Origin of the sequence: Vibrio sp. 10N.261.51.C6, from assembly GCF_041471785.1 — a bacterium.
Taxonomy (GTDB): Bacteria; Pseudomonadota; Gammaproteobacteria; order Enterobacterales; family Vibrionaceae; genus Vibrio; species Vibrio crassostreae_C.
Map to the genome: position 1 here is coordinate 1 of NZ_JBFRPB010000089.1, position 43,647 is coordinate 43,647.

Genomic DNA, 43,647 nt, shown 5'->3' on the forward strand with positions numbered 1-43,647 from the left:
CGCCATGCTCGGCGCACCATTAAAAAGGCCACTCGATTGAGTGGCCTTTTGTTTATTGGTTCAGAGTGCTTATAAGCGGTTGAGCGTTATAAGCCTTGAACGCCCTTTGCGTTAGAAGCTATAAGCCTTACAGCCCATAGACATTGAACCCTATAAACCTTGTACGCTATAGACCTTGCACGTACTGAGCATTAGTTCGAACTTCAACCATCTGCTCTAGGTTCTGTTGTGAACCTTCAACGCCGTTCAGTAGCGCTTCGAAATGCTTGATAAGCTCAACTTTGTCTTTCACTTCTTTAGAACCTGCACCGATGTTGGTTAGGTCAATGAAGAACTCGTCGAACAGACCAGAGAAGTCAGTTACTGCGTCGTGGTTCAAGAACTGCTCGTGGTTGTAAATGCTTGGGTAGCCACCCTTCTGTTTATCAACCGCAAAAGAGATGCCTTTCACGTTGGTAATCGTGGTCGCTTTCTCACACTTCAACATACAACCTGCTTCGATGCTTGGCTTGTTACAACCTACCGTTCTTTGGAAGAAACACTGACGGCTGGTCATCATCAAGATTGGGTGGTAAATGCTGTAGAACAGTTTGAAGTTCTCTGGGCGACGAATATGACGAATCTGACCTTTGTTGATCTCGTTCGAAATGAATGCGCCAGCACAGTTAAGCTCTTCTTTCAAAGTAACCAGTGCGTGAGAGTTGGTTGTGTTCATGAACGGGCCTGCAACCCACTCAATACCCATCTCGTAAGCTTTGTAAGCAATACCCGTGTTGTTGGTTACGATGCGAGCTGGCTTGATCTCTTCAAGAATACGAACCGCTTCGTCGTAATCTTTACCGATCAATACCGCTGGGAACCAAGGAATCAAACGTGGGTTTGCTGCCAAGATGTCGATGTACTTGTTACAACGCTTCTTGAAGCTTTCTGGAAGTTTGAAGTAAACATCCGCGTCAGTCACGTCACACAGGTGTAAGTCTTCTACATCGGCGATAAGCATCGACATAGTCGGCTTCTCGTTCACTTTAGGGTGCTGAGGCAGTGCTGGCACTTCAACGTGCTTAATCACTTCCACAGAGCCGTTCAGAATGAAGTCGATCTCGTCTTTTAGGTCTGAAACTTCTTTTAGAGGAATCAACAAGCCTGCATCCACTTCACTGAAGTCGTGGCTTTCTAGCGTGTGAACTGCACTCTTCACGTTTTTGAAGCGCTTCTCAAGTAGCTCTTGAGTAATCGCCTTCTCTTCAACCGCTTTCAATAGCGATTTAGATTGAAGAGTAAAGTTCTCTTTTGGCGTGTTCACAGTCACCGTAAATGGTTGACCCACTTTTGCGCTGAACGACAGTGCTACTGGTGTCTTGCGAATATCAAGGAACTCGATCTTGTCACGCATTTCGTTACCAAGAACGTCTTTCGCTTGGTGAAGTTCGTTGGTCACTTCTTGAATCTGTACAACTGAGATTTCGTTGTTCTGCTCCGTCGCTTTTTCAACAGCGTAGTTCATGCTGTTGTCGCGCGGGTTATCGATAAACATGTCTTTCGTTAGGTTGCCCTTTAGGAAAGAGTTGGTGAAATCACGGTTGAATACTTTGTGTAGGTTCGAATCGTCTTCGATCAACAAACCACTTTCTACAAAGCTATCAATCTGTTTACGCCATGTGTCTACCACAGTGTAAACGTAGTGTGCGCCTTTAATACGGCCTTCTACTTTCAATGAGTCGACTTTCGCATCAACCAATTCAGGTAGGTCGTAGTAAGCTGAGTTATCTTTCAGGTTAAGTGGGAACTTGTTGCCCGCGTTGGTGATTTCGTACTCATCACGACACGCTTGGCTACAACGACCACGGTTACCTGAGTTACCCACACTTACTGAGCTTGAGTAACATTGACCAGAGAATGCGATACACAGAGCGCCGTGTACGAACACTTCGGTTAATACGTCGTGATCGTGTGCCACTTCCGTCAGCATCTTGATTTCAGGCAGGTTCAACTCACGAGACAAGTTAACGCGCGTCGCGCCAATCTTAGACAAGAACTTAATCTGACCTTCGTTGTGCGTAGTTAACTGAGTCGACGCGTGAACGTCTAACGATGGGAAATGCTTCTTAACCAGGTTGAATAAACCCAAGTCTTGAACAATGATGCCGTCCACTTTGGTGTTCACAAGCTGGTTCAGCAGTTTGGTGATGCTCTTAGTCTCGTGCTCCAGTAGCACAACGTTAAGAGTCAGGAACACTTCACAGCCGTATTCATGAGCAAGGCGAATCACACCATTCAATTCGTCTAACGACAGGTTAGAGGCTCTGTTACGAGCGTTGAATGTGTCTAAACCACAATAAACTGCATTAGCACCCGCTACGATGGCGGCTTTTATCGCTTCTACATCGCCACCTGGGGCTAATAACTCAATTTTTCTGCTCATTTTTGAAGTCGCTCACTTACTTATAATTTTTAAGCCGCGTATTCTACCCACATCACGATCTCTTTACCACCGTACAACACTTTTCAAACTAAATGACCTCAATAATGCCGAACGAATCCGATCTACCTATCCTTTATTCTTTACGCCGTTGCCCTTATGCAATGCGCGGACGAATGGGCATCGCACTATCACAGCAAAAAGTGTTACTTCGAGAAATCGTTACCAAAGACAAGCCTAGCGAACTATTGGCCAGTTCGCCAAAAGGAACAGTGCCTGTATTGGTGTTACCCAATGGACAAGTCATTGAACAGAGCTTGGATGTGATGAACTGGTCACTTCAACAAAACGATCCTCAAGATCTTCTGCGTTCAAGCAATCCAACGCTTAGCGAACAAGTTCAGCAGCTCATTAAAACCAACGATGAAGAATTTATTGGTCACTTAGAAAGGTATCGTGCATCGGTTCGTTACCGAAACATCGATGTTGAACAACGCCGACAAGCCTGCGAAACCTTCATTAAGCAGTTAGAAGTGCGACTTACCGATCAGCCCTACTTTTTTGGAGAAAGCCCAAGCTTGGCCGATTTTGCGGTGATGCCTTTCGTCAGTCAGTTTGTGCGAGTCGAAAAGAAGTGGTTTGTGAAATCGGAATATCAAAACGTAGGACGTTGGTTAAGAGCGCACCTTGAAAGTAAGCTCTACACCCAAGTCATGAAGCAATACCCTTTGTGGAATGAAACCAAGCAAGATTGTCTTTTTGGTGGATAATGGTAATTCAAAGATAGAGAAAGCGTAGTAATCAAGGTAAGTACGTGACACTGTATCTTCTTTGTAATGAGCAGATATTCAAAGGCTTAACTGGGTTTCCGTTGTCTCTTTACCGGTAACTACTGTCTCTTAACTAGCGACCACAGTCTAAGCTAAGCCTTTTGTTCATTTTAAACCAATCACTTAATCGCAATCGAAATCTCGACTTCAGTTTCACCTTTGTAGAATTCGAAATCTGTTGTGTAAGCTCGAACATGTGGGCAGTCTGCTGCGTTGAAATACGCCCACACTTCACCCCATAGGTCGATCACAGCTTGCGGTAATTCACCCTCAGCAGAAAACGTTAAGTACTTGCCTGCTTCGATATTGGTTTCAACTAGATTATCTAAACTATTATCGGTAAGCGCATTGGTACACGCGATAACATCAAACTCGCCCGTAAAATCTGACTCGTAGTTGGTGTAAACGCCGTATACCTTTGAGTCTGGGGTCAGCTTAGGAAAAGCTTGTTCGAAAAAGCCTTGCCACAATTGCCCAATTTGCGCCTTAGCCGGATCAACCTCATCGGTATTGTTGGTTCTTACCGAGAAACCATATGCTTTTACCGCTTCTAATATTTGTTCTTTCACTCTTCTATTTCCTAAGCCATTTTCTTAAACCAGAAGGTTCAGTACGCGTTGAATCGAATTCTAATCTTGAATCTCTTTGTGTCCACATTTTTCACAGACAAGGTGACGAGAAAACTCATCCATTGACGCGACAAACGGGCCAAGGAACCAACCTTTTATCATGCCTGCCCAAAACTCACTTCGCTTTTGGTTAGGTTTGTCTGCAAACGCACTCGTCTTTCTGACCAACACAACAACATGTTGTGTCTCTTCTCTGCACGCGGTGCAATAGCATTGTTCTATGGTTCTATTCATTTGAAAGCCTATGACGTTTTGAATGAAACATGCTGAAAGTGAGGGTTGTCGACACAGACATCCAATGTCGCTATTTGAGTTAATACGACAAGTTGTTGCTCGCCTTGAGTACTGACTTTAATGCACTCTTCACGGCTGTCATTGCGCTGGGTATCTAACCCGACACATTCAATCTGCTCGCCAGACTTCAGCGTTAACTTGATTGGGTATCGGTGCATACACACAATTTCAATATAATCGTAATCGTTGCAACTAATCATAATACCCCTCCAATTCATCCACCACGCTAATGCGACACGCCATACTATGCAATATGCATATAATCAATAAGTTACTCGTATCACAATCGCATTGCCATAATCAGATTATTGAGTAATTTGTTAAATTTAATCTCGTTCTCACCATTCACATTTCATCTGTGAACGACAATTTAAGGCTTCAAGAATCCTTTCCAATAATGGTACAAACCACCAATGTCTGAAGAACACATTAGCGACATTGCGCCTTTGATTTGTTCTTCGCTCCATTCCCACCATTTCATTTCTAGCAACTGAGCGATTTCAGTCTCATTGAAACGATAACGGATATGGCGTGCTGGGTTTGAACCGACAATCGAGTATGGCGCGACATCTTTAGTCACAACCGCTCGACTTGCGATGATGGCTCCGTCACCAACCTTAACACCACTCATGATCATGGCTTCTGTACCAATCCACACATCGTTACCAATCACGGTATCACCAAAGCGTTCAAAGCCGTCTATCGCACCTTCAAACTTCTCATCGTCTTGATAGAAAAACGGGAAGGTACTCACCCACTGATTTTGGTGGCCTTGGTTGCCCGCCATCATAAACACAGCGCCAGAACCAATCGAACAATAGCTGCCGATGATCAGCTTATCGATGTCGGTTCTATCCGGTAATAGCTGTGCTCGCCCACGATGATGTTTGGGTTGGTCACTTATTCTTTGAGTGACTTTCCAACAAACGGGCTCTCAAAATAGTTTTTCATTTTTGTACTCTTAGTTTCGTTCTTTTAGTTAGGTACTTTTGTTGCGTGTCTATGGTTTTAACTTGTTTATCTTAGTGTAAAGGCAAACGTGCCCTATCGACCGCCTGCAATATCAATAAATGAGCCGGTGACATACGAAGCTTCATCCGATAATAACCATGCGATAGAGTTCGCGACTTCTTCTGGTGTGCCACCTCGTTGTAACGGTAACTGTGAAGCTAGTCTGTCTACGCGATCTGGCTCTCCGCCGTCTGCGTGCATCTCAGTATAAATACAACCTGGCCTTACGCCATTCACTCGGATGTTACGTGAAGCCAATTCAAGCGATAAGCCCTTGGTGAGTGAATCCATCGCACCTTTCGATGCAGCGTAATCCACATACTCAAACGGTGCGCCAGTACGAGAAGCGGCAGACGATACATTCACAATCGAACCCGCGCCATCGGCTTGTTTGATAAAGGCTTTACTGCACAGAAAGCAGCTTGATACGTTGGACTTCATCACCTTTTCAAAGCGATCCAATTCAATATCAACCAATGGTGACTGGGTAAACAAGATCCCGGCATTATTAACCAAGTGAGTCACTGGACCTAGCTTGTTACGAGCAATCTCGAATAAGGATTTCACGTCCGATTCAACAGACACATCCGCACGCACACTAATCGCGGTTCCGCCTTGTTCGCGAATCTCATTCACTAGATCTTCAGCTCGCGACTCATTGTGTATGAAGTTAACGCATACAGCATAGCCTTGACTGGCCAACAATTTAGACGTCGCTGCGCCAATGCCTCGGCTTCCGCCGGTTACAACCACTACCTTGCTCAATGAAACCTCCTAATGTTTACTTATTCTGTGCAACCTGATTATTCGATACGACCTAGTTGTTCGTGACAAACTGATCGTATCGATACAAACTAATTTTTCGATACGATCTGAACCCACTGCGATCGCCACGCCGGCGCTTCGAATGGGTCTGGCCAAAACTCAGTTTGCTTTTGAATTAAACCGTCAACCACCGTGTGAAAGGTGATCACTCGGCCTTTCAACACACTGTCAGTGACCGAAATGTCCGTGACTACCGTATCACCTTCACAGACAATCGAATTGAGCGTGAATTCCCAAACACCATTGGCTGGGTATTCAGTATTGATTGCAGTGAAGTTGTCGCGCCCTAACGTCAATTCAGACGACTGCGGCCAATAGCCTTCAAAATCTGCGGTTAGCCATTCACCTGCCTTTGCAAAATCATTACTGCGCATTGCATCCCAAAATCCCAATACCACTTGTTTTGGTGTCATTATTCTTCCTTAAAGTTATTTACGTGTGGTGATTTTTAAATGTCTGCTTCGTTATGCGTACTTGCTAATGATCGTTAAAAGATCATCGACACTGTTAGCAATGTAATCGGGCTTGGTTTGCCAATTTTCAGGTTTCGATCGGCTATAACCTGCTGCAACGGCAATCACTTTTGCGTTTTTACCCAGCGCGGCTTCAATATTGCGAGCAAACTGTGTGTCCGCTTCATGGTCACCGATGTACATCAAACAAAGCTCGTTAGTCGGATCGGCGCCAAATATGTTCTCGACACATTTCACCCCACCAAATGGATGGGGTTTTTGGTTACCGTTCGAGACATCGTCATAGCCCACGACCGATTTAAACAAATCGCCGATGCCATAACTGTCGAGCACACCACGAATATTCAATTGAGAGTTTTGAGAGCAGATCCCATGAGGAAGATGAGCAAACTGATTAACCACGGTTTCCATTCCTTCAAACAAGGCAACGGCTGTTTGGTTTTTCTCTTGATGCTCTGCCCACATTCCACCAGCGATCAACATTTCGTCATGGGATAAGCCGTAATAATCGACATATAAGGCTTGCCAGTTTTTAGCCCCGTGGTTGGCTTCATGATAAAGCGCTTCGCTAAGCAAATATTTAGGTAAGTTGTCGCCTGACAAGTGTGGCGCGACTAAAGAGATAATGTCTTTTGTGATTGCGATATTCTTTGGAACGGAATTGACTATGGTTCCATCGTAATCCCACAGGATGGCATCTAACTTCATACACTATCTCTTTGTTTCGATTAGTAATTTGAATTTATCATTCATAAGCCTATTTAGGGCAATTTTATTGTCTTGAATTTCGAAATTTGTCGAATAGAAGCAAAGCTAGAGAACAAACCGTTACTAGCAAACAAAAACCAAACAGTGTTTGCTCACATCACTGCTTTATCAATTGCAATATATGCGTATAATCCCTGCTCCATTGCGCTATCGCCGTTAAAAATAGCGCCATTCAACATTTTTAATGAGTACCCAATGTCGAAACTATTTTTCAAAGGCCGTATCGAAACAAGACAGAACCACGTTCTTGCTGGCTACAACGTAAACCGCGATGTGAAAGCGGGTACTGAAGAATCTCCAATCGCAGTAATGGTTCAAACTGAAGCGCGCAAAGCAGAAGTTGAAGCACTAGCCGCTGAAAATACTATCTTCGTTACTGTTACAGTCGACGCAGACAAAGAAGAGAACACCATCGAGCTTGATACTCTACTGAACAAGCCAAAAACGATGACGTTTGAAAAGACCCCTAACCGTAACGATCCGTGTTCTTGCGGCAGCGGTAAAAAATACAAGAAGTGTTGTGCATAAGGCTTCTCACTCAAACTGCCAATAGCACGATGAGTTAAGTAATATCTAACGGGAAGATCATTGAGGTCTTCCCGTTTTTATTTGCCTAAGCCAAACTCACAAACTCAGTCGAGGTTGTCTGGTGTATTCAGATATGTTCCACATTGGGTACATTTGTAATCACCTGTCGCGCCCGAACCTGTAACACCAAAAGATAGAAACTCCGATAAAATTCGTTGGAGTAAGCTCGGTTCTTTATCTTCAGCTTGTGGTGCCTTTTGCACTTGGCTACTGAACATCGTGTACCTATGCAGTGTAAGTTCCTTACAGTTACAGCAGAACGCTCTCGTCTTCTCACTTCCATACATAATATCTATCGCCTTAACTCAAAGCACAAACTAAACATATGGCAAATATGCCACACGTAGAGTTAAATCTATATATTTTCATGAAGTTATGAGCAAATTAAAGCGTTTCAAAGAAAGGTAAGCTCTCGACTGTTAAGTGACGTGTTGATGAACAAAGTTATTCAATTCAGTCACACTTCTGATGATGTAAACCTCTTTCTCTTTAGCGCGCAATTCTAACTGCGCTTTAAAGTCGTCATTCCAAAATTTAGGACACAGTTTTAGTGTCTTATAACTTTGTATCGTGCCTTTTATAACTGAACTTCCATCAGGCCAGCCTTCAGGTTTAACGAATAGACCTTTGAGCATTCTCTTGGTTACAAACCAGTAGCTAATTGAATAAGGAAGGTCGATATAAACCAAGGTATCAGCTGCATCTAAACGTGTGTTGAACGAGCCTAGAGGGCCAAAACCATCGATGATCCAGCTTTCTGACTTAAGTATGCTCTCATGAGCCTCCTCAAATACTTCACGTTCAACAAACTCTCCGTTGGCCTTGTAAACAATAGAGTCCAACTGGTGAAGCTCTATCCCTGTAGCTAGTGCTAACGCCTTGCTGACTGTGGATTTTCCACTCCCAGGCTTGCCAAAAACCGCGATCTTTTTCATATGACTTCCTCTATTCAGATAAAACCCATAAGACAGCGACAAAAAACCCACCTTACGGGTGGGTTCGATAAACAAAGCGCATCAACAATCCCACCATTCCTATGGAATGATGATAATTCGTTGGTTAGATTGCGCTAAATTCAGTTTCATAAAACTACTTTTATATACTGTTGCTTAGTTGTCAACACAATAACTAATGGGCGATATCATCGTCATATCGCACACATTAATAGTCTTAATGAGTGCTTATTGATCTTGGTTATTTTGCTTTCTTTTTCGCCACTGTCGCTTCTGATAGCTTGCTTAGTACACCCGATACTTTCTTAACGACCTCGTCACAGCCATTGATCGCGTGACGCTCTACCAAGTAATTAGGATCGTTGTAAGACAACCATACTTTCTTATTAGAATCCTCAGTGACTAACACCTTCTGCGGTAAATCTATCGCGACTTCTTGAGCACATTGCATTAATGGTGTCCCTACTTTCGGGTTACCAAAGATGATGACTTCCGTTGGTCTCAATTCAAGATCGACCTTACTCGCGTTTTTCTGATGGTCGATTCTCGCAAACAAGGTCAAACCTTTGCTCTTGGCAATTTCTTCAAAGCGGTCAGCGGTCTCTTTCACTGAATAATTACTTTGGTATTTAATCAAACCATCAGAAGCCGCAGCTGAAAATGATGCCGAGAGTAAAATGGCGCATAGTGGTAGTAATTTTTGCATCGTCACCTCTGAGATTTAACCTAATCAAACTTACATTCATAGCGCCACTTCCAAATTCAGCGACGTAACCCATGTCAGTATAGACGCGATTCCATTCTCAGTTTGCAGAGAGGATCACTTTTCTAATGCGTCTTATTATCATCAGTTTAGGTGGGGATTTTTTCAAAAGTTAAACACACGATCAGTGCCACGACTTAGTCCCACATTTCTCACACTGGTATTCGTAATCACTGTCGACGTAAAAGCCGGGAACATTATGGTCACCTTTAAACAATAACGTCATCAGGTACTCCATCAACACGCCTAACTTCCATTGTTTCTTTTCAAATTCAGCGTCCGCTTTAGATTCAGCATCGGAAGCGCTAACAGCAAGGTGCGGGGTAAGTGCGTCGCACTGCTCACAGTGATAAGGGTGTTTAATATACTTATTATCAAGCATTTATATAAGCCAACTGATATTTATAAATTTGATACATACTAACAACTTATCACTCGGTTCTCGAACTTATTGTTGTCCACTAGATCTTTATTTGAAAGAAATGAGACACAAGGTAAGTGCCATGCATCTTGAATCAGTTACCATCGAGATCTCCCTCATTGAAAAGCTAAAGCTATTCTTACGCTAAGGTATGAAATTAACTTTTACTTTAATAGCCCTTTTTCCGCAGCACCTTCAAGTTGCACTTCTAGCTCTTTCCATAAGGCACGACTGCCTTTAGAAATACGCTCGCCATTGAAGGTCAGTACTTTGTCTTTGGATATGTTGTGCTTCTTCCAGCTGTGACCACCACCATGGATGTTATGAAGCAAAGGCGGCACTCTATCGATCGCCTTACAAAATCTAGCTTCTGGTGACTCACCGGCTTCGAACTCAAGCCATAAATCCAAATACTCGCTTGTTGAATGGCTCGGCAATGATTTCAGCAACCGCTCGACGCAGTTTCTCTCTTTGAGCTTGTTTTCTTCGGTTTCACTGGCATAAATGATGGTGTCTCCGGCATCGATTTCCCCAAGATCATGAATCAGCAGCATCTTCATTACTCGCGTAATATCGATTTCTTCATTGGCATAGTCTTTCAACATGAGTGCGCTCAAACAGACGTGCCAACTGTGCTCAGCGGAGTTTTCATATCGATCCAATCCAACCGGTTTTGTCTGTCGATGAACATCCTTTAATTGTTCAATCTCGACCATGAATTGCAGAATGCCTTTGATTTCTTCCACGATGAGCTTCCTTAACTTAAGTTGATGATTTAGCGGTGCGGAGGGTTAACCTAACGAAAGAGAAGCGTTACTCCCAATGAACCGACATTTTGTAATACGCAACACCCGATGGTTGTGGGCTAAGCTTATCTACCTGTTAGCCATAGGGTGTTCAGGATTTAACTGAAGCAGATCCCACAAGTTACCGTAAAGATCTTCAAACACAGCAACGGTGCCGTAGCCTTGCTCTTTAGGCTCTCGGACAAAGTTAATGCCCAAAGACGTCATACGTTCGTAATCACGCCAGAAGTCATCGGTGTTTAAGAATAGGAATACGCGTCCACCAGCTTGGTTGCCGATGAAATCGAGTTGCTCTGGCTTGGAAGCTCTAGCAAGTAACAGGCTCACACCGGTTGAATTTGGTGGAGCAACAACAACCCAACGCTTATCTTCTTCTGGCAGATACGTGTCTTCGATGAGATCAAACTTAAGCTTGTTTACATAGAAATCAAGCGCTTCATCGTAGTCTTTTACCACGAGTGCAATGTGGACAATATTCTGTTTCATAACATACCTTGTTGGGGTTTTAGCTGCGTGGAATGATGCCATGAAGCAGGTAAAGACACTAGGTGTCGCATCATAAATCGTAGTATCTCGTCCGTCACAATCTAAAAGGTATACATCATTTATAACTGCCAGAATCCGAGCTCGACGCCACCTTGAATGACAATGGCACACATCCCGTGACGTGGTAACTCCATTGGCGGCACCGCAACTTCGGCGCCTAGTTTCTCGGCTGCAGTTACTGCAGACTGAATATCCTCAACCAACGTGTAATGACGAACAGTTGGTTCTTCAGTTTCACGAAGCGGTGCTCGAATGCCAATTACCCCGCCATTAGATAGCTTTGCAGTGCGCGCCCCACCAAGGTTCACATCTGCACCACTGAATTTCACGTTGTAGAGCTGAGCGTATGTTGCACAAACGACATCGACCTCTGGGGTAACCACTTCAAGATATTGAACCTTCATCAAATTTCCTTCTCGTGTTCTTTAAGACTCTCAACCTGCATACAGCTGTGCAGGTGTTTCTCATCAATAATTTATTACTAAGCAATTCGACCGCGCATGATAAATTGCGGGCCTGCTGCGCCACCTAAATACTGTTGATTGATATCTTCGAAGCCGCCTTTCTTATAACAGTTGAATGCTGCCGGATTTTTGCAATTCACAGTTAAGTAAATCGACTCATACGCTGAGTAATTCGCTTTTAAATACGGAAACAAAGCCTTCACCGTGCCTGTTCCTAAACCTTTACCTTGCTGGTTTTTATCAAGCACAAAAGCTCTCAAGCCAATGCTTCCTTCAGGGCAGAATTCGTAGTGCTCTGCGTAAGCGATATCCAGCTTAAAGAAACCAACAACTTCGTTATTAGACTTAATCACGTGCAAGTGCGTGGTTTCACTGCCGTCTAATAAAAACTCTGCAGCTGTGCCAGCGAACTTGACCTGTTCATCGGCTAGTTGGATGGCCTGAACTAACGCCACATGTGATTCTTCAAGCCTTTCGATAGTTATCATTGTTGTTCCTTTTTATACAAACCACATAGTCCCTTATTGAGAGGCGGGAGAAGTTCTAACCTCGTAAGCCAATTAGGTTACCAAATGGGTCCTCTACTTGGCACATGATTAGCCCACCTTCTATGGCCATTGGACCACGATATAACGTTGCTCCAATTGACTGAAAATAAACAAGAGATTCTTCAACGCTGTCGACTGACCAATACAGTACTGTTCCTTTTTTACCTGCATTAACTTTACTGTCGACTTGCACAACTTCAATAGAGAACCCGTTAAGATCCAAAACTGTAAAATCAGAATCTGGATGATAAATGGCAACGGCATGTGGAAATGCTTTCTGGTACCAGTTCAGCCCTTCTTCAATATTTGGGACATGGACAAGGATAGCGATTGGACTCAAATTTACCTCTTCTTCGTTGTTACCGATTATTCAGGATAAAACAAGTTAGTCTGAACCGACTAGAGCTCATCGCTAGTGTCTCGAGAACCGTAGTTTGGGAAGTTGATATTAAGAACGTTATCGTCCTCAAGCGTGAATAGAACACTTCCATTCTCTACACCGGTTTCGTTCCTATCTGAACAACCTAGAAACAACTCCCAATCAAACGAATATTGAACTCGATATTGATTCGCATTGATGTGTAGAACGTCTTTGATTTTAATGCCGTTCACCACATGTGCCATATCATCGATGTATGACAGATCAGGGATTAACTTTTCTTCGAAATCACTCTTATGCTCGGTTAAGAAATTGACCAGTTCAGAACATAACTCGGAGCCATGAACCAATGGTTTAGACAGACTAGAAAACAACATTTCTAAATACTCCAAGGATTGTTTTGATATTGGGAAGATGCACGCGAATCTGTTACAAATTCAAGCTCAGCCAGCGCGAACCTTTAAGGCTAAACGTTACTATTATCCGAGCTATTAAACGAGTACATTCGAACTTCATCTCGAGGAAACCAGCCCAATTTTTCGTAAAACTGTTGAGCATTGATGTTGTCGTTATAGACAAACAAGTGGGTCTTCGGGATACCTAACCCTGCAAGGGCGTTGACCGCCTCTGCGACAAGCTTACAACCTAACTTTTGCCCTCTGAAGTTGGCCGAGACAGCTAAATGTTGTAAATACCCACGACGTCCATCCGTACCGACCAACACAGCGCCAATGATCTCGTTGTTGCTTTCAGCCACAAAACTTAGACCGGGGTTACGATCTAAATAGCTCGCAATGCTTTCTTTCGAATCGGCATCGCGAATACTCATGCCTTCTGTCTGGCACCACAACGCGATCACTGAGTCGTAGTCTGAAATTGCCATTTCCCGAATGTTGACCAATCTACTCTCCTTGTATAAACGGGCGCTTAATACGCTACTTTTTGACGAGCGACTTGGTGAGAAACGATAGCGAGGAATCTACAGGGTAATTTTCTAACACCATCTGGCATTCATACCCTCGTTTCTCATAGAAAGGCTTAGCTTGGAAACTTAATGTATCGACCAATGACGACGTACAACCTTGAGACTTCGCATACTCTTCAATACGCTCAAGCAGCTCACTGCCGACTTGCTTTCCTCTCATCGAATCGTCAACCCAGAGGAACTTAATCAGTAACCAGCTTCCCCAAAGGTCAGCGATAATGCCACCGACTTTGTTACCTTCTTCCATCGCGTAGTACGCAACTTGAGACTTGGGGATCCCTTCCAGAAACGGTGTGTTGTGTTTGATTAACCCGCCTCGGACTTCATTAATGTCGTCATCGGAAGGTTCAATATCTAATTGGTATTCCATTGACTTCCTATCTATAGATTAACGGCTTATGTAACATGTTCGATGCACTTACTAGCAGATAGCTAAACCACTAAAGTGAGTTACTTATACAAGCTAAACTTCTTTGTAAATTCACGCAGGGTTTCAGTGTCACCAAATAAGCATACTCCGAGATACTCTAAGTCTGCTTCTTTGGTTTGCTTAGTTCTTTGCTGTTGCTCGATGGAGCCACCTTCGATCATCGTACTCGTGAAATCGGTAAATTTGATACCACGGCTAATAGCCTCTTCACGTACTTTTCGAAGCTTGTTTGAATTGTCGGCTTTCAAAACAATGAAAGGATAGTGAGACAAATTAGGGTGAGTGCCGTCATCCATATCTTGATAGTCGACGTAACAGGTTTCACCCTCGTTCAATTGATTCGACAAGCCAACACTTAAATGCCCTAGTACATTCAGCGTTCTTCCCAAATCCATCTTCTTACTTAAAACAGCAATAAATCGTTTCTGGTTTTCATCTGGCAAAGTGCTCACAGTGTCCCCCTTATTTGTTTGCGAAAATACATTAGCTATATAACGTATTACCGAGGTGTAGACATTGCAAGTGCTTCATCTAGGAGCTTCTGACTCAGTAAAATTGGTTTTGAATGTAAATGCATAAGGCGAATCACCCACTTCTCTTAGATGCTCTAACCGCTCGATGGCTTCATCAAGGCTCGGAATATGTTCATCATCAACCCACCAAAGAACATACGTATCTTCAGTTAAACGATGAAACCATTCGTTTTTTCTTCGCATGAAGTCGCGATGGTGAGTTCTAAACATGAAGTTCTTTAACGAGTCTACTGAATCCCACACCGACATATTGACGATCATATTCGGATCATCGAACGCTTTTATATTGGTCGCATCACCAGATTCGTCTTTAAGACGCCAGACAAATCCCTCACTGCTTTCGGCTATGCCATTAACAAGATCCAAATTATCGATAAAGTCTTTGATTTCTGGTGCATCTAAAGCGTACTTCGCTAGAGCAATATTTAACTGAGCTAATTTCACAATGCTTCTTCCTTGAATGATTATGATAAAAATAGAGAACGCTGCGATAAGCAATAACCATTCGCCAATCTCAGATCCTCACTGATACTTTACACCGTAACACGAAAGCTAAATTGATTGTTTTGTTATTGATTTCATTACATCCAACTTTTTATGTAGTCGCTGATAAGTTCATTGGCTTTGAAAAAAGGGCTAATTGGAAGTGTGAGGTTCAGTTGTTCAATATCTACAACCTCACAGCCATTTAAAGCCTCGAATTCAACCCAAGAACATTCATCTACTTTTCGAATCACGTTTGATTCTAATAAAAGTTGAGCAAAATGAGCTGGGCTGTAACCCTTAGTTTCTGCAATAAAATGCTGCTTTTCTGAGGTTTGCTTTTGCGCTAACAACAAATAGAATTTGGCGATGTCATAGACGTGGACGTATTGATTATACCCTTGGGATGGGACAGCTACCTTAACGGTTCGATTTGCATACGATTCGATGATTCGCTTTAATTGGCAATTGTCACCGCCATATACCAAGCTCGGGCAGTAAACGATATGCCAGTTAGTACCAATCACGGAATGAATTGTTTTTACGTCTAACTCAACGGCCTTTAAAGGTTTAAGCCTAAACTCTTTAAGGTCTTGTTGAGATGCATGACCAAACAGCCAAACTCCCGATGTGTGGATCTTTATCGCATCTTCAGACGCAAACCTATCAAGCTGTGTGAGCAAACCATGTTCAATGTCTACGATTTCAACTGGCGAAAATTCTGACCAGTGAGGGCGTGCGCAATTGATAACCACATCGAAGTAATCTTCATAATCTGTGGATAGATCTTTGATGTAATCCGAACAAGGGACAATGCCTTTGTCCCTCCTGTATCCAAAAACATCAAAACCACTGTTTACGAATGCCTTCGTAATGTGACGACCAATATAACCATTGGCACCTGCTATTAAAACTCTCATTCATTCCCTAAATTAAACACCAAGCTTCAACCGTTGACCATTTATTCTTCATAAAAACAAATATAATGTTAGCGATTAAAAATACGCAGGTATCGCGCCTTTGAATTCCGCGTTATCACTCGTACTGTACATACAGTCAGACCCTTCAATTGCGGTAAATCTTAGTCGCCTATAAAACTCTTTGTCAATATCACTATGCAGAAACAACGCCTTACTATTTTGATTTTGGAATAGCTCATCTTTTACCAAGTTAATTAATTTTGAAGCATAGCCTTTGCCCCTTAATTCTGGTGGCGTTGCAATGGAACCCAACCCACGGCTTCCTTCCAAAAGGCCAAACTCTCTCTGATAAACAATCAAAGAAGACACAATTTGTTCCTGTTCTATTAGCACATACCAAGTTCCTTTCTGATACTTACCACTGTTGTAACAAGAAGCTAGATACTCATCGACCGACAACTGGCTTCCCCATACATCAAAACCCATGAGAGAAATATCATCCAACTCATGCGTATGTGCTGTTCTTAAGTACATAACCTTTTACTTTTCTTTCAACACGTCGCTACCTCTACGTGATGGCTCAGCAAAGTGCAGATAGCGGGTAAATGTGTCCTTTGGGCGTTCTAAATCGTTTTCAGCCAACACCCTAGACGCCATACCTCTGTGGTTATTACCGTGTGTGAGTAAGTGGATAAGAATCTCTTCAACAGACATTGTTCCTATATCACCATCTACGAAGTTAAACTGAATAACCTTGTCTAATTCTTCTTTTGAGGCCGACAGCGCATACTGCACTAACCATTTGTCATTGTGAGCCATTCTCTCACGCAGCTCTGAAAACGAAGGGGTTTCAACGGTATTATCAGCAGTATATTTTTCTGGTTCACCGAGAATTCGACTTATGAATAGACTATCCACTACGGTCGTATGGTTTAAAATTCTAACGAAAAATGTGCCATCGTTTTCCGGCAATTTTGAGAATTGTCTCGCTCCAAAATCAAGTAACTGACTATTTGCCCACTTTTTGTATTCAAATGCCTTCGCAAACTGCATTTATTTATCCTTTTTTGTTTCAGTTATTCACTTATGTACCGTCATCCACTCCGTGACTGCGTGCAATTGCCACACTCGATGTTCCAATCGCTATAAAGCCAGTTTGCTCTGCAATGAGAGCGCTTGCTGAACCCAAACCACATTTTCATTGGGATCTGGAACTTCGAACAAAGACCAAAACAACTCCAACATCCAAGTGTGTACGTTACCCAGCTCGAGCACCATTAGGCATTTCGGTTTCAGGACAAGCTAAACACGGATTTAATTTGTCTTCATAACCAATATCAAACAACATACCCTGAGACATTTCACCCGCCATCTTTCTTTCAGGTAGATTCACGACAAACAAGGCTTGCTTACCTTCGATTTCTTTGGGGTTTTCACGCTCTTGTTTGATGCCAGCCAAGATTGAGCGCTGATGATCGCCAAAGTCGACGGTGAGTTTCATCAGCTTATCTGATTTTGCGACTTCAGAAACCTCGGTGATTAAACCCACACGAATGTCGATTTTCGCGAAATCATCAAACGTAATTTCATCTTTAATTGGAGCGTATTTCATAAACCAGACCTCGTTGTTTCCAAATCACATAACGTACAACTAAGTCACTAACAATGCTGAGACTAGATTCAAATTTACCACTGACGCCAAACTGAATTAAATACCCAATGTTAAGAGCGATCCCACAAAGCTTTATAGATCAATTCCAAGGAAGCACTTTTACTTGCTGCCATCGAGCCTTATAGCCAGTGGTCATTTTGTTGTAATTTTCTTCTGTCATTGCTCGCTTATTCGGTTTAATCAGCATATCAAACGCATCCTCTACACCGTATGGTGAAAACAACTTGATGCCGCCTGAATCATTCAAAGTAAACCCGATAGCAAATGCAGAGAGCCAAGACTCGATACCTTGTTCAACACGATCGTATGGTTGAATGAAGCAACCGAACTTCTTAGCGTAATGCTCATGAATGGTCGCTTGGTTCTTTACGTCCACGTCGACACAATGACTTAACCGCGAACGAATGCGGTTTTTGAACTCATCTTCGGTGATAGCTGAGGTACTATTGAAATAGACAACATCGAAGTCTTTGACTTGGTCTAGAAGCGGTTTGTTTTCGATATCATTCCAGATGATTTGAGTGATAGCGCCGCCTGCAATATAGAAGTTTGGCAAGCCCACCTCACGACATACTTTGGCTGTATCGATTAGCTCAGGAACTTGTTGAATGAGGTTCTTTAGTTTTTGTTTATTCATCGTGACCTAACTAACATCCATCTAAGGTTTGACCAACGCTACACATGAATACGCCGACCTGTCGGCATTGCTTCCAGACGCTTGCCTAATACTTCTTTCAACAACTCATAAGCTTTCTTGCCTGTGCAGTGCCCTGTATACAGTTTATCAATGGGGTATTGAGACAACGTCAATCCAAGATCTCTAATGTCTTGCTTTGTGCCACCAATACTATTGAACAATGGTAAGCCCACTAGATGGAAGCCCCCGACAACCGCTTTTATTCTCTCTCCTGGGAACAGAGTAACCGCTGTATCAACCATATTAAGAACGCCACTATGCGCACATCCCGTGAATATAACTAAACCATCTGGCTCTTTAATCACTAACAGTAATTCATGATCAAATGAGTCGCGCTCCCGTCGATTTTCCGACTGTGTATAAAGGTATTTATTACCCTTAGGTTGTTCGTGTTTCACGCTAATATCTGTGATAGCAAAGACATTTGGGGCGATCTCAGTAGTACGATTAACGAAGACTAACCGCTCGTTGCTGTTTTCTAGTAAGTCCGGATTGATCCCGACATCACTTTTGAAACCGAAAGCCCGGAAATGATAGCTTTTCTGTTCGCAATTTTTCAGAAACACTTTGGCTTTAGAGTTATGAGCAACAAAATCAGCGGTGCCATTACAATGATCATGATGCCTGTGTGATATGACAGCGAGGTCTACATCTTTAATATCAATACCCAGTAATGGTGCGTTTTGACAAAACGTATCGCCACTTCCCATATCGAACAAGATCTTTAGCGATTCAGTTTCAATATGCAGTGATAGTCCGCGCTCAACGGCTAAATCTTTCCTGTTATCCAGTCGAGAGTTATCAACCAGCGTCGTTATTTTCATAGTTCCCTTTTGATTCATTTACGAATCGCACATTGCCCAACGGAAATAAGGTCTTTGACCATCCATTCGCTCAACCTCTGCACCCAACCTTTTGTAGAAATCATGCGCTTTCTTATTATGTGGACTTGCCGTCCATGAGATGTGAGAGGCATATGATGACTCCGCTTGTGACTTTAAAGCCAACATAAGTTCACGGCCATACCCTTGTGATCTTTGATTTCCTGTAACCAATAGGTCGTCAAGCCAGATTGATGGCTCTCCACTGAAGGATGAATATCGATAGTGATACAGTGCGAAGCCAAAAGGCTCACAATTCCGTTCTAATATTAATGCATGGGCAAATGCGTAATCACCAAATAATGTGCGTTCGATTTTCTCTATAGTTGTCGAGATTTCACCACTAAACCCTTTCATACTCCGGTCAAAGTCAGCTTTTTGTTCAATAAACTCTAACAAGACACTTGAGTCTTCTTTCGTCGCAGTCCGTACGATCACTCTCTTCTCCATGGATGAATTTATTCGTTGTCGCCTAACGCCTGTTAATTGATGACAAATGCCACGCATTACAAATCAACTTGCTGCACCAATTAAGTTTTTTGTTTCGCAGACGTTATTGCTTGGGCTATTTTAGCCCTATGACTCGTTTCCCACTCAGCGAGTGTTAATGAAGCTTCGTCACTTGCTTTCTTTGAAGCCATTAGAAACACTTCATCTTTTCTTGATTTAGGAATAACGACAATACCCTCTACATCGGCAACAATGATATCTCCCGTAGAGACCTTTGCTCCGCCGCAAGTGATTGGAGCGCCCAATTCAGAATAGACCTCTTTCTTTCCCGGAACTGGATGAACACCTTTCGCAAAAACTGGAAACTTCATATCTGAAATTTCAGTCAAATCTCGAATGACACCATCAATAATAAAGCCTTTGATACCTCGACTCTTCGCGACTGCGCATACATTACCGCCGGCTACAGCATATTCGCTATCAACGCCATCTACTACAATGATCGAACCTTCTGGTGCTTCGTATATGGCTGAATGAAGCATTAAATTATCACCAGACGTTAACTGGACAGTAAACGCTTCTCCACAAATTCGCGGCATTCCCTGCCAAAGAGGACCAATACTAAAGTCAATAAAGTGATCGTTACTTAGTATATTTCCGTACTCAGTTGTCGCTAATTTAGAAAAATCTGTCTTCATATTTACTCTCCACTTTCAAAGTGGGCAAATACCTCTGCACCAGTCATATTATGTGTTTCATTTTTAAATTCGTAGTATTCGGGCTTTTCATCGATGAATATCTGATGAGTTAACTTGTAGTCATCCCCAGACATCAATAAACCGACAGGAAGGTGATACTGATTATTTGGCACTAAAAAGTAAAACAAGTGAGTACCACATTTACCGCAGAACCCTCTCTCAGCCCAATCGGATGACTTATATCTCACTACATTTGATTCACCTGATATTTTGACGGAATCAGAGCAATCAATGACTAACATCGGACCGCCAGACCAATTTCTACACATACTACAATGACAAGCCCCCAATTCATTACTGGCGTACTCTACTTCCAACTCAACCGAGCCACATAGGCACTTTCCTTTACCTTTCATGAATCCTCCAATCTTTGCAATGTGTGTAAAATGAATAGCAGATAACACTTTTTATACCGATGACTTAATAAGAAAGGCTATTTTTTGTTTCCCTTCTCCGACAGATACGCGGCATATTTTGTAGAGATCCATTTATGAATATGAAGCCCTGTTTTACGAACAAGATACCAATCTATAGCAGCTAGAATCACCAAACCGATTAGAGTTCCCATTACAAAACCTCCATGCTCATTGAAATGTCACTCTACCAAATAGTTAAGAAAGGCACCGTGAACCTAAACAAACTATTAAGACTAGATATGGTAGTTGCTTTAACTCTGGAAGAAATACGAGGCATAACGCTTAGCTACGCTGTGAGTGGGTGTGTCATGTCTGAGCGAAGCGAGTTCGGCACGCGTTTACGATTCAGATTTAGGCACCTTGTTATATGTTTTACTTACTAATATGCCAAGCCATTACACCACTAGCAATAAGTAAAAATATACCAATCAATCCGACATTAACTGCAAAACTTACTTTATTCGTTTCGTCTTGAAAGTCATTGGTTCGGGACACAAGTTCACGATGAATCATTAACGATAAAAAGTCTTGATTAGCTGGATTGTTACCATCAAATGTAATGCCAGCCAATACAACAAGTAAAACCCCGGCATATGCAATGTAGTCAACCAAGTCTATTGTGGATAGGTAATCAAAAAAATTGCGAGAAATTAGCAGAGCTACCGAGATCACAACAAGATAAGATAAAATCCCTTTGAGAAAACCCTTCATTGAAACTCCCTGTACATATAACAGCTATCAGACAGAAAAATTCCGCACTTAAATCCAGAATATTTCTGTGTAGTTTCTAAGATAGGCAAGTAATATGCAACTAAGCCATTGCATAACAATGGCTTATGTCACAGCTAATTTCAGGCGTGTGAAAAATCGCTTACTTTAGCTCATCAGGAATGCGGCGATCTTTGTGGTAATACTCTCGGTCACGTTCGTTGATTTCGCGTATCACACGGCATGGGTTGCCGACTGCAACTACATTGGCTGGGATGTCTTTGGTGACGATGCTCCCTGCACCTATTACAGAGTTTTCACCAATGGTGACACCGGGAAGTACGACGGTGTGCGCGCCAAGCCATACGTTGTTGCCAATACGAACGGGAACATTGAACTGCGCTGCTTTTAGCCTGAGTTCTGGGCTGATGGGATGTGTGCCAGTGGCAATGGTCACGTTCGGCGCAATCATCACGTTGTCGCCGATGAATACGTCTGTGTCGTCAACCAGAGTTAGATTGAAGTTCACATATACGTTATTGCCTAGGTGCGTGTGACGACCCCAGTTGGCGCGCAATGGTGGCTCGATGTAACAACCCTCGCCGACTTCTGCGAACAGTTGCTTCATGATTTGTTGTCGTTTATTACCTTCGCTCGGGCGAGTGTGGTTGAAATCGTATAGCACTTCTAAGCATTGAGTTTGCTCAACAACCAAATCAACGTCGTCACAGTAGTAAACGTCTTGGCTGTGCATTTTAGCCTTTATATCCATGTTTGAACCTATTTGATCATTGCCTTATGTCGGCATAAATAAAGAAACAGATGGATAATTTGAAGTTTTCACTAGCCTTAATGCAAGTTGGATGAATTAACGCGGCCTGATGTTTTCAGCCACACGCCACAGCACACCACTTGGGTCAGTGATACAAAACTCAAGCATTCCCCAAGGCTGTTCAACAACCTCGGAAACGTTGACTTCAAATTCCGACACTACATTAGAGTTTTGAATGTGTTGATACCAACTTTTTACGTCTTCAACCAGCAAGTGCATCATGTAATTGTGACAGTGCGCAGATTCATAAAAATTTTGCAGAAGGAACGCACAACTGCCGTGTCGTAGATAGGCGATATCGTGAAATTCAGACATCACTTCGAAGCCGATTGACTGGTAAAAACGCTTAGATAAATCGAAGTCTTTCGCGGGCACGAAAGACTTAATTTCTGAGACTTTGAGGTTTTCCATCCTACATCCTTATAGTATTGATATTCCGGTGCTGACACGCTTAACGCTTTAAGTGGTTACGGCGTTTATTCAGAGCTCTTATTCAGAGTCTTGCTAAAATGAGTCAACTTCGGCTTTAGTTAGATAACGCCACTGGCCTGCTTCAACATCTAAACGAACATCACCAATCTGTTCACGGTGTAGGCCAACAACTCGATTCCCGACCGCAGCAAACATTCGTTTTACTTGATGAAACTTGCCTTCTGTAATGGTCAACAGCACTTCTTTACTGGTAATCACCTCGAGCTCTGCCGGACGCGTCGGTTTTTGTTCGCCCTGCAATTGAATGCCCGCTTTGAACTTATCAGCGACATCGTCTTTGATACCTCGTGACAATGTCACGCGATAGACCTTCTTACATGACTTGGTTGGCATCGTGATGTTGAATGACCATCGCCCATCATCGGTAAGCAAGACTAAGCCTGTGGTGTCGGCATCTAAGCGCCCTGCGATGTGCAGTTCTGATGCTTTGTCTATCTCGATGTAGTTAAACAATGAAGGATAAACTTCATCGATATTAGAGCAGATGGTACCCGCAGGCTTGTGCATCAGGAGGTAACGAAATTCACGCAACTTAAGCGGCGTGCCATTTAACAAGATGGTGTTGCTTTCATGAACCTGGGCTGACTCATCAGTAACTGTTTCACTGTTTACGTTCACCTCGCCATTATGGATGCGTTCAATCGCTTCAGGCTTGGTTAGGTCAGTGCTTTTACATAGGTATTTATCAAGGCGCATTAATCGTCGGCACCACATTTAGCACAAGGCTTGTAAGTTCGTTCACCTTGCTCGATAACCACATAGTCACCAACGCACTTGTCACATAAAGCGAGCTTTGGGTAAGCCTCTTTTTGTTTCTTTGCGTTAATGTTGCCTTCGGTGGTGTATACGGTTCTCATCTTGATGCCTTTGTTTGAATAACGTGAGAGGCGCAAATTGTATCACTGTTTACAGCTTTGATTGGAGTGGTGGTGCATAGATAAATTGATTTTAAGCACCGCTATTCCAAGTTCCCGCCCGTAACGGCTTAACCATGAACAACAAAATCAACGTGCCACGCCTATCAGTGGTAAAATGATAAAAGCTCACCAACTTATGAAGTCGATAATGAAAGATTGTAATCAATGCGGAAAATGCTGTATCAAATACGGAGATGGCGACCTTGCCGCGACTCAAGAAGAGATCGATTTGTGGGAGTTGTTCAACCCAGACATCTTTGAATATGTTCGAGGAAGCGAGATCTGGTTCGACCCTGAATCTGGCGAACGTTTAACTCGCTGCCCTTTTCTGGAGCTGGTTCCGACGAAAGACACCAAGGCTCAAGCCAAGTACACATGTAGCATTTACTTAGACCGACCAGAAGATTGCCGACACTACCCAAGCCTAATTAATGAGATGGTACGAGATGAGTGTGAAATGATTGAGGTGGTGGATTTACAAGACACAAAGAAAGCTCAAAGGAAACTCGACCTGTTGATGAAAGACAGCCGCCCTTCAAGCTATTCGTAAGCGATGATCTTTTGAAGATCAATCTTCAGCATTAGCTAATAGCCGCTAAAACCTTAAGCCAAGTACTGGTTCGCTTCTAACCAATCAAGCGCAACCAGTGCCGCCAATGAGCATACCGCTCTATCGTTGCCATCAACAAACTTAAGCTCTTCGATTTCAGCATCTGGAGACAGTTCTCCAGTATAATCGGCAAGATAACAAGTCAATTTCACCGATACGCCTTCCGCTTTGCCATCAGCTTGGCCTGTAAACGTCTCGACGTATTTGATGGAATCAGGCACTAAATCGACTGAGATCTCTTCTTTGATTTCGCGAACCAGTGCTTGCTCATCGCTTTCGCCAGCTTCACGCTTACCACCCGGTAGATAGAACAGTTCTTTGCCTTTTGATCTCACCATCAACAACTTGCCGTCTTTGATGAATATCCAAGCCAGCTTATCAATTACCTTATGCATGTCGTTAGACCTTATTTCTGTTTTAGTTCTCGTTATTACTGAATCTGGCCGCGCTATTCTATTAGTCACGACCAAACAAAGCCTGGGTATGTTACACGCTGGAAGGAATATACTCTATTGAATCGAATAGGAAATATCATCGCCAAAACGAAAAATGACAGCGTTCGAGACAATGCTCGTCAACTGTCATCGGCGTTGTTTACGGATTGCTTTCTAGTTGTTCGTAGATAGAATCAATCGACTAGCCACTTAAGCGCAGAGTCATGGTCTTCGAATGACTTAATCTCACCGGACACAAACCAACTGCCGACTTTTGATGCCATTTCTTGCCAGCTTTTATCACCATAAATCGCGATTTTGTCTATCTTCGAATTGAGCTCTAATCCCAATTTGAAATCATCCCAAGCTGCACGTAACTCCCATCCTGTTAAGGTTGAGATATCGACCAGCATCTTGAGTTTAGATGAATCGAGTTCTTCTAGCGTGGTATTTAGAATTGGCATCATTGCCTGATAGTCATCGTGTGTGAGTTTGCCTTTCGCTTTGAACACAACGATGGTTTCACCGCTAACACGTTCAATTCCAACCGATATTCCGTGACGTTCGACACTCATAACCTAGCCCTCATAGTGGAAACTAGAGTTAGCTTAGAGGATTAAACAGCAAAGAGATGAGAGGTTTACGTCAAAACGGACAAGCGCTTTATCTGAACTTAATATCAGAGAGTTAATCGCGCTACTCCAACAGTTCGCTTAGGGATTGAACTTGTACGATACCTGGATGCTGTGACTTAAGCTCAGCACCTTCCGTGTTCAACCACACCGCTTGCAAACCCGCTTCAAGTGCTGGGTAAATGTCTTTCTCTAGAGTGTCGCCTACCATGGTGATCTCTTGTGGTGAAACACCGAGCTTAGAAATAATGGCAGGATAGAACCCCGACTCGAACTTAGAAAAGCCAATGCTCGCCTTACAAAAGTAACCCAAGATATATTGAGACAGGCCAACACGCTCAAAGGCTCGAATGATGTCGTCTTTACTGGAATCACCAGCATTGGTAGCAACATAAACTAGATGAGTTTTCGACAACTCCCCCAGTAATGCACGAGCACCACTCACTTCTTGTACGGTTTCCCAGTCACACATCTTCCCTTGTGCGTCTGGGAAATCGACCATCAGCGTATTGCCCCAGTCGAATAAGACTATTTCTGTTAATTCGATTAGCTTTGTCATCTTGCCTCCTGCATACGATGAATTATCTAATGTTTAAGCGAGCCTATAAAAACTTCTCGGACGGTTAGGCTCATTATGGACAACCTTGTTACTGTTTATGGAGCACGATCTTCTAAACACAAAATACCCTTTATTGATAAACCACTTTGAAACGCTCCAACATAAGTAACATGTCTTCACTTGGTGAGATCTTGAGCTCTTCACATTCACGAGAGAAGAAATTCCAGTGAGCTTCTCTCCACCATTCGAGTGTTTTGTCACCCTCGCCTTCGGCAGCAGCAAACTCCGCCGTCACTTCGTTATATTTGCACTGTGAGACTGAAGTGATCTCTACAATGCAAACTGGCTTGCCATCCCAGTCAGTGACGACTTGCAAGTGACCAACTACTGGTCTCGTCTCGCCTTCATGGCTGTACCAATATTCAAGGCTGCAAGACGCTTGTTTTTCACCCTTGAGAATTAACTGGGCGCAGAGGTTGGCGTTGTATTCATCAGCACAGTAATAGTCGGCACTAAAAGAGGTGTATTGCGAAGCAACGTCTGCTGGTAATGTGTTGAGGTAGCTATCAAGATAAGCTTTGCTTCTTTCTTCCATGATCTTTCCAAATTCAATATCAGGTTGAGCCGATAAACACTTATAGATTAAGCATCTGGCTGCATTGGGAGTAACCTATCAAGGCAGGTTATAGCTGTAAACCGAGTGAATATCAAAATGTGGGCTGAGAAAGAAGAATATAGGTAGGATTTCGAGGCCAGTACAAGGAGATCCAAAAAGTGAAAGAAGAGCCAAAAGCACCTTTAGTCGGTGCTTTGGCTCTTAGTATCTCGTTACTAATAGCTCGTAACTGACGGGGTATTAACGGTTCAAGAAGTCGACCGCTTTGTCTGGGAAGTCGGTAAACACACCATCAACTTTGACTTGGTTGTAGAAGACATCCAACATGCCATCAAAGTTGTCAGCATAAGCTGGGATTCTTCCTGGGTCAGCACGGAACGTGTACGGGTGAACATCTAAGCCCGCGTCTTTTGCTGACTTCATTAACGGTTTAATAATGATGTTATCTTTGGTCGATGCATCGTCCACCAACATTGGCTTCCAAGGGCCTATTCCTTCCGCATAAGACGCCACTTTTTCCATGCCACCAGCTTCAAACATCCAGTCGTAACTGTACGGCGTTGCTTTGTCACCTTGGTAGGTCATGGTTTCATTCCAATCTGTATAGGCCATCAACTGAACGAGCTTAAGATCCATTTCCATCACTGGCATGAGCTCATCGTTAATGCGTTGAAGTTCATTGGCGTCAAAACACTGCAAATACACTTTGTCGTCTTTTGATAGGTAACCATATTGATGCAAGGTTGCAAGTACCGCTTTGGAGATGTCTTTGCCTTCGTGACGATGGAACCAAGGTGCTTTAATTTCAGGATAGATGCCGACGTCATAACCTAAGGTCTTATTTAGGCCTTGGATCAGCTCGATCTCTTCTGCAAAGGTAGCGACACGAAAATCAGACTGCCACATTGGGAAGCGCGTTGGGTACCCTGCCACTCTTTTACCTTGGTCATCGAGGTTGAAGCCTTCGGTCACTTTCAGGGATTTGATCTCAGCGAGCGTAAAATCAATCGCGTAGTAACGGCCATCTGAACGAGCACGTGTTGGAAAGCGATCCGCGACATCGGTGACTCGGTCTAGATAATGATCATGCAAAACCACCAATTGGTCGTCTTTGGTCATCACGACATCTTGTTCGATGTAGTCGGGTTTCATTGCATAAGCGAGCGCTTTAGCGGGTAATGTGTGTTCAGGTAAATAACCAGAAGCACCGCGATGCGCAATCACTAAAGGATCTGCTAATGCATTTGCAGACAAGCTTAGTGCTAATAAGGTCAGAGACAGTGACGTTGTTTTCATTATTGTTTCCCTTGATAAAACAGAAGCAGGATATACCTGCCTCTGTTGTTATTTATAGATGTGATTCAGTAAATACACTACTGAGCTAACGCTTCTTTCTCTCGTTCGAGATCTTTTTGTTTATGGTGCGCACGCTCACCTAAGAAGGCGTAAAGCAGACAGATGATTGAAGCCACACAAGCGCCGACCAAAATAATGAAGCCGCCATCCCAGCCGTAATGGTCAACCATAAAGCCGAGTATTGCGTTCGCAGCAACCGCGCCACCTAAGTAACCAAACAAACCCGTTAGACCAGCCGCTGTACCCGCTGCTTTCTTAGGCGCAAGTTCCAGTGCATACAAACCGATCAGCATTACAGGACCATAGATAAGGAAACCAATCGCAACCAGTGCCAGCATATCAACCGTTGGGTTACCTGCTGGATTCAGCCAATATACCAACACAGCGACTGTCACTAGAACCATGAACAAGATACCTGCAGGTGCACGTCGGCCTTTGAATAACTTATCTGAAATCCAACCACACAATAAGGTGCCAGGGATACCTGCCCACTCATACAAGAAGTAAGCCCAAGATGATTTATCTACAGAGAAGTCTTTTGCTTCTTTTAAGTAAACTGGAGCCCAATCGAGTACGCCATAGCGGATAAGGTAAACAAACGCATTGGCAATAGCGATTGACCACAACAGCTTGTTAGAGAAAACGTACTTAAAGAAGATCTCTTTCGCCGTCATTTCTTTCTCATGAGACGTATCGTAGTCGTCTGGGTAATCGTCTTTGTGTTCTTCAATCGGTGGTAAGCCGCAAGATTGAGGTGTATCTCTTACAGTAAACCAAACAAAGACAGCAACGAGAGTGGCAAAAAATGCAGGAACATAAAAAGCGGTTCGCCAATCGTCGTTAAAAGCCCACAGCCCCAACAAGAACATTGGGCCAATCAAACCGCCACCCACGTTGTGAGCAACGTTCCATACTGACACTATCTCACCACGTTCTTTTCGTGACCACCAGTGGACCATGGTTCGTCCACAAGCTGGCCAACCCATACCTTGGAACCAACCATTCAAGAACAGCAGGATAAACATCGCAGTGATGCTGCCTGTTGCCCAAGGCATAAAGCCAAAGCAGAACATCACCAGTGCCGACATTAACAAGCCACCGCTGAGGAAGTAACGAGGGTTAGAACGGTCAGAAACACTGCCCATTAAGAACTTAGATAAGCCGTAAGCGATAGATACCGCCGCTAATGCAACCCCTAGTTCTCCACGGCTAAAACCTTGTTCAATGAGATAAGGCATCGCCAAACTAAAGTTTTTACGGACTAAGTAGTACCCCGCATAGCCAACGAAGATGCCAAGAAACAGCTGCCATCGTAGTCGTGTGTAGGTGCTATCGATCTTATCTGATGACAAGCGATCGATATGCGCCATAGGTTTGAATATTCCAAACATAGGAACCTCATAATTATTGGTCGAAGGAAGAATTTAAATGCTCGAACGAAAAAATTTAGCGCTCATTCGAAATCAAGGGAATTGTATGTGCTTCAGGATTAATTTCTGTGATAGAGGTAGTTATTAACAAAAAATAACTTTAAATACAGAATATTAGTTTCATTTAATTAGACTGCGCTTCATATTTTTGTTTGTATTCGTTTAATTAAACATCAGAACTTTCGAGTACGAATAAATCCAAAAAGAGCGAGCGAACATAAATCAACCAACAACAACTTTGTTATTACTGCGAATGCATAGTGAATAACAACAATTTTGGTTGAATCTGTGGAGTTATGAAGGTGGTTTGGGCTATTGGTTAAAGAAGTTCGCTAAAATCAATGCAAACAAAAAGGGTCTAGATTTCTCTAGACCCTTTTAGGTAATAACGCTTGGTGTCTTGATGTTGGCTAATTAAGCAAACATTAGCTAATTACTCGAAGTATTAGCTAGCCACACGACGTGATTATGCGTCGATGTATTAGCTAGCCACACGACATGATTATGCGTCGATGTAAAAAGCTTCTACAGTGCCTTTTAGAGTAATAAGCATTGGCTGACCAAAACGATCTAGCGCTTTTGGAGAAGGGATCTTAACCCAACCTTCGCTGATGCAGTATTCTTCAACATCAGTACGCTCTTTACCATTTAGACGAATGCCGATTGGGTATTCGAAACACTCAGCAACGTGGTGTGGGCTGCGTGGGTTGCCTGCAAGATGATCTGGTAAAGCTGGTCTTGAATTAGTATCGCTCATGTTCATTACCTGTATGTACGTAAATAAAAAAAGTGCGTCATTCTAGTCAATATAGGCTTTGTGCTCAACAACTGCTGCAATAAATCGTCTTGATCGTTTTAATCAACAGCTAGTTGTTTGATTTAAAGGCGATATCGGCATGAGTTTCAACGAAAATTTAACAGGTTTATGCATTATGGATGAAAGGGAGAAATTCATTACTCGAACGGCAGATAAACTAATATCAGGCTTTTATTCCGAGCTTATCGATTAAGCTCAATACTCATCACTTTATGGTTCGGTTCTGATTCGATATTTACGATTGACCAACCTAGCCCTTGGTAGAGACCCATGATATTGGTGTACGCGTAGAGTTGAGTTTGCACTGCAGAAGAAACCTGTCTGACACCACGATTAATCAGTTCACTGGCAATGCCTTGACCGCGCCATTGAGGGTCGACAAACACAGCGTTGATCCACACTACATCACGAACTTGGTGAGGTTCTTGAAAATAGGAATACGCCAAGCCACCAATGACCACATTATCGCGAAGTACTGTTATTACTGGAGGGAGTTGTACGTTTTCTTTATATGTATCTTTAAACTTGAAATCAGACCATTCACTTTGAAATAAGCCCTCTAACTCATGCCAATAAGGTGAGTTTTCATCGCAATTTCTAAAGATTACTTTCTGCATTTTTCCGTCCTTTTAAAGAGAGTAATTCGGCTATCCTAGCCTTGTTTAATCTAAGTGTAGGTAAAGCTACTCTTCTTCGTCGTAATCGTCTGCTGGGTCTTGATTAATTTCTTCGCCGCATCCTAGGCATTCACCTTGCAGATCCGTAGGCATCACAATAATCAAACCACAATGAGGACAAAGATCGCCTTGTTGAAACATCCTGTATTCCTTCTACTTAATGGCTATTGCTTAGGATATTTTTGCTTACTCGCTTCTAGCCAGTCGTGAATCACTTGGCGAGCGGATTCCGACGGAGGTGCATTTCGTTTTCCGCAGATTTGGTCTATTTCAAAAGGAAATGCTTGGCTCGGGACGCGGCATAAACCTATGGTTAAACGCTGAGGCTTGAGCATGCGGAACACCACATAACGATCGCTCATGATTCGGTTGTGATACACGCCAATACAGTGCTTCTGCTCGATGCCTTCGTGTTCAAGGTCGTAATAATCCGTGAGCGGATGAATGTTGTCATTGCCAAGTAAAGGAACGGGATAAGGGATGTCTTTATCCATTGGGCAGTTACCCTCCAAACGACGTAATTGGCGTTGCTCCGTCCAGCGGTCATGGAGTTGTTCAAACATCGCAAAAGAGTTCTGACTGGTAATCGCGCGCAGTGGATCATCCATCTCCAAATCTTGCCCTAGCAATATCGCATCTTGGAACATCGCCATCTTCGACGGTGCGTTAAGTCTGCCCTCTTCCACCATTGCAATCCCTAGCCTGCTACCAGTTAGAAATGGATGAACTTGGTCCAAACGCAGGGCTGTGTATCCAACTTTTGAGTAATGCTTAAACTTAAGAACTCGTCTTTGCAGTGGCTCGAGAATGCGAACAATGTGGTCGAGTTCATCACCAACATTGTAATGAAGCTCTAGCTTGTCGATGAATTTGAGTGTCGCCTTGCTGCCGTCTAAGCCCAACTTGGTAAGGATCTTCTTCTGCCCTAAGCGACTTAGTGCCAGTGCTTTCTTGTTGTCGACACTGTATTTCATGCAGATCAAAGCCAAAATAACAGGCCTTAATTCAAGCAATTGCGCGGCTTCATAAGTATTCGCAGCAAGCCACAACATCTGGTATTGGTATTCTGGAAAGTCGTCGGTGATTTCACGATAACGCGCAGGTAATGAATTTAGCCAACGACCATTCACGTCAAACTGTTCAACAAGGTTGAGGCTCAGCCCAATGCCTCCATCAAGCGGTCGTCTACCATCTTCAAACACATGAAAGCCGACGAGCTTTTGAGACCAGTCTCGGATCTCAATATCGTAGTCGAAACCTAATGTTCGAGTGGGAATGGTTAGTAGTGCTGTCATTGATGCCTCTTCGTTATTGGCGCATTGAACTATCAAGCCTATCTAACAGCATAAGCTAGCGCTTCAACCACTATATCAACCTTTTGTAAATTTCTTACCAATCAAAGCGATATAAATACGATAGTGCTTAGAAGAACATTGAATGATGATTTTACGGAATATGAGATCTCTTCGATATCATTTGCGTCAACAGAAACTATGCTTGTTACATAACTCTCAACAAGAGGCTTTAATTATGGATTACCGACATATTCTGGTCGCACTTGAACTGTCTGACGACACCAAGATTCTCATTGATAGAGCGACCTTCTTCGCTGATAAACTGGAGGCTGGCATTTCATTTGTTTATATCGATGGTACGCATGGAGAAATTTATCCAGAGCTCGTTGATATTCAGGGAAATGACGGTGATTTACCCATCAATGAAGATGCCGTTAAGCATTTGAAAGAGTTTGAAGCCTACGCCAAACACCCAATCAAGCACATTTTCGTGGGAACGGGTGATTTGAACGATAAGCTCAAAAATGCCATCGAAGCAAACGGCGTTGACCTATTGCTGTGCGGCCATCACCATGATTTTTGGCATAAGCTCATCTCCCATTCTAAACAGATCATCGATACTTCCCCTATCGATATTCTCGTTGTTCCTATGGAATAGAAGCTCCAGTTCGACACTCAAAAATAACCGGCTTTGCCAACCTCTATCGGTATTATTGGTTGGCTTGATATCCTCTTCAACACACTCATCCTGATCGAAATCTCCTATTTCCCACTTAGAGTAATCATTTGTGATCTTGTCAGCCTATCAACTCGTAAGCGTCTAATAATTAACAAATCGCCGAGTGAAAGTAATGAAAAAGATTGGCCTGTATCTTTTTACAAACGACTTAAGAATCAACGACAATGCGCTACTTTACCAAGCAAGCCAAATCGTCGATGAGCTCGTTTGTGTGGTTGTCGAACCGCTTCTGTCTCACTACTCAGCACAGTTCGCCCAAGAACAGCAATATGGCGCTCACCGCATAGCTTTCATTTCACAATCGATAAGCGATCTTAAGGCTAACCTGAGCGACCTAGAGCAAACACTCATCGTCCTTACACAAGACCAAGATAAAAGCGAGAACGTTAAATACTCGCTCAACGAGATTATCTCTGCTCTAAACGTCACTCACTTGTTTGCAAATGTTCATTGTGGCTACAACGAGCAACAGCTAGTGCAATCGACGTTGGCTGACTGCCCGAACTTAACTGCGATTCAATCTCATAACTCGACTCTGTTTGAGCTCGATGACTTCCCTTTTACGTTAGACAAGTTACCCCGCTCGTTTACCAAGTTCAGAAAACTCATCGAACACTTAGCCGTCGATACTCAAAGTTTGACCATAACGACGTTACCACCAGCACCAGACCTGACGATAACGTCACACTGTCACTCAAAAGCCTCACTTTTTAAGACGGGTGATTTGGCGAGCGAGCAAAGCTTCAAAGGCGGTGAAACATCGGGGTTAGTACATCTCGACCACTACTTCTCACACGATTACGCGAGCCGCTATAAACAGACAAGAAATGCATTGGATGGCATCGAGAACTCGACCAAGTTTTCACCGTGGCTCGCATTAGGTTGTATCTCACCAAAAACAATCTGCAGACACCTCACGCGATTTGAGTCGCATCATGGTTCCAATGATTCAACCTACTGGATCTATTTCGAGCTGTTGTGGCGCGAGTATTTTTATTGGAAAAGCATATCGTTGAAGGCATCTCTATTTACCGGCTCATACACAAACCCCGTTGTAGCAGAGAGTAGCACTCAATCGGCAAGCCCTAATTTTTCCAAATGGAAGAGCGGTAACACCAACTACCCGATTGTCAATGCATGTATGCGCCAACTTAATGCGACTGGCTACATGTCCAATCGCGGGAGGCAGTTAGCCGCAAGCTGCTTGGTTTACGAGTTGGGCGTCGACTGGCGACACGGCGCAGCCTATTTCGAAAGCCAACTTGTCGACTATGACGTGGCATCTAACTGGGGGAATTGGGCGTATATCGCTGGGGCTCTCAATCAACCAGTCCACAACAATCAAACTAAAAACCAATCACAGCCTAAATCACACCATTTTGATTTAGCCAAGCAGACGGAAATGTACGACCCAGACCATGCCTTCATCAATCAATGGTCAGACGGTAACGCAGTCACAACAAGCCTCACAAACCAGGACGCATTATGAAATTTAAAACGGTACGACTTGTATTAGGTGACCAACTCAACATTGAGCATTCATGGTTTAGACAGGTTAACGATGACGTTATTTACATCATTGCTGAGCTAAAACAAGAAACAGATTATGTTGCCTCTCACGTTCAAAAAGTGGCCGCGTTTTTCTGTGCGATGGGTTACTTCGCTAACGAACTCAAAGAACAAGGTAATCAAGTACTACACCTTACTCTTGACGACACAACGCAATTTGAAAACCTAGACACACTCCTAAAGCACTATGTACACGAATTCGGCGCAGAGAAATTCGAATATCAAAGGCCAGATGAATATCGCCTTTTAGAGCAGATGAACAAGCTCAAGCTCACCAATGCGACCAAAGGTTGTTGTGATACAGAACACTTCCTCTTTCCATTCGAAGAGATCGAACAACAGTTTCCGAAAGACAAACACATCATGATGGAGCACTTCTATCGCCGAATGAGAAAGCGATTCGACATTTTGTTAGAAGACGGAAAGCCCGTTGGCGGCAAATGGAATTACGACGCGAACAATCGAAAGAAACTCAAGAAACAAGACATCGAAAACCTGCCTCAGCCGCTAATGTTTACCAATGACATAACCGACATTTTGCAGCGTATCGAGCACCACCAAGTGCAAACTATTGGTCAAGTCGGTAACCAGTTACTATGGCCGGTGAACCGCGCACAAAGCTTGTCTCTACTCGCTCATTTCTGCCAAGTCTGCTTGCCGTTATTTGGGCAGTTTCAAGATGCGATGACGACAGAGCACGACTCTAAATGGAGCTTGTATCATAGCCGTATATCGTTCTCGCTGAACAGTAAACTGCTGAGCCCTAAAGAAGTGATTGATGCAGCACTGTCGGCCTACCAAGCATCCTGTCTTCGAGACAGCTCACCAGATAAGCCAAGCATCGATATTGCACAGGTCGAAGGATTTGTACGCCAAATACTGGGGTGGCGAGAGTACATACGCGCCGTCTATTGGGCAAACATGCCTGCTTACGCCAACAAAAACCATTACTCAGCACATCATAACCTGCCCCATTACTTTTGGGACGGACAAACCAAGATGAACTGCATGAAGCATGCGATTGACCAGTCTCTTGAGTTTGCTTACGCGCACCACATCCAAAGGTTAATGATCACTGGCAACTTCTGTTTAATCACGGGTATAGACCCTGACCAAGTCGACAGTTGGTACCTCGGTATTTACGTCGACGCGATTGAGTGGGTTGAAATGCCAAATACGCGAGGTATGGCACTGTTTGCGGATGGCGGGATCGTAGGAACCAAACCATACTCTGCCAGCGGTTCTTATATCAACCGCATGAGTGACTACTGCAAAGGCTGTCACTACAAGATAAAAGAACGCAGCGGCGAGCAATCTTGCCCTTTCAATAGCTTGTATTGGCGCTTTATGGACCAGCACCGCGATGCGTTAAACCGCAACCCACGTATGGGCATGTTATATCGCTCTTGGGACAACATGGATGAGCAATCACAACAAGCGATTCTCGATACTGCTGAACAACGAATCACAAACTTGGAGAACTTATAATGGTGGAGCAACTCAGATTACACATATTGGTGGTCGGTGGGAGCGGCGGTATTGGTTTCGCTGTGGTTAAACACCTATTATCTGAGCTCTCTCGGTTTGATTTTCTTGATGTGCATGTAGACGCGACTTACCACTCTCAACAGCCGGAACTAGAAAACAATCGCTTGAGCTGGCACAAAGTCGACGCCACCGACGAAGCTGATATTAAGCGCTTGAGTTCTGAGTTTGAACAACTTGATTGGCTGATCAACTGCGTGGGTATGCTCCACACTCCAGATCTTGGACCGGAAAAGAACTTGTCGTCCATCGACCCTGAGTTTTTCCTCAAAAACATCTCTGTGAACACCCTACCGAGCTTATTATTGGCAAAGCACTTCACGCCGATTCTTAGAGCGAGTGACAATCCAAAATTTGCTGTGGTATCCGCAAAAGTAGGTAGTATTTCAGACAACAGATTAGGCGGTTGGTATAGCTACCGCTCATCGAAAGCAGCCCTAAATATGTTCATCAAAACCATGTCGATCGAATGGCAACGCACCATTAAGAAAGGCACCGTGTTGGCTCTGCACCCGGGCACGACAGACACAGCTCTGTCGAAGCCTTTTCAGACCAATGTCCCTGAAGGTAAGTTGTTTGAGTCAAGCTATGTCGCCCATCAGTTGGTCGATATTATTCGCACTGCCACACCGGATAACAGTGGGCACTTCTACGCTTACGATGGTGAACAGTTAAATTGGTAGTTGATACGAGTGTCCGTCTTTCATTAGTGCTAAAAAAGAAAACCCAACAGAGTTGAAGCTCCATTGGGTTTTTATTTAGAAAGAACGCCTCTGTTTTAAAAGGCGTTTGGTTGATATCTAGCTAAAGATCAAAACTGATCATCACGATTATTCAGCCCAATTGAACTTAGTATCGTCAACACCTTCTTTCTCTTCTTTAGCTCGCTCGCGTCGATGTTGTTCTTCAATTCGCGCAGCGTCTATCTCTTGCATGATGGCTTCGATATCAGCCAAGTCGTCGGTTTCCGTAAACTCACCCGTCAGTTTGCTGTCTGGCTTCAAGTCGCCTTTCTCGTACAGCGCCCACATTTCCTTGGCATACTCGGTTTTTGCCAGTTCAGGAGCAAACTGAGCGTAATAGTCACGGATGTTATTGATGTCACGAGCCAGCATCCACTCAGCGTTGTTGTTAGCCGAAGCGTCAACCGCTTGTGGTAGGTCGATAATTACTGGACCGTACTCATCCACCAATACGTTGAACTCAGACAAGTCACCATGGATCAAACCAACACACAGCATTTTAACTACGTAAGTCATCATCACGGCGTGGTCTTCGATCGCTTGCTCTGCTGACATCACCACATCGTTCAAACGTGGTGCAACGTAACCCTCATCGTCAGTGACCAGCTCCATAAGCAGTACGCCATCAAAGCAACCATAAGGGACAGGCACACGAACCCCCGCTTCTGCCAGTTTATATAAGGCATCCACTTCAGCACTTTGCCAAACCTTTTCTTGTTGTTCACGACCAAAGCCAGAGCCTTTTTCCATCGCTCGAGCGCGGCGGCTATTTCGGACTTTTCGGCCTTCACGATACGCGGTCGCTTTTTTGAAGCTGCGTTGGCTTATTTCCTTATATACCTTGGCACAACGGATCGTATCGCCGCAGCGCACAATGTACACCGATGCTTCTTTGCCACTCATGAGTTGGCTTGTCACCTCGTCGACTAAACCGTCGTCAACTAAAGGCTGTATTCTTTTAGGTATCTTCATGCCGCCTTTATACATCACTTATCTTACAGATAGAAATATTAACTTGAGAAATGAATGACAAAACGATTAAAGGATCATCAAAATTACGACAAAGGAAGGAAATATTGGAGTTAACGGGTTTAGATCATGAGTATTGACCTGATCTATTCAGATTATGGGACTAAGACTTATTACGACGACAACGTTCAGAACAGTAGATCACGTCATCCCAACAGCGCTGCCATTTTTTACGCCATGCGAAAGGCTTTTGGCAAACAGGACATATCTTAGTCGGTAAATGGGGTTTCTTGTGCATGGCCGTTCCCTTCTTGAAGCATCCACTTCCTGCGTTTACTAGAGATTCCCTATTACGCTCGTACCTCGCTTTAGGGAATGACGAAGGTAATGCGAACAAATCTAGATTCCCTATTACGTTCGTACCTCGCTTTAGAGAATGACGAAGGCAATACGAACAAAGCCTAGTTCTCTATGACGTTCGTTCCTGACTTTAAGGAGTGACTGCGTAGTGATTTGTGACTACTCCCGACTCCGTCATCCTCGAGAAGGAGGAACGACTGAGTCGGGGATCTGCTTCATCTAGCTCTGTTTCTATTTCTGCGCAGATAAATTTAGCAAGAACCAAAGTAACAACCTAAGCGACAACCTTGTACTGCTTCTCCATCTCACTCACACCTAAGCCAGAGTGTTTTGTCACTTTAAGCTGAACGGGCACTCGCTCTTTCAGTGCTTCAACGTGGCTAATGACACCGATCATCTTGCCTGATGCATTCAAGTTATCTAACGCGTTAAGGGCAATGTCCAATGTGTCACTATCCAACGTGCCGAAACCTTCATCTAAGAACAGAGAATCAATACTGGTTTTGTAGCTCACAAGATCAGAAAGCGCTAATGCCAACGCCAAGCTCACCAAGAAGCTTTCGCCACCTGATAAAGTCTTTGTATCACGCATCACATCGCCCTGCCATGTATCGAGCACTTGCAGTTCTAAACCATCGTCGGCTTTACGTTTAAGCTCGTAACGACCATGCAAACGTTGTAGCTGCTTGTTCGCAAGGTACACCAAGTTTTCCAATGTTAAACCTTGGGCAAACTTACGGAACTTGTCGCCGTTCTTAGAGCCAATAAGTGAGTTCAAACGAGAGATATCATCAAACTCGACTTGTTGCTCATCAATTTGCTTAAACAGATCTTGCTGATTACTGCGGTTCTGGCTATCCGTTTCAAGATTGGCAGAAATTGCACCGATCTTGGTCGCATGGCTTTGCTGTGCGTTTTGACACTCAGTAGTCGCTTCTTCAACTTGCTGTTGGTCTTGCTCTTGCCATGCTTTCGCATTTTCGTGATTTAGTAGATCCACTTGTGTCGCTTTGGCGGCGTTCAACCTAGCTTGCGCACTGACAATCGCTTCGTCTAAAGACTTCTTCAGGCTTTGAAGTTGAGTTCTAACCTCTTCATCTAACAACGCTGCTTCAAAATTAGCCTCATCTTCGAACGGGCTAGTTTTCAGCGCCTCTAACCAAGCATTCGACGCTTGTGTGTAGCTCGATTGCTTACTGACTAACTCGTCCGAGAAACCAGTGTGTTTGGTTTGCTCGGTTCGATGTTCCAGCTCGCTGCGGTTAAGCACTAACTGCGCGGCATCAAATGCATTTACTGCTTCAGTGACTCTTTGCTTCATCGCATTGCTGGTGGCTTGAATGTCTTTGTCACCAAACAACTCTGTTCTTTCAGCCGTTACACGAGTGAGTTCTGACACTAAAGACTCACTCTCTTGCGTCAGTGTCGCGAGCTCTTTCTCAACACTGCTTAGCTTGTCGTCTAACGTTTTCAATTCGGCATTTTGAGTAATCAGTTGCTTCTCAATATCGGCCTGTTGCTGTTTGGTTTGCTGCCATGTGCTTGATGCTTGCGATTTCGCAGTAAACCAATCATCGATATGCTCAAGTTCAGGTGCTTCGATAGAAGTTTGAACAATGCTCTCTTTCAAAGCGTTCCATTGCTGGCCTTTCGCTTGAGCTATTTGAGTCACTTGCTCGTTTGCGACTTGGTTTTGCTTATTCAAATCAGCTAAGCGTTGCTCGGCCAACTCGAGATTAGACTGCGCCTTGTCAGCCATAACACTTACAGACAGGCGTTGTTTCTCAGCTTCAGCGTAATGCGCTTTAGCATCACCCAACGCTTTGAGTTGCTGCGCGCTCTGACTTAGTTGAAGTTCACACTGCTGAGCAAAGGTCGCGACTGTAGCTTCATTGCCTAAATCGTTAATCGTTAGCAGTGCCAGTTCAGGAGCCGTGCCAACGAAATCCGATAAGCTCTGTTGAAGCTTGCCGACAACGCCTTGCCAATTCAGCTGAGCTTGTTGAATATCCGCTTGCGCACGTTGAATGTCATCGTTAAGCGCCACAATCACAAGGGTAAGAGAATCTAACTGCTGACGATGCTCTTGGCCTTCTTTCTGAATCGCTGCTAATTCTTGTTCCTCAAGCTCTTTCTGGGCATTCAAATCCTTCGAACTTTGTGATTGTTCGATCGCATGGTCTGTTGAACCACACAATGGACAATCCATACCTGGCTTCAATGACGCTCGGTATTTCGCAAGGTCACCTTCTTGATCAATTAAGCGAACTAAACGTTCAAGTGAGGTCTTTTTTTCTTGGTATCGCAGAAGCAACACTTCACGCTCTTTCGAAAGCTTGTCGACCAACTGGGTGTTGGTTTGATGTGCCTGTGTTTTTGCGTGCAGCTGTTGTTGGGCATTTAGGAAACCACGATTGATCTCGAGTAATGAGTGCGTATTGCGATTCCAAAACTCCAACAGATCTTTTTGCGAATTCAACACTTGCTCGCTAGTGTTGCCTTGCAAGGCTTCCCACTGTTGCTTTGCACTACTTTCTAGCACAACCAATTCAGCTAAAGTTTTATCTTGCGTTGCTTTAGCGTCTTGAGCAGATTTGATAATCGTTTGCTGTGCATCAACCGCAGACAACGCTTGCTTCGCTGAATTCAACTGCTCTGAATGCTGGCGCTCTAGAGTACGAACTTGCTCGACCTTTGCTTGCCACTGACCTAGGTATTTTTCCAAATGCTGGTCAGCTTGATGCGTATTTAAGTACTCAGTACTGCGTTGATCTTGTTGCTTTAGTGCATCTATTTTTTGAACCAAAACGACCTGTTGATTAAGCTGCTGCGTATGTTGCTCGTTAAGCGTATTCGCTGCACTAACGGCCGCAGTTTGCTTATCTTTGAGTACGGCAATTTGGTTATCTAACGGGCGAACCTGCTCGATGATCTTCTCTTGATCCTGCTGTTCGGCTTTTACCTGTTCGACAATCGCACTGCTTTGAGTCAGTTTAGTTTGCGCGTCTTGCATTTCTGCATCACGAACGGCAAGTAACTTGGTGCTGTTATCTAGGTGAGCTTGAGTAGTGTTCACCTCTTGTTCGCAACGCCTTAAATCTTTGTGCATTGGGCGCAGCTTTTCAGCCGGCTCACTGTTTGCCAAGCGCTCTAATGAAGGTTGGTTACGGCCTAGTTCATCTTGAGCGGTTTTAAGATCGCGCTCACTGGTCGCAATAGTTCGCTCAGCTTTGGTCACGTCTTTCCACCAGCTTAGATGCGCTTGCCACTCTTTTAATTGCTCGGCTAAACGCTTCTGCTCGGCTTCTAGCGTTTCACGCTCTGCGGTCAGCTCTTGGACTTGCTCTTCAGACAGTAAGCTCACCCCTTCAGCTTTCGCTTTAAGGTGATTAAGCGACTCTTCACTCGACTTAAAATGATCGTAAATGCGCTCTGAAATCAGGCTATAAACTTCTGTTCCCGTCAACTCTTCAAGTAGCTCTGCACGGTCGTTAGCATTGGCATTTAAGAACGCTGCAAACTCACCCTGAGACAACATGATGGATTTAGTGAAGCGTGAGAAATCGAGCCCTGTAACCTGCTCCACCAGCTTGGTCTTCTTGGTCAACATGGTCTCTAAGACTTTGTCGGTGTCCGCATCGGCAAACTCGCACGTTGGCGTTTGCAATGCGCCATCGTGTTTTCCACGCGCTCGCTTTTGGTGGAAATTAGATCGGTACGTTTTACCTTGAACTTCAAATTCCAGTTCAGCAAAACACTCGCCCGTACCACGAGTCATTAATTCATTATTACCTTTAGCAATGCTTTTCAAACGCGGTGTGCGATGGAAAAGTGCCAAGCAAATCGCATCAAGAATGGTGGTTTTACCCGCCCCTGTTGGGCCAGTAATCGCAAACAGACCATTTTCTGCAAACGGTGATTGGGTGAAATCGAGCTTCCAACGCCCTTTCAAAGAGTTCAGGTTTTCAAATTCTAGGCTTAAAATCTTCATACTGGTTACTCTTCTACTTTATTTGGTGTTTGAGCGCTTTCAGACACTTCAACCATCACTTGTTTAAACTTCACCGTCATTCGCTCTAAACGTGCTTTTTCAGAATCGGTTTCAAACTCTTCTAAGGCAATACGCTTCGTAAACACGTCCATCGGGCTCAGTTCAGATAAGGTCTCTGCCGACTCTTGCTCTAATGCTTGATTACGACGCTCTCTTGCACGGCGCAGTTGAAGTACTTCAACGTTCAAGCCTTCGGTCAATGCACGCATACGTTCTTGGAGATCTGAAAGGTAATCTTGCGCTTGCACTTCGATCGATAACCACACGCTTTGTTCGCTATCTAAACCTATGTATTGGTTCAGCTGAGATTCGATCTCGCTCAAGTCGCCTTTGATTTCAGCTAGAGGTTGGAATGTGGGAACAGGCAGTTGAGAAATGGTGCGCTCACCTTCAACAAACTCAACCACACACACTTGTTTTTGAGACTTAAGTTCATCAAAACTTAGTGGGATTGGAGAGCCTGAATAACGAATGTATTCACGCTTTGCCACCACTTGTGGGCGGTGGATATGACCAAGTGCAATATAGTCTGCGTCTGGGAAGCCATCAGCGGCAAAACCATCAAGGTTGCCGACATAGATATCACGTACCGAATCCGATTGTTGAACACCCATCGCAGTTAAGTGGCCGGTAGCGATGATCGGCATGTGCTCGCTGTTTGCAAACGTCGCGCGCTTAGCAACCGCCGCATCATAAACACTTTGATAATGCTGTTTGATTGCATCGCCGAGTTGCTTCTGACGCTCAACGCCAGTGACACCCGCCTGGCTCATCAACACATCGCGAGGGCGAATAAAAGGAATGGCACAAACCAGCGCTTCTACATCGCCGTTCTTGCCTTTTAGTTCGACAACCTGAGTCGCATGATCTTCATTGGTATTAGGAATCACGTCTGCGCCCATGTATTTGAGCAGCTGTTGTGTCTCTTTAAGCACAGAGACTGAATCGTGATTTCCACCTAATAACACCAATTGGCAACCGATCTTGTTCGAATCGACCACAAACTTGTTATACATCTCACGAGCGTAACTCGGCGGTGTACTGGTATCGAAAATGTCGCCAGCAACAATGATCGCGTCGATGTCGTGCTCTGTAACTTGCTCAAGTAACCATTGTAAAAACCGTTCATGTTCATTCTTACGGCTTTTATTGTAGAAGTTTTGGCCAAGGTGCCAATCGGACGTGTGAAGAATCTTCATTGCTGCTCACTGGAAGTCGGTAATACCTTTAATCTACCAAAATAGTCGAGATAATTCCCTTTTATAAGCTTGTGAAAACCAACTAATTTCAGGCTTTGGACCAACTCCGCCCATAGCGTGACCAATCGTTATTTTTGAATCGAGTAGGAGGAGGC

General features: G+C 43.8%; 56 protein-coding genes and 1 pseudogene. 7 read left to right on the top strand and 50 right to left on the bottom strand.

The genetic code is table 11. The annotated features are described in order from the left end of the window. Window positions 1-166: 166 nt before the first annotated feature. Window positions 167-2,422: a peptidase U32 family protein gene (locus tag AB4375_RS20110; protein WP_017063916.1), complete on the bottom strand. Its 2,256-nt coding sequence runs from the start codon at window positions 2,420-2,422 to the stop codon at window positions 167-169. A 173-nt stretch (window positions 2,423-2,595) separates the two neighbouring features. Between AB4375_RS20110 and AB4375_RS20115 the strand changes: the two genes are divergently transcribed. Beyond that, window positions 2,596-3,189 (top strand): glutathione S-transferase, encoded by a 594-nt coding sequence (locus AB4375_RS20115; RefSeq protein WP_372052425.1) that lies wholly within the window; start codon window positions 2,596-2,598, stop codon window positions 3,187-3,189. 179 nt (window positions 3,190-3,368) lie between these two features. Here AB4375_RS20115 and AB4375_RS20120 read toward each other — a convergent pair whose 3' ends face one another. The 7 genes and pseudogenes from AB4375_RS20120 to AB4375_RS20150 all read right to left on the bottom strand — a co-directional run bounded on the left by AB4375_RS20120 (window position 3,369) and on the right by AB4375_RS20150 (window position 7,189). Continuing rightward, window positions 3,369-3,818 (bottom strand): GyrI-like domain-containing protein, encoded by a 450-nt coding sequence (locus AB4375_RS20120; protein WP_048664986.1) that lies wholly within the window; start codon window positions 3,816-3,818, stop codon window positions 3,369-3,371. 60 nt (window positions 3,819-3,878) lie between these two features. Next, window positions 3,879-4,112, bottom strand: coding sequence for a hypothetical protein (locus tag AB4375_RS20125; RefSeq protein WP_017068340.1), 234 nt, complete (start codon window positions 4,110-4,112; stop codon window positions 3,879-3,881). An 8-nt stretch (window positions 4,113-4,120) separates the two neighbouring features. Further along, window positions 4,121-4,372 carry a Rho-binding antiterminator gene (locus AB4375_RS20130; protein ID WP_017068339.1) on the bottom strand — a complete coding sequence of 84 codons (252 nt, stop codon included), beginning with the start codon at window positions 4,370-4,372 and terminating at the stop codon, window positions 4,121-4,123. A gap of 170 nt (window positions 4,373-4,542) precedes the next feature. Then, window positions 4,543-5,072, bottom strand: a pseudogene (locus AB4375_RS20135) (CatB-related O-acetyltransferase). 144 nt (window positions 5,073-5,216) lie between these two features. Then, complete coding sequence (locus AB4375_RS20140; protein ID WP_017066537.1) at window positions 5,217-5,948, bottom strand: glucose 1-dehydrogenase; 732 nt, start codon at window positions 5,946-5,948, stop codon at window positions 5,217-5,219. An 89-nt stretch (window positions 5,949-6,037) separates the two neighbouring features. Then, entirely contained in the window at window positions 6,038-6,421 is a 384-nt protein-coding gene (locus tag AB4375_RS20145) for a nuclear transport factor 2 family protein (RefSeq protein WP_017068337.1), read from the bottom strand. Between the two features lie 51 nt (window positions 6,422-6,472). Then, entirely contained in the window at window positions 6,473-7,189 is a 717-nt protein-coding gene (locus tag AB4375_RS20150) for an HAD family hydrolase (protein ID WP_017061811.1), read from the bottom strand. Window positions 7,190-7,444: 255 nt separating this feature from the next. Here AB4375_RS20150 and AB4375_RS20155 point away from each other — a divergent pair, with 255 nt between their 5' ends. Then, on the top strand, window positions 7,445-7,777 hold the full coding sequence (locus tag AB4375_RS20155; RefSeq protein ID WP_017068336.1) for a PBPRA1643 family SWIM/SEC-C metal-binding motif protein: 333 nt from the start codon (window positions 7,445-7,447) through the stop codon (window positions 7,775-7,777). A 104-nt stretch (window positions 7,778-7,881) separates the two neighbouring features. Here AB4375_RS20155 and AB4375_RS20160 read toward each other — a convergent pair whose 3' ends face one another. From AB4375_RS20160 to AB4375_RS20295, 28 genes are all read right to left on the bottom strand, one after another. Then, entirely contained in the window at window positions 7,882-8,124 is a 243-nt protein-coding gene (locus AB4375_RS20160) for a hypothetical protein (RefSeq protein ID WP_029235167.1), read from the bottom strand. 132 nt (window positions 8,125-8,256) lie between these two features. Next, window positions 8,257-8,772: an adenylate kinase gene (locus AB4375_RS20165; protein ID WP_017063925.1), complete on the bottom strand. Its 516-nt coding sequence runs from the start codon at window positions 8,770-8,772 to the stop codon at window positions 8,257-8,259. 259 nt (window positions 8,773-9,031) lie between these two features. Further along, complete coding sequence (locus AB4375_RS20170) at window positions 9,032-9,496, bottom strand: DUF302 domain-containing protein (RefSeq protein WP_017068335.1); 465 nt, start codon at window positions 9,494-9,496, stop codon at window positions 9,032-9,034. A gap of 181 nt (window positions 9,497-9,677) precedes the next feature. After that, a complete protein-coding gene (locus AB4375_RS20175) occupies window positions 9,678-9,935 on the bottom strand; it encodes a hypothetical protein (RefSeq protein ID WP_017068334.1) in 258 nt (85 codons plus the stop codon). Between the two features lie 203 nt (window positions 9,936-10,138). Next, entirely contained in the window at window positions 10,139-10,720 is a 582-nt protein-coding gene (locus AB4375_RS20180; RefSeq protein ID WP_017063928.1) for an HD domain-containing protein, read from the bottom strand. A gap of 129 nt (window positions 10,721-10,849) precedes the next feature. After that, a complete protein-coding gene (locus AB4375_RS20185; protein ID WP_017061801.1) occupies window positions 10,850-11,266 on the bottom strand; it encodes a VOC family protein in 417 nt (138 codons plus the stop codon). A gap of 119 nt (window positions 11,267-11,385) precedes the next feature. Further along, complete coding sequence (locus tag AB4375_RS20190; protein ID WP_017061800.1) at window positions 11,386-11,730, bottom strand: VOC family protein; 345 nt, start codon at window positions 11,728-11,730, stop codon at window positions 11,386-11,388. Between the two features lie 77 nt (window positions 11,731-11,807). Next, window positions 11,808-12,278 carry a GNAT family N-acetyltransferase gene (locus AB4375_RS20195; RefSeq protein WP_372052407.1) on the bottom strand — a complete coding sequence of 157 codons (471 nt, stop codon included), beginning with the start codon at window positions 12,276-12,278 and terminating at the stop codon, window positions 11,808-11,810. A 55-nt stretch (window positions 12,279-12,333) separates the two neighbouring features. Beyond that, window positions 12,334-12,678, bottom strand: a complete 345-nt coding sequence (locus AB4375_RS20200) for a glyoxalase/bleomycin resistance/dioxygenase family protein (protein WP_372052409.1) — start codon at window positions 12,676-12,678, stop codon at window positions 12,334-12,336. 59 nt (window positions 12,679-12,737) lie between these two features. Continuing rightward, window positions 12,738-13,094 carry a hypothetical protein gene (locus tag AB4375_RS20205; RefSeq protein ID WP_017063935.1) on the bottom strand — a complete coding sequence of 119 codons (357 nt, stop codon included), beginning with the start codon at window positions 13,092-13,094 and terminating at the stop codon, window positions 12,738-12,740. 89 nt (window positions 13,095-13,183) lie between these two features. Further along, entirely contained in the window at window positions 13,184-13,618 is a 435-nt protein-coding gene (locus AB4375_RS20210) for a GNAT family N-acetyltransferase (RefSeq protein WP_017078753.1), read from the bottom strand. 34 nt (window positions 13,619-13,652) lie between these two features. Continuing rightward, a complete protein-coding gene (locus tag AB4375_RS20215; RefSeq protein ID WP_017063937.1) occupies window positions 13,653-14,072 on the bottom strand; it encodes a GNAT family N-acetyltransferase in 420 nt (139 codons plus the stop codon). An 80-nt stretch (window positions 14,073-14,152) separates the two neighbouring features. Further along, a complete protein-coding gene (locus AB4375_RS20220; RefSeq protein ID WP_017068333.1) occupies window positions 14,153-14,584 on the bottom strand; it encodes a DUF2000 domain-containing protein in 432 nt (143 codons plus the stop codon). Between the two features lie 75 nt (window positions 14,585-14,659). After that, window positions 14,660-15,109, bottom strand: a complete 450-nt coding sequence (locus AB4375_RS20225; RefSeq protein ID WP_017068332.1) for a DUF3291 domain-containing protein — start codon at window positions 15,107-15,109, stop codon at window positions 14,660-14,662. A 137-nt stretch (window positions 15,110-15,246) separates the two neighbouring features. After that, complete coding sequence (locus tag AB4375_RS20230; RefSeq protein WP_017063940.1) at window positions 15,247-16,068, bottom strand: NAD(P)-dependent oxidoreductase; 822 nt, start codon at window positions 16,066-16,068, stop codon at window positions 15,247-15,249. A 75-nt stretch (window positions 16,069-16,143) separates the two neighbouring features. Next, window positions 16,144-16,602, bottom strand: coding sequence for a GNAT family N-acetyltransferase (locus AB4375_RS20235; protein ID WP_372052412.1), 459 nt, complete (start codon window positions 16,600-16,602; stop codon window positions 16,144-16,146). A 6-nt stretch (window positions 16,603-16,608) separates the two neighbouring features. Further along, window positions 16,609-17,121, bottom strand: coding sequence for a DinB family protein (locus AB4375_RS20240; protein ID WP_017063942.1), 513 nt, complete (start codon window positions 17,119-17,121; stop codon window positions 16,609-16,611). A 205-nt stretch (window positions 17,122-17,326) separates the two neighbouring features. Then, entirely contained in the window at window positions 17,327-17,680 is a 354-nt protein-coding gene (locus AB4375_RS20245) for a tRNA-binding protein (RefSeq protein ID WP_017068329.1), read from the bottom strand. A gap of 139 nt (window positions 17,681-17,819) precedes the next feature. Then, window positions 17,820-18,377 carry a nucleotidyltransferase family protein gene (locus AB4375_RS20250; protein ID WP_017068328.1) on the bottom strand — a complete coding sequence of 186 codons (558 nt, stop codon included), beginning with the start codon at window positions 18,375-18,377 and terminating at the stop codon, window positions 17,820-17,822. Between the two features lie 38 nt (window positions 18,378-18,415). After that, the gene (locus AB4375_RS20255; protein ID WP_029235170.1) at window positions 18,416-19,261 is read right to left on the bottom strand and encodes an MBL fold metallo-hydrolase; all 846 of its coding nucleotides are present in this window, start codon (window positions 19,259-19,261) and stop codon (window positions 18,416-18,418) included. 18 nt (window positions 19,262-19,279) lie between these two features. Next, window positions 19,280-19,768 carry a GNAT family N-acetyltransferase gene (locus AB4375_RS20260; protein WP_029406105.1) on the bottom strand — a complete coding sequence of 163 codons (489 nt, stop codon included), beginning with the start codon at window positions 19,766-19,768 and terminating at the stop codon, window positions 19,280-19,282. 80 nt (window positions 19,769-19,848) lie between these two features. After that, complete coding sequence (locus tag AB4375_RS20265; RefSeq protein WP_372052413.1) at window positions 19,849-20,466, bottom strand: RraA family protein; 618 nt, start codon at window positions 20,464-20,466, stop codon at window positions 19,849-19,851. Window positions 20,467-20,468: 2 nt separating this feature from the next. Further along, the gene (locus AB4375_RS20270; protein ID WP_017068325.1) at window positions 20,469-20,882 is read right to left on the bottom strand and encodes a GFA family protein; all 414 of its coding nucleotides are present in this window, start codon (window positions 20,880-20,882) and stop codon (window positions 20,469-20,471) included. 432 nt (window positions 20,883-21,314) lie between these two features. Further along, entirely contained in the window at window positions 21,315-21,653 is a 339-nt protein-coding gene (locus AB4375_RS20275) for a hypothetical protein (RefSeq protein ID WP_017068323.1), read from the bottom strand. A 160-nt stretch (window positions 21,654-21,813) separates the two neighbouring features. Continuing rightward, entirely contained in the window at window positions 21,814-22,422 is a 609-nt protein-coding gene (locus AB4375_RS20280; protein WP_372052415.1) for a sugar O-acetyltransferase, read from the bottom strand. Window positions 22,423-22,518: 96 nt separating this feature from the next. Further along, window positions 22,519-22,893 carry a VOC family protein gene (locus tag AB4375_RS20285; protein ID WP_017068321.1) on the bottom strand — a complete coding sequence of 125 codons (375 nt, stop codon included), beginning with the start codon at window positions 22,891-22,893 and terminating at the stop codon, window positions 22,519-22,521. 93 nt (window positions 22,894-22,986) lie between these two features. Continuing rightward, complete coding sequence (locus AB4375_RS20290) at window positions 22,987-23,670, bottom strand: pseudouridine synthase (protein WP_017068320.1); 684 nt, start codon at window positions 23,668-23,670, stop codon at window positions 22,987-22,989. Beyond that, the gene (locus AB4375_RS20295; RefSeq protein ID WP_017059212.1) at window positions 23,670-23,831 is read right to left on the bottom strand and encodes a hypothetical protein; all 162 of its coding nucleotides are present in this window, start codon (window positions 23,829-23,831) and stop codon (window positions 23,670-23,672) included. Before AB4375_RS20295 ends, AB4375_RS20290 begins: the two co-directional genes overlap by 1 nt. A gap of 208 nt (window positions 23,832-24,039) precedes the next feature. On the opposite strand from AB4375_RS20295, the gene AB4375_RS20300 reads away from it, so the two are divergent. Then, entirely contained in the window at window positions 24,040-24,441 is a 402-nt protein-coding gene (locus AB4375_RS20300) for a YkgJ family cysteine cluster protein (protein WP_017065706.1), read from the top strand. Window positions 24,442-24,494: 53 nt separating this feature from the next. Here the strand turns inward: AB4375_RS20300 and AB4375_RS20305 are convergent, their stop codons facing one another. From AB4375_RS20305 to AB4375_RS20350, 10 genes are all read right to left on the bottom strand, one after another. Beyond that, the gene (locus AB4375_RS20305) at window positions 24,495-24,896 is read right to left on the bottom strand and encodes an NUDIX domain-containing protein (RefSeq protein ID WP_065675206.1); all 402 of its coding nucleotides are present in this window, start codon (window positions 24,894-24,896) and stop codon (window positions 24,495-24,497) included. 233 nt (window positions 24,897-25,129) lie between these two features. Then, window positions 25,130-25,510 carry an STAS/SEC14 domain-containing protein gene (locus tag AB4375_RS20310; RefSeq protein WP_102428721.1) on the bottom strand — a complete coding sequence of 127 codons (381 nt, stop codon included), beginning with the start codon at window positions 25,508-25,510 and terminating at the stop codon, window positions 25,130-25,132. A gap of 121 nt (window positions 25,511-25,631) precedes the next feature. Beyond that, window positions 25,632-26,126: an HAD family hydrolase gene (locus AB4375_RS20315; RefSeq protein ID WP_136982728.1), complete on the bottom strand. Its 495-nt coding sequence runs from the start codon at window positions 26,124-26,126 to the stop codon at window positions 25,632-25,634. 130 nt (window positions 26,127-26,256) lie between these two features. Next, entirely contained in the window at window positions 26,257-26,721 is a 465-nt protein-coding gene (locus tag AB4375_RS20320; RefSeq protein WP_372052417.1) for an ASCH domain-containing protein, read from the bottom strand. A gap of 261 nt (window positions 26,722-26,982) precedes the next feature. After that, window positions 26,983-28,038: a glycerophosphodiester phosphodiesterase gene (gene glpQ / locus AB4375_RS20325; protein ID WP_229647293.1), complete on the bottom strand. Its 1,056-nt coding sequence runs from the start codon at window positions 28,036-28,038 to the stop codon at window positions 26,983-26,985. 77 nt (window positions 28,039-28,115) lie between these two features. Beyond that, the gene (gene glpT, locus AB4375_RS20330; RefSeq protein ID WP_029235560.1) at window positions 28,116-29,489 is read right to left on the bottom strand and encodes a glycerol-3-phosphate transporter; all 1,374 of its coding nucleotides are present in this window, start codon (window positions 29,487-29,489) and stop codon (window positions 28,116-28,118) included. Between the two features lie 541 nt (window positions 29,490-30,030). After that, window positions 30,031-30,285 carry a DUF3297 family protein gene (locus AB4375_RS20335; RefSeq protein WP_017059204.1) on the bottom strand — a complete coding sequence of 85 codons (255 nt, stop codon included), beginning with the start codon at window positions 30,283-30,285 and terminating at the stop codon, window positions 30,031-30,033. Between the two features lie 242 nt (window positions 30,286-30,527). Next, on the bottom strand, window positions 30,528-30,962 hold the full coding sequence (locus AB4375_RS20340) for a GNAT family N-acetyltransferase (protein ID WP_017059203.1): 435 nt from the start codon (window positions 30,960-30,962) through the stop codon (window positions 30,528-30,530). Between the two features lie 66 nt (window positions 30,963-31,028). Further along, window positions 31,029-31,163, bottom strand: coding sequence for a hypothetical protein (locus AB4375_RS20345; RefSeq protein WP_017059202.1), 135 nt, complete (start codon window positions 31,161-31,163; stop codon window positions 31,029-31,031). 23 nt (window positions 31,164-31,186) lie between these two features. After that, window positions 31,187-32,317, bottom strand: a complete 1,131-nt coding sequence (locus tag AB4375_RS20350; protein WP_372052419.1) for a PcfJ domain-containing protein — start codon at window positions 32,315-32,317, stop codon at window positions 31,187-31,189. A 235-nt stretch (window positions 32,318-32,552) separates the two neighbouring features. Here AB4375_RS20350 and AB4375_RS20355 point away from each other — a divergent pair, with 235 nt between their 5' ends. The 4 genes from AB4375_RS20355 to AB4375_RS20370 all read left to right on the top strand — a co-directional run bounded on the left by AB4375_RS20355 (window position 32,553) and on the right by AB4375_RS20370 (window position 36,853). Next, window positions 32,553-32,975, top strand: a complete 423-nt coding sequence (locus AB4375_RS20355; protein WP_017063967.1) for a universal stress protein — start codon at window positions 32,553-32,555, stop codon at window positions 32,973-32,975. A 193-nt stretch (window positions 32,976-33,168) separates the two neighbouring features. Then, window positions 33,169-34,545, top strand: coding sequence for a DASH family cryptochrome (locus AB4375_RS20360; RefSeq protein WP_372052420.1), 1,377 nt, complete (start codon window positions 33,169-33,171; stop codon window positions 34,543-34,545). Continuing rightward, a complete protein-coding gene (locus tag AB4375_RS20365; protein WP_372052421.1) occupies window positions 34,542-36,113 on the top strand; it encodes a cryptochrome/photolyase family protein in 1,572 nt (523 codons plus the stop codon). The genes AB4375_RS20360 and AB4375_RS20365 overlap by 4 nt, the downstream gene beginning before the upstream one ends. Beyond that, window positions 36,113-36,853, top strand: a complete 741-nt coding sequence (locus AB4375_RS20370) for an SDR family oxidoreductase (RefSeq protein ID WP_372052422.1) — start codon at window positions 36,113-36,115, stop codon at window positions 36,851-36,853. Before AB4375_RS20365 ends, AB4375_RS20370 begins: the two co-directional genes overlap by 1 nt. 147 nt (window positions 36,854-37,000) lie before the next feature. On the opposite strand, the gene AB4375_RS20375 is transcribed toward AB4375_RS20370, so the two are convergent. The 4 genes from AB4375_RS20375 to sbcD form a co-directional block, all read right to left on the bottom strand. Next, window positions 37,001-37,885: a PA4780 family RIO1-like protein kinase gene (locus AB4375_RS20375; protein WP_029235559.1), complete on the bottom strand. Its 885-nt coding sequence runs from the start codon at window positions 37,883-37,885 to the stop codon at window positions 37,001-37,003. Window positions 37,886-38,045: 160 nt separating this feature from the next. Then, window positions 38,046-38,180, bottom strand: coding sequence for a DUF2256 domain-containing protein (locus AB4375_RS20380; RefSeq protein WP_081324519.1), 135 nt, complete (start codon window positions 38,178-38,180; stop codon window positions 38,046-38,048). 336 nt (window positions 38,181-38,516) lie between these two features. Then, window positions 38,517-42,233, bottom strand: coding sequence for an AAA family ATPase (locus AB4375_RS20385; RefSeq protein ID WP_372052423.1), 3,717 nt, complete (start codon window positions 42,231-42,233; stop codon window positions 38,517-38,519). Between the two features lie 5 nt (window positions 42,234-42,238). After that, complete coding sequence (gene sbcD / locus AB4375_RS20390; RefSeq protein ID WP_372052424.1) at window positions 42,239-43,492, bottom strand: exonuclease subunit SbcD; 1,254 nt, start codon at window positions 43,490-43,492, stop codon at window positions 42,239-42,241. Window positions 43,493-43,647 lie beyond the last annotated feature (155 nt).

Coding starts and splice junctions, on each gene's coding strand:
- AB4375_RS20110 (WP_017063916.1), bottom strand. CDS start 2,422: ATGAGCAGAAAAATTGAGTTATTAGCCCCAGGTGGCGATGTAGAAGCG.
- AB4375_RS20115 (WP_372052425.1), top strand. CDS start 2,596: ATGGGCATCGCACTATCACAGCAAAAAGTGTTACTTCGAGAAATCGTT.
- AB4375_RS20125 (WP_017068340.1), bottom strand. CDS start 4,112: ATGAATAGAACCATAGAACAATGCTATTGCACCGCGTGCAGAGAAGAG.
- AB4375_RS20130 (WP_017068339.1), bottom strand. CDS start 4,372: ATGATTAGTTGCAACGATTACGATTATATTGAAATTGTGTGTATGCAC.
- AB4375_RS20145 (WP_017068337.1), bottom strand. CDS start 6,421: ATGACACCAAAACAAGTGGTATTGGGATTTTGGGATGCAATGCGCAGT.
- AB4375_RS20150 (WP_017061811.1), bottom strand. CDS start 7,189: ATGAAGTTAGATGCCATCCTGTGGGATTACGATGGAACCATAGTCAAT.
- AB4375_RS20155 (WP_017068336.1), top strand. CDS start 7,445: ATGTCGAAACTATTTTTCAAAGGCCGTATCGAAACAAGACAGAACCAC.
- AB4375_RS20160 (WP_029235167.1), bottom strand. CDS start 8,124: ATGTATGGAAGTGAGAAGACGAGAGCGTTCTGCTGTAACTGTAAGGAA.
- AB4375_RS20165 (WP_017063925.1), bottom strand. CDS start 8,772: ATGAAAAAGATCGCGGTTTTTGGCAAGCCTGGGAGTGGAAAATCCACA.
- AB4375_RS20170 (WP_017068335.1), bottom strand. CDS start 9,496: ATGCAAAAATTACTACCACTATGCGCCATTTTACTCTCGGCATCATTT.
- AB4375_RS20175 (WP_017068334.1), bottom strand. CDS start 9,935: ATGCTTGATAATAAGTATATTAAACACCCTTATCACTGTGAGCAGTGC.
- AB4375_RS20185 (WP_017061801.1), bottom strand. CDS start 11,266: ATGAAACAGAATATTGTCCACATTGCACTCGTGGTAAAAGACTACGAT.
- AB4375_RS20190 (WP_017061800.1), bottom strand. CDS start 11,730: ATGAAGGTTCAATATCTTGAAGTGGTTACCCCAGAGGTCGATGTCGTT.
- AB4375_RS20195 (WP_372052407.1), bottom strand. CDS start 12,278: ATGATAACTATCGAAAGGCTTGAAGAATCACATGTGGCGTTAGTTCAG.
- AB4375_RS20205 (WP_017063935.1), bottom strand. CDS start 13,094: ATGTTGTTTTCTAGTCTGTCTAAACCATTGGTTCATGGCTCCGAGTTA.
- AB4375_RS20215 (WP_017063937.1), bottom strand. CDS start 14,072: ATGGAATACCAATTAGATATTGAACCTTCCGATGACGACATTAATGAA.
- AB4375_RS20230 (WP_017063940.1), bottom strand. CDS start 16,068: ATGAGAGTTTTAATAGCAGGTGCCAATGGTTATATTGGTCGTCACATT.
- AB4375_RS20235 (WP_372052412.1), bottom strand. CDS start 16,602: ATGTACTTAAGAACAGCACATACGCATGAGTTGGATGATATTTCTCTC.
- AB4375_RS20240 (WP_017063942.1), bottom strand. CDS start 17,121: ATGCAGTTTGCGAAGGCATTTGAATACAAAAAGTGGGCAAATAGTCAG.
- AB4375_RS20245 (WP_017068329.1), bottom strand. CDS start 17,680: ATGAAATACGCTCCAATTAAAGATGAAATTACGTTTGATGATTTCGCG.
- AB4375_RS20250 (WP_017068328.1), bottom strand. CDS start 18,377: ATGAATAAACAAAAACTAAAGAACCTCATTCAACAAGTTCCTGAGCTA.
- AB4375_RS20255 (WP_029235170.1), bottom strand. CDS start 19,261: ATGAAAATAACGACGCTGGTTGATAACTCTCGACTGGATAACAGGAAA.
- AB4375_RS20260 (WP_029406105.1), bottom strand. CDS start 19,768: ATGGAGAAGAGAGTGATCGTACGGACTGCGACGAAAGAAGACTCAAGT.
- AB4375_RS20265 (WP_372052413.1), bottom strand. CDS start 20,466: ATGAAGACAGATTTTTCTAAATTAGCGACAACTGAGTACGGAAATATA.
- AB4375_RS20270 (WP_017068325.1), bottom strand. CDS start 20,882: ATGAAAGGTAAAGGAAAGTGCCTATGTGGCTCGGTTGAGTTGGAAGTA.
- AB4375_RS20275 (WP_017068323.1), bottom strand. CDS start 21,653: ATGAAGGGTTTTCTCAAAGGGATTTTATCTTATCTTGTTGTGATCTCG.
- AB4375_RS20280 (WP_372052415.1), bottom strand. CDS start 22,422: ATGGATATAAAGGCTAAAATGCACAGCCAAGACGTTTACTACTGTGAC.
- AB4375_RS20285 (WP_017068321.1), bottom strand. CDS start 22,893: ATGGAAAACCTCAAAGTCTCAGAAATTAAGTCTTTCGTGCCCGCGAAA.
- AB4375_RS20290 (WP_017068320.1), bottom strand. CDS start 23,670: ATGCGCCTTGATAAATACCTATGTAAAAGCACTGACCTAACCAAGCCT.
- AB4375_RS20295 (WP_017059212.1), bottom strand. CDS start 23,831: ATGAGAACCGTATACACCACCGAAGGCAACATTAACGCAAAGAAACAA.
- AB4375_RS20300 (WP_017065706.1), top strand. CDS start 24,040: ATGAAAGATTGTAATCAATGCGGAAAATGCTGTATCAAATACGGAGAT.
- AB4375_RS20305 (WP_065675206.1), bottom strand. CDS start 24,896: ATGCATAAGGTAATTGATAAGCTGGCTTGGATATTCATCAAAGACGGC.
- AB4375_RS20310 (WP_102428721.1), bottom strand. CDS start 25,510: ATGAGTGTCGAACGTCACGGAATATCGGTTGGAATTGAACGTGTTAGC.
- AB4375_RS20315 (WP_136982728.1), bottom strand. CDS start 26,126: ATGACAAAGCTAATCGAATTAACAGAAATAGTCTTATTCGACTGGGGC.
- AB4375_RS20320 (WP_372052417.1), bottom strand. CDS start 26,721: ATGGAAGAAAGAAGCAAAGCTTATCTTGATAGCTACCTCAACACATTA.
- glpQ (WP_229647293.1), bottom strand. CDS start 28,038: ATGAAAACAACGTCACTGTCTCTGACCTTATTAGCACTAAGCTTGTCT.
- glpT (WP_029235560.1), bottom strand. CDS start 29,489: ATGTTTGGAATATTCAAACCTATGGCGCATATCGATCGCTTGTCATCA.
- AB4375_RS20335 (WP_017059204.1), bottom strand. CDS start 30,285: ATGAGCGATACTAATTCAAGACCAGCTTTACCAGATCATCTTGCAGGC.
- AB4375_RS20340 (WP_017059203.1), bottom strand. CDS start 30,962: ATGCAGAAAGTAATCTTTAGAAATTGCGATGAAAACTCACCTTATTGG.
- AB4375_RS20345 (WP_017059202.1), bottom strand. CDS start 31,163: ATGTTTCAACAAGGCGATCTTTGTCCTCATTGTGGTTTGATTATTGTG.
- AB4375_RS20350 (WP_372052419.1), bottom strand. CDS start 32,317: ATGACAGCACTACTAACCATTCCCACTCGAACATTAGGTTTCGACTAC.
- AB4375_RS20355 (WP_017063967.1), top strand. CDS start 32,553: ATGGATTACCGACATATTCTGGTCGCACTTGAACTGTCTGACGACACC.
- AB4375_RS20360 (WP_372052420.1), top strand. CDS start 33,169: ATGAAAAAGATTGGCCTGTATCTTTTTACAAACGACTTAAGAATCAAC.
- AB4375_RS20365 (WP_372052421.1), top strand. CDS start 34,542: ATGAAATTTAAAACGGTACGACTTGTATTAGGTGACCAACTCAACATT.
- AB4375_RS20370 (WP_372052422.1), top strand. CDS start 36,113: ATGGTGGAGCAACTCAGATTACACATATTGGTGGTCGGTGGGAGCGGC.
- AB4375_RS20375 (WP_029235559.1), bottom strand. CDS start 37,885: ATGAAGATACCTAAAAGAATACAGCCTTTAGTTGACGACGGTTTAGTC.
- AB4375_RS20380 (WP_081324519.1), bottom strand. CDS start 38,180: ATGCACAAGAAACCCCATTTACCGACTAAGATATGTCCTGTTTGCCAA.
- AB4375_RS20385 (WP_372052423.1), bottom strand. CDS start 42,233: ATGAAGATTTTAAGCCTAGAATTTGAAAACCTGAACTCTTTGAAAGGG.
- sbcD (WP_372052424.1), bottom strand. CDS start 43,492: ATGAAGATTCTTCACACGTCCGATTGGCACCTTGGCCAAAACTTCTAC.